The following is a 56,073-nucleotide window of genomic DNA, read 5'->3' on the forward strand; positions in this document are numbered from 1 at the left end:
CCTTTCCACTGTTACACCTTGCTTTTTTGGTGCGCTACAGACTTCCTGTGGAGGAGGAGCACGTCTACCGCTAAGGTATCGTGTAAAAAAACAAATCCCCTTTCCGATCAGAAAGGGGATCTTTCGCATTTACTTGAGGTTTTCCGGATTGAGGCACTCCAGCTCTGGTACGACAAAGCGGCCGTCTTTGCGGATCAAACGATCGTCAAACCAAATTTCGCCGCCTCCCCATTCTGGGCGCTGGATCATGACCATGTCCCAGTGGATGGAGGATTTATTGCCATTGTAGGCCTCATCATAGCATTGGCCCGGCGTAAAGTGGAAGCTGCCGTCGATTTTTTCGTCGAACAAAATGTCTTTCATCGGATTTTTGATGAACGGGTTGACCCCGATTGCGAATTCGCCGACATAGCGAGCTCCTTCATCCGTATCCAGCACCTTGTTCAAGCGGACGGTATCATTTGCGGTCGCTTCGATGATTTTGCCGTCCTTGAATGTCAGTTTGACGTTTTCGTACGTAAAGCCTTGGTATGGCGTAGGCGCGTTGAAGGAAATGACACCATTAACCGAATCTTTTACCGGCGCCGTATATACTTCCCCATCCGGAATGTTTGCATCGCCCGCGCATTTGACTGCAGGGATATCTTTGATGGAGAAAGACAGATCGGTACCTGGTCCCACGAGTCTCACTTTATCCGTCTTGTTCATCAGCTCGACCAACGAGTCCATCGCTGCGGACATTTTGCTGTAATCCATTGTGCACACATCGAAATAAAAATCTTCAAATGCCGCTGTGCTCATGCTCGCCAATTGCGCCATAGACGGATTCGGATAACGCAGTACGACCCATTTGGTTTCCGGTACGCGAATATCCATCACAGGGCGTTGCAGCAAACGGGAGTACATGGAAAGATTTTCATCGGACACATCGGAAAGCTCATTGATGTTGTCACCGCTGCGCACACCGATGAAGCAATCCATCTTTTTCATGAATGCGACTTCTGACTCACTCATCAAGCCAAGCTGTGTTTCGTTAATTCCCAGCAAAAGCTCGCGGTTGATTTGGGGATCGATCATTTGCACGAACGGATTGCCGCCTGCTTCGTACACTTTGCGGATCAAAGCCTTTACCAGTTCGGATACATTGCCGATTGCATTGATTAAAACGTTTTCACCCGGTTGCACTCTAGTGGAATAATTCACCAATACATCTGCCAATTTATCTAAACGCGCGTCTCTCATGCAACATCTTCCTCTCCGATTCTCTCTCTTTTATTTTCCTTTAAACAACGTAATTTTGTCAATAAAAATTATTTTAACATACTGACAACTTTTCCAATTGATTCCTTCAGGTAACTCCACGTGGAAAATTTTGCAGGCCCTCACTAGTATGCACGTCTTCACTCTTCCCGGCAAGTCATTGTATCCACCTTCAACGGTTTTTTCGTTCTTCTTGCGTCCCCAGTATATGAAATTTGGCGAGACCCCCGCTTTTCGTTGTCGCCTTCACTTTGATTTGTCCGAGCGTTTCTTTCGTGAGACGCATTCCTCCACTCTTGTCTACTTTCTTCCACATCGATGGCTCCGTTCTATACATCCAGCTCTCCAAATTATATACGTCTGCCTTCATTTTTACCCCTGCCGCGAACGTATCCTTGATCTGCCGCTCGATATTTTTTTCGGCGATCCGATTCATTTGGGCTGGTGCGACATTGTGTAGCAGCTCGGAAATGACCCCACTCACCTCGACTTCGATGGAAAATACAGGCTGTTCGCCTTGTAGACGAACTTTAATCTTCGGCTTGACGGTGTCCATCACCACAAGTCCATAATTTTTGTCATTCTCCCCGATGACGAGCGGCGTACGAACCGTATGTTTGTCCAGCCAGCGCAGACCAAGCACTTCTGTCCTCGTCAGGCAGCCTTTCAATTGTTCCTGATAAAGGAAACAGACGCCACCCTGAAAAAGCTTGGGCACCTGCTTTTCCCCCTCCCGCCATTGGGTTTCGTTGATCGACAGATACGGAACCAGTACCGTGCGAGCTGGTTCTGTCCAGTCCGCGATGAACGTGTAAAGAAACATCGGTTCAATAATCGAGCTTTGCGTGTAAATATCGTGCGGATCATTCAGCTGGGAGTAGAGGACAGAGGTTTGCAAAAGCGGATAGGTCGAAAAAACATCCTCGATCGGCCTGTCTGTCGCCTGCACCCAAACCGTGTAACGAAACTCATAGTAGCGGTTGATCTGCTCCAGCATATCCTTGACGATATTCGCGTCCAGCGCGCGTTTGTGAAACAATATCGTACGAATATGGCTGAATTCGAGACGCTGCTGCGAGGTCCGGTACAAATTGAATACCGCCTGATCAAGCGTGTTGCCTTCCCCCTTACCCACGACCGTCGGCTGTTTCGTATTGGAGCCGCCGCTCGCCTCGACTTTGGCAATGTTTTTGAAGCCGAGGATTTGAAAATACACGATATACTTGTTGTCTTTGTAATCGATCCCGATCGAGTTCACGTACAAAAGATGCTCCACCTCGCGCATGCCCCAGCAGCCACTGAGCAAGCTTGCAACAAGCACGATCGATGCCGCAGTTCTTACATATTTGCACAGCCTGCTCATTTGTTCTCTCCTCCCCGTCCGCGTGACATCATTTTCGGAGGTCTGTCCGATTTAAGCCATGGAATGCGGAACAGCACTTTGTACAAATCGCTAAGGATTGGCGGCGAAAGCGGTGACAAATAAGGCATGCCAAATGACCGCAAATTGGCCAAATACAGAGTGATGACAAGGATCGAGAACAAAAAGCCGAACATCCCGAGGATCGCGGACACCAGTAGTACGAACAGGCGTAGCAGGCTGACGACATTGAGCAAGTTTTGGTTGCCGAGCGTAAAGGTAGCCACGATTGAAATCGCCATGATCACTAAAATGCCAGGAGCTGTCATACCGGCGCTGATCGCCGCCTGCCCGATGATCAGCCCTCCTACAACTGATAGTGTCTGTCCAATCGCAGAAGGCAAACGCAACCCTGCTTCCTTGAGCAATTCGAATAAAAGAAGCATGATCACTCCTTCCAATGCGGAGGGAATCGGAACCCCTTGCCTGGAAATAACCAGCGTCGCGAGCAATGTCAGTGGAATCTGATCTTGGTGGTACGTAAGGAGAGCAATCCAAAAACCGGGCAAAAAGATCGCCAGATTCATCCCTATCAGTCGAAACAGTCGGGTGAACGCCACAAAAATCGTCGGCGTATTGGCATCTTCCGCTGAATTGAGCAAAAACGTCATGTTGACAGGGGCAATCATCACAGAAGGAACTCCGTCAACAATAATCAGGAACCGACCATGCTCCAGGCAGTTGGCAGCGAGGTCTGGACGTCCCGTATACTGGTAAAGCGGAAAAAAGTTAAACGGGGAATCAAGCAGCCTCTCCTCCAATTGCGAGGCGCTGAAAAGGCCTGTTGAACGAACCCGTTCAAGCCTCGTGCGGATTTCCGCCAATATGCTTGGCTCGATGATTCCGCGCATATAGAGCAAGGCGACCAATGTCTGGGTGTTTTCCCCCATGATGTACTGCTCCACCGCGAGCCTGTTCGTTTTCAACCGCTTACGCACCAGTGCGACATTCATCATCAGCTCTTCGGTGAATCCATCCTTTGGCCCGCGGATCGACACCTCTGTTGATGGCTCTTCAGGGGCACGATGAGGAGGTTCCGCAAGATCGACACAAAAAGTCCCGCGCGGCACTTCAAAATATAAAATCAGCTCACCGCTGAACAATCGCCTGGCGATACCGGTTTCGTCCTCCTCATTGAGACGGACCAACTGAAAAGGCACCTGTTCAACGACATTCGTCTCCTCTGTCACCACATGGTTTCGGTAAAAGTAGAACAGCTCGCGCATGATGGTCTCATTCACCAATTTAATGTTGCACATGCCTTCACAATAATAGAGGTAGACTCGCATTGGCGGCTCCTCCTGCAGCAAGAAGGAATCCGCTCGCACATCCTCGCAGTCTGCCACGATGTCTAGCAAAAATTGTGGTCCGACCAAGTTCATGCTGTGGCCCGCCTCCTTTCACGCGCTTTGGCGAGGATACCGGTGAATAACAAAATGACACTAGCTACCAAGGAGAAGATCAGAAATGCCGGCATGAGATAATTCGTGAGAACAAACAAAAACGTCTCATCGGTCATCGGGTATAAGCTTACTCCGACAATCAGCAAAAAAAGAAAGCTGAGCGGAATCCACCGCACAGGTCTGCGGAGAAGCCCCGTCAATTCCATAATCAGGTGAAAGAACAGCGAAACCCGAATAAATGCGCCGGTCAGCCATTGGTAAATGCTGAGAAAATCGACGTGCTCAATGTACAAACCGATATTGACCAGACGCCACTGCTCGTAAGCCGGATAACGCAAATTGGCAGCCAAATTGGGACCGAATTCGCTGATAGCCCCCATCGTCGGTCCAAGTGTCAAGCCGACCAAAATCACCGCGAGCACGACCGCAGGAAACACAGCGACTTTTTTCTTGAGATGGTGCTGAAGAAAGACCAGGATCAGCAGCTCGGAAAAACCGGCACCTGTGAAAATCATTCCGTGCCAGACTGGCTCCCACCCATGAAACAAAAACGGCTTCAGATACGTGTAGTCTTTATGGTGGAAATTGGCCGTCATGACAAAAAAACCGAGCAAGACAACAATCGGCAGTAGCATGCCCGCTGTTATTGCGATGGAACGGATCCCCTGATACGCATTCACAAAACAGATCGTTGTAAACAAAAGGACGTGCACGATCAGCGGCGTGCTCTGGGCAAATGACAGGTGTACCCAGTTCAAGGTGTCATGCTGCGTGACCATTGCGAGCACAAACAAATACAGCGAGACTACCCAACTGATAAAACGCGCGATGAAGCGCCCATAGATGTTTTCCAACCATAAGGTCAGCTGCTGCTGCTTGCTCAACCGAACAATCATGACCACGAGTATTGTATAGACAACAAAGACGGCGCCCGAACCTAGCACAGCAATCCACGCATCCCGCCCTGACGATGATAAAATCAGCGGAATCACGATGACATGGTTCATCAGCCCGATGCTCATCATCATGATCATGCACATTTGGAAAAAAGTAATCATGGTGCCCGGCATAGTGTCGTACCCTCCGTCCCTTTCAATCGCTCTTATTATTTCCTACCGTTGGCAAGTTATGTCTGTACAGGAAATTCGTTCAATCGGACAATTTCGTGACAAATACGTGGCTTTTTTGGGTAATATGAGGGAAGTCACGCTTACCCACTTACTTTTCTTTAGTGCTTGTGGTACAGTAATAATAAGTTCTTGTACGGGGGTGTCACAAATGGCTGAACAGAACCATCCCAAAACCGCGATGTGTCCCAAATTTGAAGAGGCCGTCAGTCTGTTGGGAAAAAAATGGACGGGATTGATTTTGCATGTGTTGTTGACCGGTTCGACCCGGTTCAAAGAGATAAAAGAAATGGTACCGCACATGAGCGACAAAATGCTCGCCGAGCGATTAAAGGAGCTAGAGGAGTGCGGTATTATCGAACGAAAGGTTTACCCTGAAATACCAGTCCGAATCGAATATCAGCTTACAGACAAAGGCAATGATCTCGAACAGGTCATGGCCTCCATTCGCCAATGGGGCGAACGCTGGATGTAAGGGAGAACACAAAAAAGGATGGCATGCGCGCCATCCTTTTTTGTTGCGTATAGGATTACATTGCGGCGGACGACTGGTCTTGCGTAGCCGGCACTGCCGCCAAAATTCGGTCGATTACAAAATGACGCTTTGCTTTTCGGGTAAAACAATACGCTTTGACCGTATCACCGGTTATGGCCAGCAGGCGAATCATCCGTTTGCTGATCTGGCCATTTTGGTCCATATAAATGATTTCAACCAATTGGTTTCGGACGAAAAATCGTTGTAAATCTCGCTGCATGTTCGACTCCTCCTCGAAAAAAGGAACGTTTGTTCTCTCATTATATGCGAACGATATACGAACATGCAAATCCACTTTATTTTTCCTGATCGTCTTCCTTCTCTTCGGATAATGCATCTGATTTGGTATCCGGATCAGGCACATAGATTTGGCCGGCGCGCTCACGCTTTGCGATGGTCACATTCAGCACTTCCGTCAACATTTTCGGATGGTATGGCTTGACTAGGTAGCCTTTTGCCCCCAGCTCCCAGGCCTTGTTCTTTTCTTCGAATGCGCTGGAAATCAGGATGGGAATGCGGCTTGCTTCCTGGTTCTCCTTCATTTCCGAGATGACCTGCCATCCGTCCATTCCAGCACCAAGCATCAGATCGAGCACCACTGCATCCGGTTGAAGCTTCGCAATTTGCTGAACGGCTTCGCGCCCGTTCGCAAAATGGAAGACCGTAAAATCACTGCTCTCCAGCTCTGTCCGCAACAGCTCCGCCAAATTGACATCGTCTTCCACCAATACAATCTGGCCACCTGTAGAAATTTTTTGCGGGTGTACAGCCACCGCCGCTTCCTCCTGTCCCAAACGTTGTTCATCTGGCGCAAGGGGCAGCTGGACGGTAAATGTGCTACCTCGACCGAACTCGGTGGAGACATCGATTGTCCCTTGATGGAAGCCAAGAATTTCTTTCACGATGGCCAGTCCCAAGCCGGTTCCGCCGATTTCCCGACGGTCCGAGTTATCGACCCGATAAAATTTGGTGAACAGATGTGGCAGCGATTCCTCCGGTATCCCCAATCCTTGGTCACTCACATCCAATTTGACGAATCCGTTTTCTTCCTCGCACGTGATTTCAACTGGTCCACCCGCTGGCGAATACTTGACAGCATTGCTAAGCAGGTTCGTAATGACTTGACGGATTTTGTCCGCATCACCTGTGATCGGTATGAGAGGCTGTTTCGGCTCGAACACGAACCGGTGCAGGCGCGTGTTCACTCGCTGTAGCTCAATCGCTTCTTTTACAATCTCGATCAGGTTTAGCGGTGTCATGTTGTAGTTTTGCTTACCAGATTCCATACGCTGCAAATCCAAGAAATCGTTGATCAAATTGGTCAGGCGGGTCGCTTCCTGATGGATGGTTTGCATATATTTCCGCTGCCGTTCAGGTGACAGCTGCTTATGCAGCAACAGCTCGGCAAAGCCCAGCACGCTCGCAAGCGGCGTCCGCAGTTCATGGCTGACCGTGCTCACGAACTCCGATTTCATCTGATCAATCTCATACTCTCTGGTAATATCGCGATGAACGAGCAGCGTTCCCAGTTTGTCCGTTCCACGGTAAAGCGGGACGTCGTACATCTGGATGTATCGTTTCTGCTCCAGGTTCACTTCATAAACAAACGTTTTGGCAGAACGAGCTTTCCCTATAACTGCATCGGTAATGAATGCGAGCATTTTTTCAGGCTCGCTTACGTATTTCTGTAGATAAGGGAACAGCAATTCATGCGGGGTATGTACCTGTCCGCCGGGTTGGGACTGCCCTAAAATTTCGAACATCTTTCGGTTGACTTGAATGGTGACGCCGGAAGGATTGAGCAGCTGGACACCTTCCTGGATTGTATCGAGTATGTCTTGCGTGAGCTGCCGCTGTTTTTCCGTTTCTTCATACATATCCAGCTTCTCAAGCGACAAAGAGATTTGTTTCGCTAAACCGGTGATTTCTTTCATTTCCGGTTCTGTAGCCGACTTACCCAGACGCGTGAGAACCATGCAGGCAATCAGCTCATTTTTGGCCGACAAAACAGGCAAGAACAGATCATGGCCGTATGCTTCCTCTACATGATAGCCCCGTTCTCCTGCGGTCTGCTTTCGCTTGAGTTGATACGGGAGAAGGGTTTCCCTGATCCGTATCAACATTCCGGACTCGAGCTGGTCGAGAAACTGCCTGATCCCTTCAGGCGCAATACCGAATCCGGCGTGATCACGCGATTGGTTCAAAAGCACGATGATTCCTTTGTCCGCAGCCGTCACTTCCACCATATTGTGGATGATGCTGGTCAAGAGCTCCTGCTTGTTCAACGTGTTGGCAAGCGACATGATCAGCCGATTCCGCTTTTCCAAATACCGCTCACTGGCTTCCGTTTTGGCGAGCGCCTCCTGCAATTCCTCCTGCTGCATTTGCAGTTCGTCCTGCTGTGCTTGCAGCTCCTCATTTTGCATCAGCAGCTCTTCTTCTTTCGTCTGGATTTGGACCATCATCGAATGGAACGAACGGGACAAATGGCCGATTTCGTCCGATCGATCCATTTCAGGCATCATCACATGTTCACCACGTGCAATTTTGTCAGTCGCACTTGAAAGTTGTGTAAGCGGTGTACCCACATCCCTCGCCACCCGGAACGTCACCCAAACGGCAGCCAAGAGGATGCCCAAAAAGTAGATCAAAAACAGGAATCCCTGCCCTGAAATCACGTTGGACAGCTCCTCGCTCTCTTTTTTCAGTTCGAGTTCGCTGTTTTTCTTGAATTCATTGGCATAGGCGACCAGTTCGTTCACCGTCTGATTGACCCCGGATGAGGACAGCTTTCGAAGCGAATCATAGTCATCCCGCTCCACCATTCCGACTGCCTTTGGCAACGTAACAGCAAAGTACTCATCAAAAAAGTGCCGAATCGACTTCGTGAGCTCTATTTCTTCAGGACTGAGCTTCAGCTTAGAAAATGCGGCAAGCGACTGTTCCAGCTCTTTTTTCTCTTGAAAAATTTCTGCATATTCCTGCTTGTTTTTAAACGAATAATAGCCACGCACGCGGAAAAACAATTGGTTGGTATGATATGAAATTTCCGAAACAAGCTCCTGCTTGCGCTTTAGCTCGTTTTCGATCTTCCGGTACTGTTCTAGCGTCGTGTAATTCAGCCAAAGGGCTGCCAGCGCACCGGCAATAATCAGCGTCAAGACCGACAGCATCAAAACAACGAAGCGGCGGCTAATGCTTTGCTTTACATAGTTTATCGCTTTTACCATCCATCATTCTCCCACTCTATCAGCACAAAATCTTGTCATTCTCATCCATTCTTTCCGACTCTGCACGATCTGTCAACGAATTTTGGGCAAGAAAAAAACCGACCACAAACATTGTGATCGGAAGAGTGTACGTGAATGTACTGATCTTAACAATAACGACTAATATATGCATTAGTAGATGATACCCATTATTGCCGAAAAAAACTTTTAACAGCGCGTCGCTATTTTTTGAATGGACAGCTCCAGACGGTCGCGTTGCAGCGGTTTTACTACGTAATCGATCGCGCCCACGGAAATGGCCCGGACGATCAAATCTTTTTGCCCTCTTGCAGTGCAAATGATCACCTTGGCCTGCTGATCGATCTCCATGATTTTTTCTAATGCCGCCAAACCATCCATGCCGGGCATCGAAATATCCATTGTGATGAGGTCCGGGCGGTACATGCGGTACAGCATGATGGCTTCCTCTCCGCTTTTGGCCTCCGTCACCACCGTGAAACCCAATGATTCGATGATGGTGCGTAGAATGGATCTTGTGAATCCGGCATCGTCCACGATCATAACCGTTTTCAAGACAATTCCTCGCTTCCCGCTTATCCGGGGTGGTCAGATGATCTTGTTGTCAGGATAAGCTATTGACTGTCGTTTCCCTTCTTTCCATCGTACAGGATGTGACTGAACATTTTCTGAACAACCGACAAAGCCGTTAGCATGGTCACATAGGAGAGCTGCCGTCTCTTCCGGATGAGCGAGCGGGAATTGGTGACCATGCGGAACCATGATAGTTGCAAGCTCGGCATATTCAGCCGGCAACGTGTAAGCTTTATCATGGATACCCCACACGATGGTCGCTCGGCTGCCAAGAAGATCGACCATCGCCAATGGGGATGCACGATGGAACAACAGCTGCATTGCGTGGGCATTGGCATAGGCGATGCGCTGGGAACGCAGACTGTCTGTAACTTGTTTCACATAGGTTGGCAAGTGCTCGCTGGTAGACGTGAATGCACCAGCGTCGATCATCCGCTTCGCCCATGCGTGTGGACGAAGACTGCGCAGCATCAATCGGAGCAGCTTCGGTGTGGCGCTCGCCCACCTCAGGAGTCTATCATGCGGCGCCTCAAAAGCTGGTTGGAGCAACATGAGCTGATCTAGTTTGTCGCCCAGCCGTGGCGCGACTTTTCCAGCAAGATACGCCCCCCACGAATGCCCGACCAAGCGGATAGGTCCCTCATCAGGCAAAGCAGCTAGCGACTCAGCGAGTGCGATTACGATCATTTCCACAGACTCGCTGCCGTTTTCAGTATCCAGCGATGGCGAGCGCCCGAATCCGGGCAAATCGATCAGCCAGACTGGATTACCCGTCTTTTCATGAAGCCGAATAGCCAGTGGCAGCAACGCTTCTGCATGGCTAAACAAGCCGTGCACCAAGACCCACGGTTGTCCGGTTCCTTTTTTATAGAAGGCAGACAGATTCGCCAGGCGCCGTCGCTCGAACTGCTCCAACCCTTCACCTGGTTGGCTTGTCAATCGGTAATCTAAATCTGCGATCACAAACGGAAGAACATCTTCAACAGATAACATTCGCTCATTTTCGCCACCGTTCAACGTGAGAAGCTGTTTCGCGCTTTCATTGGGAAATTCTCGCTCAGTGATGAAGGCCATCGATTCCGTCGGGATTCCGGTCATTCGCGCCAATCCCCAGCCCATTGCCTTTTGCATCCAATCGAGCGGAATAGCGAGCTTCGGCACTGGAATCCGCATTTGACGAGCCATGAAAGCGAGCAATTGCGTCATCGACATGCTCGTCGCTTTGTCGCCTAGCAAGGTGTACGTGCCGCTGATCGATTTCGCTTGGCGAACAACCGCCACGACGGCGTGCGCGACATCATCATTGGTGACAAGCGGCAGCCAATGATTAGCCCCTCCCGGGATAACCGGCATCAGCCCGCGGTTCATCGCATCCACCAAAATCCCCAGTCCACCTACCTGTTCCGTTTCGCCAGTCGGGCGGGCTCCAATGACGGTTGACGGATTCATCACGGCCAGCGGGTAGCCGTGTGTTTTTGCCTGTTGTCGAATATACAAGTCAGCCAAAAACTTCATCCGCTCATAGGCTCCTTCCCCTTGTAAAAACGAATCCATGGAAAACACGTCGGCTTCCATATCAACGTTCTCGTCCCCAAAAGGACTCATATACCCGACGACATGCACAAACTGCCGCAAGCCGCGCGTTTGGTGGATCGCACGAGCAAGGTCGGCCAAATGAACCGCCCCGTCGAGAAACGTTTTTCGTGCCAGCTCTGACCCTAGCGTAATGTCCATCGTCCCGCCGGCATGGATGATGACGTCAGCCGTCAGCGCCTTTTCATAGGCGGCGTCATCCAATCCCAGTCGCTCTTTTTGCAAATCGCCAACCAGAAAATCGATCCGCCCGCTTTTCTCCATCCCAAGCTGTTTGAACAATCGTTCTGCTTTTTCCCTCGAGCGGCATAATACGAAAATCTCTTCTTCACCATTCTGAAGTTGTTTGAGAATCTCCTTGCCAATCACACCCGTTCCACCTGTCACGAAAAGCTTCATCTTATTCCCTCCACGAAATAGTACTGAACAGTTCTAGTTTGTGCTGTAAAAAAACTGCTTCCTCAGCCCTGAAGCAGTTGATAAAAATGTGTTGCCGTCTCCTGAATCATTTCTGGATTCTGTGTTGTTTCCGCCAATACGAGTGCTCCCTCGAGCGCTGCTATGAACAGAGCAGCAGCAGAAGCGGCCGATACATCCGGGCGAAATTCTCCGCGGGCGACTCCTTGCTCGAACAAGCGCGTTAAGACAGGCGGTAGCTCTGCAAAAAAACGAGTGATTCGTTGTTTGACTTGACCGGCATCTCGTGGGCTTTGCACATACAGGGAGACAAATGGACATCCGCCCTGACAGTCACGCGCGTTTATCGCCGTGGTGAGCATGTCAATAAACGCCTTCATCCGCTCTTTCACGGTTTTTTCATGCTGGGCGACCAGCTCGGCAATGGCTGTCTCATACATGTCGACCCAATACTCGACAACTGCCAGCAGCAAATCCTCCTTTCCTTGAAAGTGGTAATAAATATTGGACTTGGATACGCGGCTGATCTGCATCACCTCGTCCATGCTGGTTTGCGCATAGCCTTCTCGCAAAAATAGATCGGCAGCTGTTTCAATCACCTTGGAACGATTGGACCTTCTGGAAGTTTTTGTTTTCACATTCACATTTAGAACTATACAGTACTACTTATTAACCGTCAAGATTTGTCTGGATTTATACGTATGGTTTGGGGCAAGCCAGGCGTACACTACGTGATGGAGGGTGATTGGCCATGCTGAATGATTATCGTTTTACCGCATCATGGAGAGAGGCTTCGGCCATGGTAAAAAAATTGAAGAAACGCAAAGTTCCCTATTCCTTGACTCAATCGGCGGGACAGCGAAGAGTGGAATTCGTCTTTTCCAATGTGAGCGAACCGCAGTATTTTTATTTGTTTCTGCTGTTTGAAGACAAGCTTAGTTAAAGCCGATACGCTCCTTACTCCCGTCTTGCTGACGTTAGATTCCCGTCCTCGCTGATGATAATGCTCTCAGCGCGGTTTTTTCCGTTGGAAACAAACTCCACTTCACTCGGATCCCAGCGAACGAAAAAGCGAGTGTCCGATAACGGATACAGTTCGACGCGTACTTTTCCTACGGCTTGCAAATAGAGACGCCCCTCCTCGGTCGTCACCGTCATCGTCGTTTGGTCCTCATTGTCCAACACATATTTACCCAAATAAGCAGAGTAAATGGAAGGGTCGATGTTGGCCGGTTTTTTTTTCGGTGGTGCAGTTGGGAGTTCGCTCGGCATATCGAACAAAATGTTTTCCGCTGCTAAATTGAAGGCCTGTTTAAATTCTGCATTTTGCTCGACGTTGCAGAGAATAATCAATGTCTTTTTCTGATCGTGATAATGATTCAAAAGGGTCGAGTACCCAGGCCAGCCTCCTGTATGGCTGATGATTCGGCCTTTTTCCTCGTTCTCTTCCAAAAGCCAGCCGAAGCCGTAATCAAACGTCTCACCGTTGTTCAAGCGGACGGGCGCAAACATTTCCTCCAACGTTTCACCGTTCACAAGCTGATCTGTGTACAGCGCCTGATCGAGTTTCAACAGGTCGGACAATGTGGAATTGACCGTACCGTCCCCTTGAATTCCGTCCAGGTAGACCACAAAATCCGTGTCGGCAACGAAATCGGGAAGCTCATAGCGATCGGAATAGAGGTCATAGACGTAGCCATATGCGTAATTTTCGATCTGTTCCTTCTCGTAACGGCGGTTATACACCTGTGTATGGTGCATGCCGAGCGGTTCGAATAGTTCTTCTTTTAGGTAGGACGCAAAGCTTTTGCCAGCTATTTTTTCGATGAGGATCGCGAGCAGCACGTAGCCTGTATTGCTGTAGAGCCATCTTTCATTGGGCTCAAAATCGACAGGGGGCTGATGCGCGAGCAGCATATCCAGCACATCTTGATTCGTCGCGATTTTGGCCCGATCCCAATGACTGGAAAACAGCTCCATATAATCAGGCAGACCTGATGTGTGGTTCAGCAAATTGCGGATCGTGATGCCTTTGTACGGGAAGTCTGGGAGCCATCTGCCAATTAGCTCATCGTAGCTGGCCTTGCCTTGCTCCACCAGTTTGACCATCCCAAGTGCGGTAATCGGTTTGGAAACGGAGGCCAGCTCGAACACGCTATCTAACGCAAGCTTGCGCCCAGTTGCGATATCCGCGTCGCCATACGCCGCTTGAAAGATGACATTTCCGTTTTCCGCCGCGAGGACAACGCCATTGAAAAGCTGCTTTTCTGCCAATGTACCGAATAAATGGGCAAACCGCTCTTGCTTCGTTTTCAAGCCAATCTCTCCCTTTTCGCTATGTTTTTATCGGAAACTAAATATTTTAGATAACTTAACAATTAGGCATGCGAGGGAAACTGTTTACCCCCCGTGGTGGAAATGCTTACTCGCCACCGGCTTCCTTATCGCGGCCCAACTCGCGCTCGACGATCCCTTTCAGCTTGAGGACAATGTTTTTCATCGTGACCACCTCTTCCACATCCAACTGCGAATAGAAGCGTTCGACAACGTTGCGGTCCACCATTTCTTCTTTAATGAAATATTGAATGCCCAACTCATCGAGCCTAACGAGGATTTCCCGGCGGTTTTGGAGATTGATCTCCCGCCGCACATACCCCGCTTTTTCCAGCTTGCTGATAATTTGACTGACTGCGCTTGCGGACACCTTCATTTTCTCGGCGATTTCGCTGACGGTCAGCTGCGTATGTTTGTGGACCAGTTCGAGCAGGATTGTCTGTTTTGCCGTAATTTCCGTGTCCAGGGCGTCTTGGTACTCCTGCAAAATCATCACATTCATCGCGTAATTCGCTTCATTCATCTCTTTGACGATCGCATGGAGGTCGATATGGTCTGCTTTCATGTAAATACGTTCGCACCCTTCATTGTTAAGCTATCTAATGCAATTATAGAATGTTTCTCTTCAAGAAAGCAAGCCGAAAACCAGCCGATAATCAGCTGGTTTTCGTAAGGCATAGCGTACCGTTTTTTTCGTAGCGTGGATCAATCCGCTCCCAAGCTGCTCTCCTTCAGCATGACATCGTGTGCCCCACCCTCAACCAGGCTTGTGGCAGAAACCAAGGAAATCCGCGCGGTGCGCTGCAGCTCCTCAATCGTTTTGGCGCCGCAGTTGCACATCGTCGATTTGATCTTGCTGATCGTCTTCTCGACGTTTTCCCGCAGGCTGCCTGCATACGGGACGTACGAATCGACACCTTCTTCAAAAACAAGCGATTGCTTGCCGCCTAAATCATAGCGCTGCCAGTTGCGCGCGCGGTTTGAGCCTTCCGCCCAATATTCTTTTACATAGCTGTTGCCGATCTTAAGTTTTTTCGTGGGGCTTTCGTCAAAACGGGCGAAATACCGGCCCATCATCACGAAATTGGCACCCATCGCGAGAGCCAGCGTGATGTGGTAGTCGTGGACAATCCCCCCATCCGAGCAGATCGGAATGTAGATGCCAGTCTTTTCATAATATTCGTCGCGCGCCTGCGCCACTTCGATCAAAGCGGTCGCTTGTCCACGTCCGATCCCTTTTTGCTCGCGCGTGATGCAGATAGAGCCGCCGCCGATACCTACCTTGACGAAATCGGCACCCGACTCGACGAGATACAGGAAACCTTCCCGATCGACCACATTGCCCGCCCCGATTTTTAGGTCGGTATGCTCCTTCACATACTGGATCGCCTCGCGCTGCCATTCGCTGTACCCGTCCGATGAGTCGAGAACGACGATATCAACGCCCGCTTCAGCCAAAGCAGGCACACGCTCCTTGTAATCTTTCGTATTGATACCGGCTCCGACAATATAGCTTTTTTTGTCATCCAAGAGCTCAAGCGGATTTTCCTTGTTGCGGTCATAGTCTTTGCGGAAAACGAGATAGACGAGATTTTGCTCGTCATCGATGATTGGCAGGCAATTGAGCTTGTGTTCCCAGATGAGGTCGTTTGCTTCCGGCAAGGTGATGCCGACTTTTCCATAAATTAGGGAGGAGAAAGGAGTCATGAACGAGTGAATTGGTTTGTCAGGTAGATCGCGGGAGATGCGGTAGTCTCGGCTCGTCACGATGCCGAGCAATTTTCCGGTTGGGGAGCCATCGTGCGTGATGGCGACTGTGGAGTGTCCATTCGCTTCTTTGCTGGCAAGAACGTCAGCAAGCGTATGATCGGGGGTAAGGTTGGAGCGGCTCGTGACAAAACCCGCTTTATAAGCCTTCACTTTGCGTACCATCGCCGCCTGATCTGCAACGGATTGCGAACCAAATAAAAACGATATACCGCCTGTTTGCGCGAGTGCGACCGCCAAATGATTGTCGGAAACCGCCTGCATGACAGCAGAGGCAAATGGAATGTTCAGCTCGATTGCCGAGCGTTCCCCTTTGGCGAACTTGACAATTGGCGTCCGCATATTCACGTTTGCGGGAATGCAGTCTTTCGTGGTCAAATTCGGCAGCAACAAATACTCGCTAAATGTACGTGAAGGTTCCTGATAATAGAATGCCACTCTCTTCCTACCCCTTTTCATGGAAATTTTTTTAAAGCCCATTCTATTCCATTTGGGTAAAGGAAGTCAATTCAAAATATTATTGCGGTTCATTTTGCTCGTTACTTTCTTCCACTCCTCCCAACTATTTTCCATTGCATCTTTTTTTTGACTCTCTACAATAGGGAAAGAAGAAGGAGGAGGTCAACCATGAAAAGATTCCACAAGTGGGCACTTTCCTTCCTGGTATTGTGCTCCACGACGCTTGCCGCACATTCACCCGTGGAAGCAGCAACCGTGCTGCAAGTGGGCAGCCAAACTGGGGATGTGTGGGATTTGCAATATCGCCTCCAGTCCATCGGTTATGACGTCGGCAAACTGGACGGCATTTACGGAAGCCAAACGAGACAAGCGGTCATCCGCTTTCAAGAAGATTATGGCCTGAACGTTGACGGAATTGCTGGCAGCACGACGATTGGGATTTTGAAAAAATACTCCGTCAATGCAACCGAAATGGATTTGCTTGCACGCCTCGTATACAGCGAAGCGCGCGGAGAATCGTATACCGGGCAAGTCGCAGTCGCAGCCGTCGTAATGAACCGTCTGCAGTCGTCCGAATTCCCGAAAACGATTCGAGATGTAATTTTCCAGGCTGGCGCATTTACTGCGACAGATGACGGACAATTTTGGCTGACGCCTGATTCTACCGCTTATCTGGCTGCACAAGACGCGGTCCGCGGTTGGGACCCATCTGGCAATGCGCTCTATTACTTTAACCCGATTACCGCCACATCCAAGTGGATTTGGACCCGCCCGCAAATCAAGCAGATCGGTCATCACATTTTTACAAAATAACCTAAGTATCTACGATCACAAACCAGCCCATTTGCAGGCTGGTTTGTTCGTTTTCACAGATCGTTGTGATCGCGTTCCATCTGATATCATTTAGTCTTACGCACACCCTTGTGTGGCATTTCCATGGGTTCGGGGTCCGCAAGTTCGGTGAATACAACCAGTCTTCTTGCATGTTCCTGCGTTTTTTTGTTGAAACGTCCTGAACATGTAATCAAGTTCAAATGCGGCTTGTTGGCCTGCCCAAAGATTTTTTCCAGAGGGGCATCCGCCGTATTGTACGAGACGACGTCTTTTACGACAAAATTGATTCGTTTCCCTTTTTCATTGGAGACGATCACTTTGGCGCCTGGCTTCAAATCGCGCAAACGATAAAAAATCGCAGGTCCGGTATAGTGGTCAAAATGACCGGCGATGACTGCATTTCCTCTTTCGCCTGGCTTTGTCCATGGCGATAAAATGCCCACCTTATCAAATTCCTTTGGTACTCCCATGTTTCCCTTCGGTGTGACGCCGACCGCCTCCACACGCGCCTTCAATTTGATGGACGGGATCTCAAGCAGGTCAGGCATGATCGGATACGGCGGAATAGCAGGTTTGGTATATAGTTTGATGTGCGGAACCGAATAGAGCCTTGGTTCGACATGCTGATTGAGCGATAATTGCTGCTCGCGGACTGGTGCGGGTTCCGGTTTGGTTGCTGCGCAGCCGCAGCAAATGAGAAGTATGAGTACGACATGAGCAAGCGGTCGATTGATCATTCGTTTATCCCCTTATTCTTACACGTTAGAAGCTTTTTGGCGGAGCCGCGGTAGGTATTAAAAAAAGAGAAGGATTTCTCCTTCTCTCCTCCACCTTAGTTGCTAGCGCCACCCATACCGGTTTTTGGCATGCCCGGAGTCGCTTTGGTATGGAATTTGTGACCTGCTTTTGTCGCTTTTGTATGCATTTTGCCATGGTGAGCTTTCGTGTGCATTTTGTGATGGGCTTTCGTATGAGTAGTGCCTTTCTTAGCTCCATCGTGCTCAGTCTTGGCAAAAGCAGAAGCGGAAGAGAACACCAAGCAAAGTGCAGTCGCGATTGCAAAAGCTTTCTTCATGTTGTTGTCCACCATTCTTTCGTAGAGGATTTGTCAGACATTACTATCGTGCACATGAATGCCGCTCGTTACTAAAGTAAAAGAGAGGGAAGAGCACTAACTTTCAGGGAGAGAAGGAAACTACTGTCATTTCACCTCCATGACCCGGCAATCATGTTTCTCCTGCCTTGTACATAACATAGGGACGAGGGAGGGAAAGAAATGAGAGGGACTTATGTGTGGGTACTGCTTGCCATATTGTTTCTGGCTTCTTTTGACATGCATGCGCAATTGCCGCTGTTGGCTCCTTATGCACGAACATTGGGAGCAACCACGCTGGTCATCGGAATTTTGCTGGGCGCTTATTCGATGAGCAACCTGCTCGGTCATCTGATCGCAGGACCGCTGCTCGACCGATACAGCAAAAAGCTGTTCATCTGCGCCGGCCTATTTTTGGCAGGCTGGCTTCTGGTCGGCCAAGGAATGGTGGACACCCCGGACACGCTCCTGTGGCTTCGTCTGATTTTTGGCTTCACAATGGCATTTGTCACCCCGACTTGCCTTGCACTTCTCGGTCAGTTGGCGAGGACACCGGAGGAGCAGGGCGTCTACATGGTCAAAAAAGGAATGGCACTTACAGCTGCCTCCATCGTCGCACCGGCCATCGGCGGCTTGCTTGCGGCGAAATTCGGCTACGGCGATACTTTTTTTATTTTTGGCGGCGTGATGATGCTGGCGTCAATGGTCGGGATCTGGAGCCTTCCTACAAAAAAAGCACTGAATTCCATGAGCAAACCGCAGCCGGATAAAAAGGTTTCGGCTTTTCGTGTCATGATGACCACCCATACAATGTACCCCGCCTATATATGTGGCTTCGCCACCACCTTTGCCAGCGGAACGCTCATGTATGAGATTCCGCTGTTGCTGCAGGAAAAACATCTGGACCCGACAGTATCCGGCATTATGTTCAGCGTAATGGGGGTAGGCTCGCTCCTGATGCTGAGCCAGTTTTGGTTAAACCGCCTCTCCCCTGTCGTTCGCTGCTCCGTGTCGATGTTGGTGCTCGGCTTGACCATGTATAGCTTGGCGCTTTTTGGACCATCTAATCTTTATGCGCCCGTTTTTATCCTTGGCGCCTGCTTTGGAGTGCTTTACCCAGCGATGACTACGATGCTTGCGCAAAGCGCCCCGCCCTCCATTTACGGGACGGCATTCAGCCTGTATGCCGCTGCCCTGTCCGTCGGTTCCATTGCCGGCCCGATCGTCGCTGGAGCGATATCACAAGGCCACGCCACTTTCTTCATCAGCTTTTTGGTGGCCATGGTCGCAAGCCTTATTACCGGCTGGTTGTACACGATTACCCACGCCAGTCCCCGTTCGGTCACGCGATAACCAATTGTAGATTCCAGTGGGATTGGTGGGAAACCTTTTTGCCGAGCGGAGCGTATTTTCATATCGCCTTTCGCACAAGTGATGTAGATGCAGCCGTTGCAGCAGCGGTCAAGGCTGGAGCAGTGCTCACCGACGGTCCGCGCGATGTTGTCCTCGGCAATCAGCCGTCAACACCGGCACGCATCGCTTTTGTCAAAGGATTAAATGGGAAGACCATCGAGTTTTTCCAAAGCACGGGCGACAATCAGCTGTAAGGCAGAACATAAAAACAGGAATAGACCGGCAGGCACGTATGCCCACCGGTCTTTAGTGTGTGTGGATTACTCAGCGTAAATTTCCTTTACCAATACATAACCATCCCAGTCGCGAGAAATTTTCCACCCCTCGCTTTCCTTGACGAAATCGATCTGTCCGTTCGCTTCTATCACCTTGCTCGGTCGACCATCCGGATAAGTCAATTCCAGCTTCATCGTATAATCATAGGAACGCGTGCTGTCTGCCTCCGATTTGGGCTGCAATGCCAGCTCTTTCACTGTGATATTAGCTTTTTGGTGAATGGCGACCAACGTGGCGATGCCCATAACGCGGTTGTTTGTAATAGACCGATATTCCTTTTCAGTAAAGTAAGGTTTGATTCTCTCTTGTCTTTCGAGGATGGTCTGGATATCGTCTTTCACTTTTGTGTAATCGGCAATTTCGTATTCGACCTTTTTGGCTTTTTCGGCTAATGCCCGTACTTGCTCATCTGGAGTTGGCTCTCCGCATGCGGCCAAAACGGCAGCTGCGATGCTTATGGCGATCCCAAGACGCTTCATGATTATCCCCCCTCCCTTGTAACCATAACAAACGATTCCAAAGTCTGGAAGATGGGGTTATCTTTTCATAATATTCAGTCTGTTATACAAGGAGGAGGGTCTTTATCTCTCCTTTTTCACGGGAATTTGGATTTCGGTAACATGCTGGCTCGTATCCGCTGTCGTCAAGTAGCCTTCATGGTGCACTTCGCGAACGGGTCCAGCCAGTGTGTAATCATTTTGTTCCATCCATAGCTGCAGGGCGGTGTAGGCATTGGTCAAGGTGTCCGTATCCCCTTTGTGGATGACGCAGGCTAGTTCATTTACAGATTCCAGCTCGCGGCACGCAATTCGGTTCGTTTCTGGTATCGTCTCATGAACCGGAACGGCAACCTCGATATTCGGACCACATTCCTCATTGCTTGCATCGTAATAAATGGCAATCGGCGAGCTGATTTTAGCGCGATGGCTGCTCAAGTGAGAAATCAGTTCATTCCAAAGCAAACCCTGATTTGTGTAATCAGCTACATGCTCCCGAATCGACATGACCATCTTGGCTTCTTCCTTTTTGATCACGACATCATACTGTAACATGTGTACATCCTCCTCTTTTTGCAAGTGATGGATCAGGTGTGTGAGGCGATTCAGCTTCTCCTGCCGGGATGCAAGCTCAGCTTGAAGCTCCGCTTTTTTTTGCTGTAAGATAGTTACCATTGCTACTGCTGACGTGTCCTCACCGCTGATTTGCGCAATTTCTTGCAAGGAAAAATCGAACGCCTTAAACGCCATAATGCGATGCAAGCGAGGAATTTGGCTCGCCGCATAATACCGATAACCCGTTTGCTCGTCAATTTTCATCGGCGGCAAAAGCCCCAGCTCGTCATAATGATGCAGCGCTTTGATAGACACCTTGTTCAGCTTTGCGAAATCACCGATTTTGAACATGTTCATCACCTCGTTTTGAATCATAATGTCTCCGGTTAGGGAAGAGTCAACACTTCCTTCCCATTTTCCTCAATGGTCGTGACATTTGCAAAAAACCGTTCGCCCATCCCTTCTTGTCGCAATCGTTTGTATGGCCGAAGTATACGGGAATACTTTGTATTGGTAAAATGAATATATAGAACGTTTTTCATGCCATTTATCTATAGAAGGAGGATCGTCTCGTGGACATCCGTGAATTGCAGTACGTGATGGAGCTGGCACGCCTGCGCAGCTTCACCAAGGCGGCGGAAGCGCTGCACATCACGCAGCCGACATTGAGCAAAATGATTCGCAATCTGGAAGCAGAGCTCGGGCTCGTCTTGTTTTCGCGCATCGGCAAAAAAATCGAGTGCACAGACGCTGGCCGGGTTGTCGTCGCCCATGCCCTAACTATTCTTGACTCGTTTCAAAGCTTGACCCGCGAGCTCGACGACTTGACCACGTTCACCAAAGGAACGATCCGCATCGGTCTGCCGCCCATGGTCGGCGCCAGCTTTTTCCCCACCGTAATGAGCCAATTCCGCGCCAAATACCCCGGCCTGGACATCCACATGGTCGAGGAAGGCTCGAAAAAGCTGGAGGCGGAGATCGAGAGTGGGGGGCTGGACATGGCCGTTGTGCAGATGCCGGTGAATGACGAGCTGTTTGATTCGCATGTGTTAGTCAAGGAAAACCTGCGGCTCATCGTCCATCCCACTCACCCGCTTGCCCAACGAGACGAAGTGACGCTTGCCGAGCTCGCGGATGAATCGTTTGTTTTTTTCAGCAAAAGCTTTACCCTGCATGATCGAATCATTGAGGAATGCAAACGGGTTGGCTTCACCCCGCATGTCCTTTACGAAAGCTCGCACTGGGATTTTATCCAGGAGATGGTCGCCGTCAATCTCGGCGTCGCGTTTTTGCCCGAGACCATCTGCCGTTCGCTGCAGCCGAATCGCGTTCAAAGCGTCACGCTGGTCAAACCCGCGATCCCGTGGCATTTGGCGATGATTTGGCGAAAGAATACGTATTTGTCGCTAGCGGCACGTGAATGGATTCGTTTTACGCAGTCGCTGTTTAACAATTTCGGCACAGGGACCAAATAAGTGTGTGGAACGCTGGTCGCAAGCGTTACCTTCCGCTTTTCATCACTCCGACATGTCGATTTTCTTGATTCCTCTCTTTCTAATCGCGTGTACGGCTAATAAAATCAAAGGGAACAGAATCATGAAATATCCACCGTATTGCGTCCAATCACGATAAATGGTTGTTTCCATTTTTCCTAAAGGGAGTACGAGGATGATCGAAAATGACACAACAGCACAGATGTAAAGATGTGCTCCTCTTTTCTTAGAGAAAACAAAATCAACTCCTAGTTTTGACATCCACAAATACCCTGCTGTCGTCGATAAAATCAAAAACACCCATAGTGCAACTCCCAAATTTTCAACCCGTTCAATAAATGAGAGTTTCACTGATTTAAACAAACTTAAAACAGGATAGATGACATTCGCCAATTGCCATTCTGAAAAATACATGATGCTGACAAAGGTTACGATTTCATAGGAGAGAATGACCATCCATATTCCGATTGAGGCATGTTTGAGTGCTTTTTTTTGATTGACGATATAAGGGAAATAGATCAGCAGCAATTCATAGCCGAACATACTAAAATAAGAATCATTTACTGCTTTTTGAATCTCGGCCGGCTTAGCTGTAAAGAGCGGGAACATATGTGAGGCTCCGCCTGCCGACATCGGCCATAGCAAAAAATAAAGCATCCAAAAGGTAAAGAAGAATGCCAAGATGCAAAAACGAGCGATTAACTTTATTCCGCCACCGGCAATATAGAGCATAACCCCATATAGACAGAAAAGCGGGAAAAACGGGGCGATATCTGGGAGCGTAATCGCTCCAACAAGCCTAAGATAACTTTGGGAAGTCGCGGAGACCGTGAGAATGCCGTAAAGAATAAAGATGATGGTGACGAATTTCCCCAGCCAACGACCCAATAATATTTCATTGATTTGGAACAGATTATGACGGGGATATTGCAGGCCAAGCCAGTACATCGGAAAAAGCGTAATCTGCGCCAAGATCCCGAGTATGAACAGTACCCACCATTCGTTGTACCCTGTTGGACTTAACGTATGTGGCAACCTGAGAAGCCCCTCGCCTGTAATGACATTCTGGACGAGAAAGATCACATGGTAGCTCTGTAGTTTTGGAAAATTCCCTTTGTCCATCGGATGTTCTCCTTATTAACCGGAGAGATAGTCGTATCTACTCACAAATCCTTATATAGTTGTCCCCATTCATTTCCAAGATTATGTCAAACGTAACGTTTTCACGGTTATTGGACATACAAAAACCCTCCCTGGATTTCATTTCTCCAGAGAGGGCATCGTCAAGGCTTATTTGCGAATTCCCACCGCATTGCGCAGCGCGTCTGCCGCATAGTGTGCGGCAGCCTGTACGGCTTTGTTTCCGACGGCGTCTGTCCAAATCTCGCCGAGGCGATCGATTACTGCTTCTGCTGCGGCCTTGTCCACTTTCTCCTCAGGCACAACCACATCAAATCTCGCCAAGTCATACTGCTCGATCAGGCTGATCAGCTTGCGCGGGTAGGCTGGATCGGTAGCATAGCCGCCTTTCCAGATCTCCTGGCAAGCAGTTTTGTAGTCCGCCCCCAACACCCCGTGGTATCGTGTCGGCTTGTCCTTTGTGCCGTTAAGAATCAACGCCGAATGGTCGGCAATGGATTCGTCCCAGCTACAATATGCGCGGAAGGTGGCTGTCGTAGCTACGGCCTGTTTGCCAAGGTATTCGGTCGTCGGCATTGAGACGCTGCCTGCCATCCCCGTTCCTTTAATGCCAAAAAGGTTGTTCGCTTTTTTGGTCAGCCCGCTTTCGCCCCAGGCGCTTTCCAGAATGGCTTGGGCGATGGTGAGTGAGGCCGGGATGCGGGTTTTGCGCATGTCTGAGATGGCTGTTGGGGCGATTTTGGTGATGAAGGATTGGGGGGTCATCGGGCGTCCTCCTTTCGTTTGTCGGTTGTTTGCTTCCACAGCTGGTGTGATAATGTCGCGATGCCCGCTGCGAGAATACCCTGTACAACGTTTCGTGCACTGACTGTGCCGAGCAACCAGCAGGCGAGTAAGGTCCCGATGATCATGAGAGTCCAGGGGATCATCCAGTCCGCTACTTTAGGCGTTTTCTTCATAACATAGCCGATTACTAGCAGCGCTACAACGATGATAATGGCTTTTTCCGCCATGTATTGCTTGGCTAAAACTAATAGGTCTGTTTCGTTCAATGTGTTCCTCCGCCTTTCACAAAGCTCCATACGATTGCAACAAGCGAAAGGGCAACGCCAACAAGCCATTTCTTGTCGTCTTTGCCCCTGTCTTTGTCTGTTTCGATGCGCTTTTCGATTTCTTTTTTGATGTCTTCTGCTTTTTTGGTCAGGTCAGTTAGTTCTTTTGTTAGCTCGTCGAGGCGTTTATGTGCAGCTTTGGTACTTTGCATAGCTTCGAATGCTATTTTTTCGGTGGCGTCCAGTTTGACGGCCATGTTGTTGAGTTGTTTGATTTCGGTTTCGATTTTGCCGATTGCGACGAGTATGGCAGTGATGCCTTTTTGTAGGTCTTTGATTTCGTCCAAGGGGGTTGCCTCCGATCACATCCTTATTTAGGGGATACGCACTGCTTGAAATTTTATCGCCTGTGGTCGCGGAGTAAAAAGAAAGAGGAGCCGTGTTTGAAGCTCCTCGATATTGTTCAATTATCTTTGTGGCACATTCGTTACAGAGAGCTTATACAGCAGCAGCTCCCTCCAAAATAAAAAAGGCTCACATGTGATTTTCTTAAGGAGCGTCACATAGAGCCTTACTTGGATGTTTTTTTATTTTTCGTGATGGCCTGATCTTTATTTTGATAATCCAAAGCAAACTCGATTTCCCCTGAATTTTTCGCGGACAAAGTACTCGCTTGATTTCGCCACCCCTGCTCCTCTTCCCCAGCAGGTGTGAGTACGAATTCACCCATTGATCCGTCCGCATTCCGCTTCCGATATTTCATTACTTAATCGCCCCCACTAAGTATACCGCACTTTGGCTAGATGTTGCCGTCGTACTCGTTAGTGTTAATCTCATTACAACATCATTTGCTGCAGTCACGGCGGTTCCAATAAACTGATCCTCATCAATTATGGCGGAAATTGCGGCGCTTGATTTTGACATTTGCAGGTAATTTTCTGGTTGACCACTACCAACGATCGATAGATCACCACTCACGACCAAGTCCCCCTTCTCCCGTTGGAGCCATGCAATTATCTCTCTTGTCGTTCCATTGGGTGGAGCAACCTTATAGCGAGCATGAGACACCCGTAAAGGGGTTTTCGTAGTGGTTCGATTTAAGGTTATTGTTTTGGTTGACTTTGCTCCATATTGATCTGTTGCAGTAACAAGTATTGTATTCGTACCTTCTTGCATACTTGTCACGCCTACAATAAACGACCATACCCCATTGGAAACGGGAAGATTCTGAGGAGTACCATTATTGAGCTTCCAAGTCATGCTGAATGAGTTGCCATCGGGGTCAGCAGCAGAACCTGAAAAAGTTAATGTCCCGGATTCAATCAATCCCGTTTGATTGGTGGTTTGATTAACATTTATGACTGGTGCTCGATTTAATGTAACAGTGAAAGTCCGGTTGAGAACCGGCGATACCCCTCCATTATTATCCTCTGACCAAACGTATAAGACATGTGTGGCGGTTTCCGACAATTGGCCCGAAACATCACTCGTGCCATCGTATAATCTTCCATTTTCAAAGGACAATTGCTTGCTAAACGTTATCGGTGTGGTACCGTCAGTCGTATCACTGGTAATCGCCTTTGAAGTTCCGTCATTTATTCGATACTTGATCGTGACTGTATCTCCACTATCAAGGTCTAACGTGTTTCCCGTAATCGAAAGTAGGCCGCCTTCGGCTAGGGTTGCTCCATTGACCGGAGTAGTTACCGTTACTGTTTGGCCCGAATTGTCCTCATACGTTATCGTTACATTATAGGAATAATAGTACGTCGTTGAGTAGGATGGAGTGGTACTGGATAACGTCCCAGAATACGATTTCTGCCATACCCTTGTATCAACTCCTGGGGTACCCGGTTTTGTTAACGTTCCTGTATACGTCTGCGAGTAAACCCGGGTGTCTGGCTTACTAACCGTTCCCGAGTAGGTGATCGATACGGTTGCGTATGCGTTCCATGCACCAACATCTTTGTCCCAGGAGTAGTTCGGATTACAACTGGTTTGCGTATAACCTCCCTTTGTTAAGGTACCAGAATAAGTCCCATCGTTATATGAGATGGTTTTTGGGACATTTGTTCCGTTATACGCCAAGCCTGCAGCATTTTGGCAACCTCCTCCGACGCTACTACTCGACATTGTTGTAGTCTTTGTTGTAGTCCCAGCCTCTGACCCTGATGCAACGACAATGCCATTTCCATAGAGCCAACCACTATATGCACCATCAACAACCCAAATTTTGTCGATCAAATCGTTTTTGTTTGCTGAGGTTTTGGTTTGGGGCGATCCAGGCTTTGTTTGTTCAGTGGTGCCAGGTGTATAAGAGCCGCTCACTACAGTTGCAGTTCCTCCCGTCAAGGTTCCTGTATATCCAGAGTAGCCCGCTTCTGCTGCAGTCAATGATGATTGTAACAACGATGGGTCCCCGCCAGCTGAGGTAGTTCGTGTCGCTGTGCCTATGATGGTCGGCGAATAGCTGCTGGTTTCGGTTCTGGTGGCTGTCCCGTTAGAGACATTGACTGTTACACTACTACCGCTAACGGTATGAGTAACAGTACCAGTATTAACAGTTACGGAACGAATCGTTTTGAGCTTATCAATTGAAATCGTTTTGCTTTGGCTACGTAACGTTGATTCTGTGAATACGACATTTGTTGTTTTACTTGCCATTAGCGTTCACCTCCTTAGGAAACAGAAATTGTAACATCATAGGTTTTATACGATCCGCGTTTCATTTTCTTGTTGGTGGTATCGATCTCAACGGTTGAACGAGCAACGATTGCGCCGGCTGGATACGTCCCAGTCAATCCACTAGTCAATGTAATGGTTTTCCCGTTAATCGCATTAATAACGCGGTTTTCATAGGCTGTCAAAGATGCGATTGTAATTTCCTGTCCAACGATAAATCCTACCGTGTTTTCAACAGTGAGAACGGTAGAGGTGTGGCTAACGAGAGTTGTCCTCGTCATATCAAGCTTAAGATTTACATCCTTCATGCCGTCAAAGGTATCGACGAAAGTACCGTTATTACCCACAACCCGGTTATTGGCGTCAGAGTATGCCTGCAGACGCAAGATTTGACGCTGTAACTGGTCAAATTGAGAATGCATGACGAAGATGCCTTCCTCAATATTGTTCATTCTTGCTGCTGTTACTTTCGTCCCTTCCTGTAGAACTTCGCCTGTATCTGGGATAAAAAGCCGATCCTGCCAGTTTGTTTTTGCGTATGTCATTTGCTCACCGCCTCTACCTTCAGTTTGATTTCAAACATGAGTACGATGCCATATCCTTGCAAAGAGATGTTGGTCGGAGTACCAATCAAGGTTTCACCGTATGTGTTTACCAGTTTTGCACTCGTCATCGTTCCTTGGTGGTCCTCATTCGGCACATAGGCAAACTTTTGAATTGTTAAAAGGTCCTCAAATTTTGTAGATTGGATCGGGTACACTTTCTCATTCCCATCAATGGTCACGACCGCGTTCGCAATCAACTCACTCGTTTTATCTCTGAGATGCTCGAGAAACCGTTGTTCAATCATCATCAAATTTCCCCTCCCTTATATCCCGCTTTTATCCAGCCATGCTGAAAGAGTGGTAAATTCGATGAGATCCCGTTTCGTATAGGCGTAATCAATAATTGATTGAAAATTTGCTAGAGAATATTCGGTGCTGCTGCTTGGTGTTTCAATCAATTTGTGGAAGAACAAAATCAATGATCCCCCTAAACTGATTGCCTCATCGATGCGACTTTTGATTTCGCTTGGTGACGTGTCCTTTTGCGCCTCCACAGTTTTCAAGTTATACCTATCAACAGGAGGACAAGCAACGATTCCATCGATGGTGGTTCGACCAGCACGATACTTTTGCATGGCTTGAATGACTTGACCGTTTACTGCACCATAAGGATACGCCACGATATTGCATCCACGGGTAAATCCATTGCTGGTTAACCATCCGGTACATAATGCCAGCTCACTTGCGATTGTCGCCGGAGCAAGCGTCGTGAGGTCTAGATGATTATGCGTATGATTCACCAGATCCCATCCGTATTTATACATGTCCTGAAGCTGATTCAGCGTAACGTGACCAGGGTTGCCTACGACATTGGAAATGACCGCAATCGAGCCCACCATGCCTTTTTGCTGCATCCGTCTGAAAGCTTCACTGTACTGAGAAGACAGTCCGTCATCAAACATGATGACGAGCTGCGGTTTTTCTCTCTCATCACTGATAAGTGAATCAAATGTCACCGTTACGCTTTTTCCGGTTAATGTTCTCACCCTCATCTGAATAGTTACAATCGGTTGGTTGAACGTTCCCGAACCCACGACCTCAATTTTGCTGGCATCAATTAAAAACTCATTCCACCCTTGTGTGAAATACCATCTTCCATAGATTCCTTCGAGCAAATAGTTGTTGAATGCCGTGTCATTTGCAAAATAAATTTGTAAGGCATCGATGTTTTCAGGTTGATCGATATGGAGTCGCAGCTTTAACGTTTTTACGCCTGAAAGATCGGCATTAATCAAATTATTTTTGGCAGCTGTTACATTACCCGTTGAGGTGATCTTCAACTTCCCTGTCACAGAATCAAAAGCTACCTGATCCCCATATGATTTAATCCATTTTGACTGGTCTTCGAAGAGATCGATCAGTCTCCCAGGCTTTCTACCACGGATAAGCCCTAACATGTCATTCCGCATTTTTTTGTAGGCTGACAAATTTGCTTGTATGGTCATCTCGCTTACCCTCTCGCATAGGCCCTGAATGGGCTTGTTGTTTTGACCGTTACTTCCGAAAACGGTTCAAATTGTTCATCAAACAATTCACCGGCCTTCACTGTGAACAAAAACCCGTTGAGTCCAACGGTTAATTCCGAATTGCCATCGTTGATGATGACAAATTCATGCATCGCAGTCGAAAACGTATAGGTCGTATCCGTGTTCCCACTAAACGGTTCTTTAGCAGCCTTTCCCTTGATTTGTACAAAAGTCGCGCCATTTTTCCCATTCACAGGTTCGTAGCTATCATTGCCGATATTAAAATACTGTGGAATCGGCAAAGAGGCGGAATCCCGGACCAGATTTTTTGTTTGAAAGGACACTTTTACTCCCCCTTTGATGTTACAAAAATGAGTTGGTACGGTTGAAGAAATACAAATTTAGTAGAGCCTTCTCCCTGCTCCGGATAATCGTTTCCGCAAAAAAACGTGCCACAAGACAAATAGTCGACTTGTGACGTGCGAAATGTTGTTTGGACCTGAATCGGTTCAACACTCGTTCCAGCTACGGTACCTGCTCTCTTAACGTGTACGGGTCGAATTTTTTCAAAGCTTTCAAGAAAACTTGAGAGTCGAATCGGTTCCGAAGTAGTGAATGTGAATAAAATCTCTTTATTTCGATAATCCTCTTCGATCCCAAGAAGTTTACCTGCTTCTTGTGCCATCATCATTAGTGTCGTTTTCGTAAACTGTGCTTTAGCGAGAAGCTTTTTTTTGATATTGAGACGCCGTTGCTCAATAGTCCCGACTTGATTGTCTCCGAAAAAGAGCCAATCCCATACCCCAAATGAATACGTTGCATAAGGAAGCAACCATTGCTTCCCTAATTCAAGGATTTTTTCTTTTTGTCCCTGTGATTCACCGCCTGCTGCCTCAAAAAAATAAGCAGCTACTCGATTTTCGTACCAATAGGGAGGCATTCGTTCGCGATATCGTAACGGAATCATGTGTGCACCACCAATTCAAGTGTTGCAACTGCATTCGCTGGTTTGGTCAGATTGCCAGTTGATCCATTCAAGGTATATCCAGAATAATCTGTCACCCCATCCACTAAAATCAGCGCCCCGATCTGTTGATACATGATCGATGTGCGACCTTTCAAATAGTCTTGTACCCTTGTGCGAATGAGTTGAATAATTGCAGCTTGGTCGGCCCCAGCTTGGACAGAAATTTTCACGACTACCTTCACCACAAAAGGAAGCGCCGGAAACACCTGCAAATCATGAAGTGCAACCCGTTTTCCCTCCAGCTTCTCCCGCACCTGCTGCGCAAACGCCTCTGTCACCGGCTCACCATCCTGCCCCGTAATATACACATCGACCGACAAATCATGCCGCTCCTTCTCAATCGCAACCGCCCCGCCAACCCCAGCAATTTGCCGTGCCCACTGCTCATAATCACTTCGCCGTCCATTGCCTTCCTCTGTCCTTGCCCGCTCAATCAACCGGTTACGATACGCCTCCTCATCCTCGCCTTCCTTCTGATCCAGCCCGAGTAAATACCCATGCGCTTGTAAAAACTCCCCGTCAGCCCAAGGGAGAAAGCCCTGCAAAAACGCGTATTCCAGCAGTTGCTGCTGCTCGCTGATCTCCTCCGCCAACGGATAGAGTAGATCGTAAAATATCTCCCCTTCCTCGGTAGCGGGCGGCGTCTCGCCGCGCTCCTCGGCATGGGCTTTCATCCGGTTGGCGATGCGCTGGTAAATCTGGTCCGGCATTTCGCGCAAGATCGGCATCTGCGGCTTTGCTAACGTTGCCATATGTCCACCTCCACTTTTGTTTTCCCGCGCGCCCCCTCGATTTGCACAGTAAACACGACTTTGTCTCCCACAAACGCAATGTCCACGACCTCTGACTGCTCAATCTCCACGTGCGCTTCCAGCGCTTCCTCCGCCTGCCGCTTGATGACGGGAAGAGAGATCTGAGAACGCATTTTCCCGATATCCGCCAAAAAATCCACCCCATAATTCGCCGAGTAGATGGCATATTGAAACCGTTTGGTCTGCAAGATTTTTTTCGCGACCTCTTCCACATATTCCGCATAGGTCGTCGTTTTTTGGTAGCGGCCGTCCGGTGTTTGCATGAGCTGTCGCGTCTTCCAGTCCATGCGGTACGTCCAGGGCATTGGCGTGATCTGGGAGGAAAGCAATTGGCGTTCATCTCCTGCTAGTTGCGGAAACATTTATCCTGTCACCTCCATCACGATGAGGTATTGGCCGTTGGTGCAACGCAGAAGAGCGAGGCAGGAACCGATGTCTTGCACGGTAAACATGCTGTTTTTGGCATAGACCAGCTCTTCCTCTTCCAACACCGCAGGGTCCTCATCCAGTTTGACACGCAAGGGCGCGACGGAGAGGAGGCGGCCGAACTCCACCTGGGTGTCGACCATTCCTTCCCGCGCGCCCTTGAAAATTTGCTGCAGCGCGTTGTACATCGCTATCCCCTCCATTCGAGCTGTACATTCATTGTGTACTGTCCACCTGTCCAGCTACTTTGACAGCTGGTCACGATCCAGTCGGTAATTTTTCCGTCCAGCTCTGCTATTTTGATGCGCCAGCCGGCACGCAGCTTCGCGGCGTTCGGGTCCTCATGGCGGACGGTAATGCTTCTGGTGCGCGGTACTTTCGCCAGCTCTGCTAGCTGTTTGGCTGCTAGCGACTCTACATTTTGCTCCTCGCCGGCATCCAGCACCTTTTGCATGCGTCCAAGCTTGGCCGTCATGGCGGTGTTTTCGCGCGTGACGATTTTCGTGACTTTTTCACCTTTGTACCGCTCCACCGTCACAACGGTATAAACCTCTTCCACGCTCTCACCCATACTGCTGGACTGCAACATGCTCGCCCGAAACAGCGGCACCAGAGAATTGCCGCCTTCCGGAAGAACTGCGAGCTTGTCACGCGCATGCTGGACGAAATAGCGGATGCCCGACTTGTCATACGCCTGCTCGGTAAGCGAGCTGTAGAGCGATGCGTACGATTGGGATGAAAGCCGATCCTTGCTGATAAACCCAAATGCCGGGCATGAAAACGGAATGCCGGTCTGCCGCACCAGACGTTCAAGCTCCTTGCCAGCATCTCCGTTCAGCTTCGGGCGAGAGAGGTCGTTCTTGCTTAAATACCAGCCGAGTTCATAGGCAGTCGCAGAAATGTCGCCAGTCTTGTCATCCCGTTCCCAACGAACGATGGGCCCGTGGAAAAATTGTTCGGCTTCCTTCGGCTCTGCTCCTGAAAAGAGCATGATAAACCCGGCGGCTTCAAGCGAAGGCGCATCCCGGACGCGCAACTCGCAGCTTTGTGCGAGTTGTCCACGGGAAGACGACCATGATGCTTCCACCACCTTGTTCGTGAGGTCGATACGGGTCGCGTCTTTGCCGTAAATGATTTTCATCTGAATCACTTCCGTATATCTGGTTTCTTATCGAAAATACGCTTCTTATTTAACTCTTGAATCGTTGGCTGAACAAAAGAAAATTCAACCTGTTCCGTTTTCTTAGCTACCTTACCCGTCGTATTCGGACGAGCCTTCCGTTGCTGTACGATGACGTTGCCTGGCACCAGCACCTGTGTAGAATTGGACCAGCTAACAAATTCATCCTTAATAAAAATGGGCAATTCAATCGAGCCGTAATAGTCCGCCTGTTTCCCTTTAAAGGAGCCGTCACAGGCGCCGATCAGGACGTTCCACGCCAGATCCAGCTCATCGATCGTCAGCAGCACTTCTGTACCCACAAGCCGATCCAAACCAGCCAGCCATTCGCGTGGACCTTGGTACCCTTTAACCTCGACCAACACGTGTTCCGGATCGCCAGGCAACCAAAAGTCAAAGGAAATCGATTTGGCCCGATGAGCCGACAGCCTATTTTTCGCATACAGCGAGATGGCAGTCGTCGTTTCTATGTCATTCCCGTATCCTTTGAAATGAACCTCGCCAGGCGTAACCGGAAACGTCAGACGATACTTGCCTTGCATTCGAATCATACCGGCATCCCTCCTACACGTCCGCCTGGCACGCCGCCGCGCGTTTCCAACGCATCCACCATGCCTTTTTCCACCAGCTTCACAATCTGATTGCTGATACTGCTCTTGCCAAACAATCGCAGCAACCCTGCCTCATCTTGCAAAATTCCTTCGGCATTGATCGTAATCGGCATCTGCGGGATGGAGAGGGAAACGGCAGTAGGCTTTGCCTCAGGCTTGGTCGCCGGAGATTGAGACGGTAACGGCACTGGATTTGGCATGACGCCGGTTTGCGGCATCGCTGCTGCTTGCTGCGGAACGCTAGCTGTTTCACTCAGGGCTTTCTTTTCCCTGATTGCGTTTTCTGCCGATTCACTCGGCTTGTCGTACCATCCCTTGAACATTTCGTATCCTTTGCCGCCGATCCAACTGCCGACGGCACCACCGACATAACCGCCGATGACCGTGCCGAAGCCCGGAACGACCGAACCGAGCGCTGCGCCAACCGCGGTTCCGATTCCGCCACCGATCGTTTCTCCGCCCAACCTCCCCAAGGCGTCCAGCTTGTTATTGGAAGTGAGCACGGTTGCGATTCCAATCGCAGAGCTAAGGGCTGCGGGCATCGCTCTTTTCATTAGTGGAGCAGTTTGTCTCACACCGTTTAGCATTCTCGACCCGAAGCCTTTCAGGGCCTCCCAACCTCCAGCCAACTTTTCTTTGCTGGGGACCAGCTTTGTGACCTGTCCTGCCAGCCTGCCGAATAACCCTTTTTTGACATTCGGTTCAACAGGTTCAGGTTTTGATTTGTTCCCGTTTGGCTTGGGTGCTCCTTTGCCTCCGGTGTTTTGCGCTTTTCCGCCTTTATCGCTTGCATTCCGTTTGCTTCGTTTCTTTTTCTTCTTGTCATTGCTCTGCGACTCACTGCCCGTATCGCAGCAACAGCTCCCTTTACCTGTCTGATCCTGCTTGTTTTGCCCATTTGGTTTGTCCATCTTAAAATATCGATAGATCATATACCCGGCCAGACCTCCGCCCATTGCTTGGCGAAGCGAATCGGGCATAGTTGACAGGGAGTCTGTTAATTTCTTCACGCCAGAAGAAAAAACTGTTAGCACATTATGAAAATCTTGAATCACCTTGGCACCGAATTGATCAGTCGACAACCTTGTCTCATTCTGCTGCATCCGATAGTCAAAAAACGAATCGTTCGCCTTAGCCTTTTCGTACGATTTCTCCATTTCGTTTCCGATTTTCGGATGCGTGTCGCCTGCTGCCAGACGTCCAGCTTCCGCCAAAAGTGGACCGAGCTTCTCTTGCATCTCTTTGCCACCACTGCGGCCAAGCGCATCTAACATTTTATCGCGCGCCTTTACATCTTTGACTGAGGCAAATGTTTGCAGCAGCTTACCGAACGCTTGCTGAATGTCAGCCTTGCTGCCGGATGTCAGCAGCTGCTCTACTTCTTTTGCTTCACGCTCGGCCTGGCTTTTCGCTTCTGCGGGCGTTTTTTTGCCACTCGCTTCATATCCGGTTTGCAGCACTTTGGCCAAATCGCCGCTGCTTGACAGCTGCGTGGCTGCATCCTTGATCGCCTCAAAACCTTTGTCCATCGACATTACGCCCAGCTTGTTCATCGATTCAACCATGGCAGCGATCTTTTCCGGCGTATCGAGCACTTGGTTCATCTCTTTGCTGCTTTTGATCAAGCTGATGAGGGCACCACTGTCCAAATTGCGGCTGTTGTTGATGATATGCTGGAGACTGTTGCCGATCCGTTCAGCGTCGTCAATTTTCGTAGCGTCGCGCATTGCGGACATGGCTTTAAGCAGGTCGTTGCTGTCCCGTCCGGTGGAATATTCCATGCGCGTAGCGTTCAACGCATACTTGCTGCCATATTTGCCATTCAGCTCTTCCCCTTTTGACACGAGAGACATCGCTTTTTGCAGGGTCATTTCGGGGTTTTTGTGCACAAGATCGGTAGCGTTCTTTTCAAAAGTTTTCATCTCATCAGGCGTTTTACCGGTAGCAGCATACAGCCTACGTTCTTTTGCCTGTGCCTCGACATCCGAGTTGACTCCTTTAAAGTCTGTACCGATCATCAAATCGAGGATAAAATCTTTTTGCGCCCACATTTTTGAGCTGAAATTTTCCCACTGAGCGCCCAGCTTTTCTAAAAACGAGACCGACGGCTGCACGTTCATATTCCCGACATCACTCATACTCTGCTGCAGCTTCTGCAGTTCCTGCTGCATCCGCTTTGTCTGCTGACTAAATCCGTGCAGCGCTGCGGTCGTATCTCGTCCGAAATTCTTCATCTGATTGCCTGCATCCCGCATCGTCGAACCCAACTGACTGATCACTTGCTTGGTTCGCTGGAATTCCCTCTGCATGTCTCGCTGCATATCGACCAGTTTCCGCGCTTGTCCTCCTAGTTCTGCTCCTTGATCCATCCCTTTTCACCCCCATTCCTCCATCTGACTGTCTTCGGCTTCAATCGTCTGGCACGCAAATATAAACAGCTTTTGCATGTACCGATCGACCTCATATTCCACCAAATCCGACGGACAGCCCCTACCGCGCAAAAAGGCGCGGCAAAGGTGCCATGCTTCTCCGTCGGTACGGATCAGTTTTTTAACTCATCCACCACTTCCGTTTCGCTTACGCCGGAGTTTACACGGCGGACCGCATCGAGCAGCTTGGCGTATGATTCCGGTTCAGCGTCAAACAGCTTGGCAGGCAACTCGAATTTGGTGCCGACCCCATACGCAGTAAGGAGAGCGGGATCGTTCCACGGAAAGTCATGCTCGGTTGCCTTGACGAGACGCGCATCATTATATCGGTACCAGTCCATCGTGTCGCCGACCTCCGCCAGCCTTTCGCACGAGCGGCTTTCTTGCAGCGTCAGCTGTCGCACCTTCCATTCATCACCCGCCACATTGACTATGAGTTCCTTGCGAGACGCTTGTTCGTTTGCTTTTGCCAAATATTTTTCCAGTTTACTCATCGTTTTTTCCCCTTCCGATGCCTATTCTGAGTATTCCGGCAGCTTATCCAGGAATACCGGCTTTTCGTTGCTGCGGCCTTTGATTTCATACGTAGCGTTGTCATTGCCTTCCGCTTTCGCTTCCCACAAAGTCAGCTCCTCAGGATTGAGGTAAATGTCCGTAATTTTCACGCGTTCTTTGTGATTCGCTTCCTTGTCGACAGTCTCGCCGATCAGCATCGGCAAAATCGGCGTTTTGCCTTGCGTCATCTTGTCCACGATTTCGTATTTCAGCGCGGCATTCGTGGAAGTCAGCTTGAGCGTGACCTCGACGTGCCAGTCATTTACGGTTTGCACCGCCCCTTTTTGCAACCGGTTTACTTCCCCATAGGTCGCTTTCAGGACGAACTTGCCTTCAAGCGTTCCTTCAATGATGTCACCGTTGTCATTATAAATTTGGCAGTTTTTCAGTTTGATATCGCGTTGCATAATTACTGCACCTCCCAGGAAAGGTCAAAATATTCGATTGCATCAAGCGGACGAGCGGCCAAACGGAAGCTGCGGCGGTCGCCTACGCCGTTTTTCGTGTCCTCGAACACCCAGCCAGCATCGATTGCGCCCTGTTCTTCGCGGATTTTCAAATAAGTGGTGTACGCGCCGACAAACACAGCTGCACCCAGATCGTTGTTCGGGAGCTTGCCCATATATTTTTTGCCGACGGTCAAAGCATCGTTTTGAATCTGGTCGATCGTCATGCTGACACGGATTTTGCCGAAATCTTCGCGCTCTCCTGTGCCGAGGACGGACAGCGTGTTGATCGCGCTTTCGATCAGGTAGCTGTCGCCGTCGCGCGTGGCGATCAGGGTGCCGGTGTAGAGCGCGCTCAAAATTTCCGTATGGCTCCAGTCTTTTCGCGCCTTTTTCAACGGTACAGGCTGGGCGGTCAACGAGACATGCGCCGGGGTTGCCGCAGCCATGCCCGCTACCCATGCGGCCCACTGCAGACTCGAATAGTCTTTGCCGCTGACATGCTCACCCGCGATGGCGCAGTTGATCACATAGCGCGCATTTTGTGCGACGGAACGCTCCGTGTGCTTTGCCATGTTGGCATCATCCTCGACTTTGCCTCCGATGACTAACGTGCTCATCTTTTTGTTCAACGTGCGTCGGTCAAGCATGAATTGCTTGGCTGCCGCCTGAATAGCCGGATCGGCGCTCGGTAGGTACAACGTATCGAAATCCGCACCGCCGATCGCGCTGAACAGCTTGGTGAAATCGGCTGCGGTCAAAGCAGCCGTGCCGGTTGTTCCACCGGAAAGCGACGTTTCGGCAACATCTGTTACGGACGTTGTTCCGAGCTTGGTCACGCGAATGTGCAGTGATTCTGCCGTTTTGCCGACCAGCTCTTCAGCGGTCGCGAACGAGTACTTTTCCGTCTTGATCCCGCCTGTGACTTGCAGCTCTTTTTTGCCCGGCTCTGCCGAGGACGCTGTGATGCTTATGCGCAGCTGGTTGCCGCGCGTGCCAGGATAACGGGCCTCGATTTTGATCGCATCGTTTTGGGAATACGACGCAGTTTTAGTGTTTGCATCGGTCATGCGGAAGCCGATGACGGTCGCGCCGCTCGCAGCCGCCAGCTCCAGCACATCGATTTCACCGAATGTTTCAGCCACACGTTCTTCAAAGCCGGCCATCCGGATCAATGTATCCGGTGCCCCCCACTCCGCCTGGTACGGTACCAGCACGACTCCGCTTTTCGGCAAAACGCGCTCCTGCGCTTTGGCAATCAGCTCTACGGTAACACCTGGTCTCTCACGTTGAATGGTCATTTATTTGCACCTTCCTTGTATATTTTCAATTTGTCCTTTACGGCTGTCTCGCTCAATTGGGCGGTTGCTGGCTCATGATATAGTGCACCCGCTACCTCGAAGCGTTCTGCTGCGAGAGCCGCGGCCCGCTCGATCCATTCCTGTTTCGTGGCGGTGAACGCCGCAGCTTGCAGATTTTCAGCATGTTTTACCGGTTTACGCATTTCTCATACCTCGCTTTCCAACTCAAAATCATTGATTTTTGGCGACTGCTCGCGCGGGATCGGAACCGTGTACTCGAACTCGAATGTGATATCCGTCCGATCCTTCTTTTCTTTCGTTACCTGAAACGTCGCTCCTTCGATATGGATGAACAGTCCGTCTGTCGGGCCCCGGTAACTGAAACGCTCGCTTACCAGAAGCTGGCGCAGCGGCTCCGGGGATAGCGGATCGCACCGTTCCGTCCCATTTTCGATTCGCTTCGGATGATGCAAGGCAATGCGCGCCTTAGCGATTACCCGATAGCTGGTCAAGGTGTTGCCTTTTTCCGCGACATTTTCGATCAGGACGAACGCGAGCGGCGGCTCAAATGCCCCCGCCATCCACAGATCGAGCTGATCGGATATCGGTAATCCGGGATAGGCTGCACGCACTAGGTCGATAATGCAGGACAGCTCCCGCTCTCGGCTTCCCAAAGATCATTCCCTCCTTTCCATTGCTCGACTTGAAAAGCCACCATCCGCTCAACATTGAAGGATTTCTCCAAAACAAAAAGCCAACGCATAACCGCGCTGGCTTTTCTTTCAGCTCCAAACGGATGAAAGCTGTTTCGCGAAATGACTCCTCTGCATTTCTTTCGGTGAGGAGTTGATCTTATCTTTCGCTTGGCTTCAGTATAAAACTTTTTGCCTTCGCGGACGAAATTTGCCAGATCCGTTCTTATGAAACAAACTGTCCGATTTGTCCAGTTTGCAAGGAGCAATCGCTTATGGTGTCGAATAAAAGCTTGAACATGGTAAGGCAATCGCTTGTAATGAGGAGGATTCTCATGTCCACGCATACATCCCGCATCACAATTCAGGCTCCGGCGGAAAACGTCTGGGAAGCTCTTACCAATCTTGAACTGGTCAAGAAGTGGCAGTATGGCAGCGAACTGATTACAGATTGGCAGGTCGGCAGCGAAATTCGTTTTCGCGTCGAATGGGAAGGCACTGTGTTTGAGCAATGGGGAACGGTTTTGGAAGTGGTGCCCCACCAATTGATCACGTACACGTTATTCGCTCCTCGCCCTGGATTGGAAGACAAGCCGGAGAATTACTTCATGATGAGCTATTCACTGACAGATAAAGACCAGTCCACCTTGCTATCGATCAAGCAGACCGATAACAGGCCAGGAGCTTCCGAACAGGATTCGGATGAAGACGGCGATAATGCCATTTTGAATGCACTCAAAGCAGTGGTAGAGGGGCAGTAGGCGACAAAAAAACGATCAGCCGGCTTGCAGCTGATCGTTTCCGTACATGGCGAGTGCCATTTTTTTGATTACATTGCGTTTCATTTCGTGGAAATGTGAGCGGGAGATGCCGAGATGCTTGGCGATGACGTTCATTCGCATACCCTCCATGATGCACTCTAGGACGATGCGTTCGCGCTCGCTGGCGATCCGCTCCATCGCTTGTTCCACCCGCAGAATGCTTTCCGTCAGCTTTTGTAGCCGCTTTTGGTTTCGCTCGCGACGCACGACCTCCCGCTGCGTTTTGTCACTGGTCGTCCCTTTTCCATTCGGCAGCGCGGCTTCGATGCCATACGCGCTGCCGAGCGATCCGCCCACTTCTTCCAGCGAGAGGCGAATTCGCTCGATTTCGCGTAAATTGAACGAATAGTCTTTAATCTCTTCTTCTGCCCGCATAACCATGTCGGTATAACTGTCAAAAGCCACTTTCGCTGCTTGTACGACACCATCGGTTCGGTCAATGGCTGACGTCGCATGCTCGGCAACAGCTTCGCCGAGTTTTTCCCATTCCGGGCAGCTCTCGATTTTGCCGACATGCAGATTGTGCACGTTGCACATGCTTTTCTGTCCCCAGCAGGTCGCCGGGCACTTCTCACACACTTCTTCGATCAATCGGCTTCTTTTTTCCATCGACATGCTATCCATTTCCTCATCCCCCTGTATTTTTTTCTTGTTTTCAACCTATCAATCGAAACTTATTTCCAAATACTCCGTATAACTGTAGTGACAGACAGATTGTAAAGGAGTGATTCTATGCTGAAGAAAATCTTGCATCACTTGCTGAGCTCCAAGTCGTCTTCCCACCGGCACCGTACGTACAGCAGCAGCGATACTTATCACCGGAAAAACACCCATTACCATTCGAGTCACGGCCACTCGCATTACGGTAGCACCCATTACAAAAAGAAGCATTCCAGCCACAGCTTTTTCAGTAGCTGACGCGCAGCGGCACGTTCGACGATCTCCCCTCCCCATCTGCATGGGGATTTTTTCGCGGTTGACCTTCATGATAGGAGGGATCCCTGATGTTCCTTTTCATTGATTTTTTGTTGACCTTGTTTTCTCCTTACAAAACCCTCGTCCATACGGTTTTTGGCAACGAAGCGTACTTTCACTTAACTGCCAAGCTTCAAGCACATGGCGTTTCCTATCGAACCAGAAGCCACCCCGATTTCCGCTCGGCAGGGAACCAGCTTGTACCGCGCAGCGATTTCGCCCAATACGATATTTATGTCAAACCGGAAGATGAGCATCGGGCTTTGGCAGCAATTCACGAAAGCTCTTGAGAAGCCTCATTTTCCACCCTCAGCTAAACGAATCGTTTACTTTATGACTAAATCTTAAACTAAACGTTTCGGTTAGTCAATAGTGTTTATAAACTTTTTGTTTAACTATTTAAACGTTACGTTTACACATGGTACAATACATATGGAGGTGATCCCATTGACTCTTGGCGAAAAAATTAAAAAGCTTCGTGAGCAGCGTGGCTGGACACAGGCTCAAGCTGCCGAGAAGCTGGGGGTATCCTCTCAAGTGGTCTCCAACTATGAGCGGGACTACCGCTCACCGGACAAAGAAACGCTCTCCAAAATAGCGAAAATGTATCATTGCTCCATCGACTGGCTTCTTGGGCTATCCGATTCACAGGGACAAGCGGACGAGGGTGGCTTACATGTTCAGGCTGAAAAAGTCAACAGGGCTTTTTTGGAATTTCCGGAAGGGATTAGTGAAGAGGAACGCGAATATTTAGAAAAGCAGATGAAACTCCAATTGGAGATTTTTCGCAGCCTAAAAGGTAAAGACGGCAAATGAATCCTCCATTGTAAACGAGGGCATGCTCGTCTTTTGTTCGATACAGCTCATCAACATGAGCTCTATTTTTTGGCTACAAAACAGAACGTACGTTCCGATTCAGGGAGGGGGATTACGATGCTTGCACACTACCAACCTACCGTGCTCGAAGATTGGGTCGAAGCAAAATATCAATCCGTTGGCATTTTAACCCCTGCTGATCTTACAATCGACAATATCGCCAACGCCTTCCATATCAAGGTGATCCTGCTGCCCGGAGCTAAGGAGGAAGCCCTTTGGGATGACTCGCTTGCGGCGATCTTTCTGAATGCAGACAAACCTGTGCTGGAGACACGCGAAATTTTTTTCCACGAGCTATGCCATCCGTTGTTGCATCATGGCGACCAGCTCGGGATGTCATCCCACCAGCGGTTGCATCAGGAAGAACAAGCAGGCCATTTCCAGCTATACGCAGCCCTTCCTTTTTTCATGATTCGTTCGCTCACTCTCCCACAGCTGGAACAAGACATCATCCACCTGCTAGCAACCGAATTCGCGGTGACACATGAATTGGCGCGGAAACGATGGGAGCAAATTCATCGCCGCAATTATTCCGGCGAGGCCCACTATCAGCTTGTCGCCGAAATGCGCAGCCGTTACAAAAAATCGTTGCCGCAAGATTGGTCGGATGAAACGAAAGCACTGTATGAACGGGCAATCCAGCGACAGCAGAAACATTACAGAGGGATGGTGATCCGATGAATGCATCAGTTTATTACGATTATTTCGACGGGCATCTCGCTCCGCTTTGGTACGTGCTGACTTTTCAAAAGGGCGAGCTGGATTGGCATACCCCAAGCTTGTTTGTGCCGATCAGCCTGCCCTTTTTACGGCAGGAGCTGGATGACTTCCATGCTCATGCTCTCGGTCTCACGGTTACGCTGGGAGAGCTGACACTTCATCCCCATAAACCCGGCCAATTCGGCATTTCATTGCCGAGATTAGGCAAAAGAGCTGCGGAAGCGGGGTATTCTTGTGAGGAAGTCGAGCTGTTCATTATGCAAGTCGCTGATCTGGAAGAATTGCTGCAGATGCGTCTTTTCGCCCGAAACGATGCCCGAGCTGGCAGCGTGCTGCCGCAAAGCGGGGAGACGGCGTCGTGAATAAAAAAGCCGCGCGGCACTTTGGGCGCTGCGCGGACGATCCTATCCAGTCACATCCGGCTGGACAAGCGTGATCTCGATACGTTCTTTTCCTTTTCCGATATTGTTTCGTTTCAAACGGAGCTGTCCCACCTCGCCTGTCCGCTTCAAATGCGTTCCTCCACAAGAAACACGGGCAAATCCGGAAATTTCCCAATACCGACGCTCCACCTCGGGATCGCTGAAAGCGCTTATGATGGGGTGATCTGCCCCAATCAGCGCATGCGCTTTTTCCGTCAAGAGCGTGAACGAATTCGCGATATTCTCTTCCCACTCAAAATCGATTCGCGCCTTTTCTTGTGCGATATGGGCCCCGATCTTGGTGATCGGCCCGAAATTCTGGTACACGAGCTCCAAAATGATTTCCGCAGCAAAATGCAGGCGCATCAGCTTGTATCGCCTGTCCCAATCAACCTCGGTGCTAACTGCCATGCCAGGAGTTAGCCTGTGCCCATCTTCCAGCGTATACACGATCTCCTGACCCGCTTTGCGAGCTTGCAGTACCGGATATCCGCCGATTGTGCCCGCATCGCTTTCCTGACCGCCTGCCAAAGCATATAAAATCGTCTCGGAAAGCGTAACCTCATTTCCTTCCACCGTTTTGACCGTGGTATCAAGCTTGGTTTGATAAGGATCTTCCCAAAAGATTTTTTTCACCATGAGCGCACTTCCCTTTCGCGTAGGTCTACTTGTCGATTTCGAATTGGAACCAGAATGAAACCGCCTCTTTTCCTGCTGTAGTTGACTGATTTTTCAGTTTTTAAGTAAGTGTGAATACCGCTCACAGTGAAGATTATCGCACGTATTTTTATACCAATATATGTAAATTAAACTTTCCAGAACCCATTCAAAATCATAACAAAATCTTCAATATAAGTCTATTTTCTCCTGATTTGCTGTGCCATAATTGGTCAAGTTCGCTACCTTTCCTATCGATTGGAGTTGTTACTATGTTTGCGCAAAATGGATTTGACTGCAAGGTGGAATGGGGCAAGCGCGGTGCGCGCGAGGCTGCCGAGCGGGGGGACATCACGATCATCGTGGATGTGCTGAGCTTTTCGTCAACGGTAGTGACGGCCGCGAGCATGGGGGCGATCCTCTATCCCTTTCCTCCGCCGATCAATGACGCGGCCCTCGCATATGCGGAGTCGATCGGTGCAGAGTTGATGCTCGGCAGAGCGGAGGCGGTTCGGACCGGCACCCCGTCGCTTTCTCCGCTTTCCTTCGGCCCGCAGCATCAAAGCAACCGATTTGTCCTCTGCTCATTGAACGGAGCGGCTTGCACGCGAATCGCCGCAGAGGTACCCGCGCTGCTCGTTGGCTGTTTGCTGAATGCCACAGCTGTCGCGAATCAGGCGAATCGATTGCAAAAGCTGACAGGCGCCGCAATCACCGTGGTTGCCTGCGGCGAGCATTGGCGGGACCCGCAAGCCAATGAAAATGAGCTGCGGCCGGCGATAGAAGACTACTTGGGAGCGGGTGCGATCCTGTCGAAGCTGACCGGCAGTAAATCACCGGAGGCGCTCGTCTGTCTCGGCGCTTTCCAGCAAGCCGCGCCAAGGCTTTCGGAGTTAATTTGGGATTGTGGCAGCGGACGGGAGCTGCGCGACAGTGGGTTCGCGGATGATGTCCGTCATTGCGCGCGTTTGGACGTGTTTGATGTCGTCCCGCTGCTCAACGTGGATCATTTCACCCTGATTACGCATTGACGGGAGCCAGTCATAACCACTGGCTACGCTGATGACTCCCGTTAGCCCTAAAAGGAATCCCGCTCTCACATTGCCTTTTACAGCATCTTGATTTCAGTGATTTTCGTGGCCTGTTGGTTTAAATATTGAGGAAGTAGATCCACTGGTATCGGCTTTGAAACCAGATAGCCTTGAAAATAATCGAAATGGAGGCGATTGAGTAACTCAAATTGATCGAACGTTTCTACTCCCTCTGCAACCACTTTCTTTTGTAATTGATGGGCGATCATGATGACTGCCTTCAGGATGGCTTCATCTTCCACCTTACCACTTTGAATAAATGATTTATCAATCTTTAGGTTATGGAATGGCAATCGTTTTAAATAACTAAGAGAAGAATATCCCGTCCCGAAATCGTCAATCGAAATTTGGACCCCCATCTTAACCAGTTCTTGTAGCGTTTCAATCGCTGTTTCTACGTTTTGAGCAATGGCACTTTCCGTTATCTCGAGTTCCAAGCGATTCGCTGCCAGCCCAGAAGCTCGGAGGATATCACGTATTTGTTTGGGTAGCTGCTTATTTTCCAATTGGAGTGGAGACAGGTTTACAGCAATCATTTTTGGGCTACCATGCAATCGTCGTAATCTCTTCATATCATGGCAAGCTTTCTGTATCACCCAAAGACCGATTTGGTTGATTAAACCGGTCTCTTCAGCGAGTGGGATAAACTCCGTAGGTGAAATCCACCCCATTCGATGGTGTTTCCATCTTATCAGTGCCTCAAACCCTCTAATGATGTTTCTCTCCACTTCTACGATTGGTTGATAATGCACCTCCAACTCTCCTCGGTGAACTGCCTTTTTTAAATCATTTGCAAGCTGATATCGATCCACTCGGGGGGGTTCATACTTTTTATCGTAGAAGCAATAGGTGTTTCCTCCTGCTCGTTTGGCCTGTAGTAATGCAGCCTTTGCATTTTTGAACAATGCATCAATCGTTTGACCGTCTTGAGGATAAACGCTTATCCCTATGCTGCCAGTGATATCCGCCTCATGATCGTCGACGTGGAAGCAGGTCTGAAATTGACGCAAGATGTTACGAACAATCTGGATGATATCGCGTTTTTGGCTGATATTTGAACACAATATGGCGAACTCATCAGCACCAAATCTGGCCAATAAATGATCTGCTCCGATCGAACTCATCAATCGATTCGCTACCTCCTGCAGCAAGAGATCTGCCGTAAGCTGACTAAAGGAATCATTGATCAAAGAGAATCTGTCAAGATTGACGAGGATGAGAGCCACTTTGTTTTTGCTACCTTGTATCTTGCTCAGCTCGGCTTGCGAACAGTCTCGAAAGTAGGAGAGATTCGGAAGTTTCGTAAGTTGATCAATGAACGTCAGCTCATTCACTGCCTTTTTTTGTTCCGTGATGTCTCGCGAGATACCGATATACCCACTGACGTTTCCCTTCGTGTCGATTAGAGGTGAGATTGTCAACAGCGTATGAATCTGGGTTCCATCTTTGTTCATGCGTATTGTTTCATACCCAGAAACCTTGCTGCCATTCTTAGCTCTGTCATGCAGGGACTCTGCTTCCCTCAAGTAATCGGGAGGAATAATCGGCAGTTTATGTCCAATGATCTCCGACTCCTTCCAACCATACATGTGCTCGAATGCACGATTTACTTTCATAAGATTTCCACTCAAATCCAAAACATCGACTGCATCCGTGATGTGGTCAATGAGCACATTGAATTGTTCACTAAATACTTGGAAGTGCGCTTCTGCGTAAAACCGCTCACCGTTTTCTACCTTATCCAATTCCATCTCACCCATTCGTTCAAAAATTGGAAATAACGCGTTATTTTTGAGCTTGGAGGCTTAAAATCGAATAGGCTATTTCGTAGAAATAGCCTAAAGTGAGATAACTGTTGTTTGTCCGGATCGGTAACGCTGTATGGTTCGTAGCACGTTAGTCATAAGTTGTTTCCGATTGTACATGGTGTCTTGCACCCCAAAGCATCCTTCAAGCCGTTTCAACCAGCATGTCATTAAATTCTAACGAGCCCTGTCCCCTTCAAGGCTTTTGAGCAAATAGATTAGCAAATTTTAAGAGCCCGGTTGACGAGTGACAATTCATATATTCAAAAATTACTTGATCTGACTTTAGAACAGACACCTCATGCCAAAGAGCAAGTTCAGTTGCATAATTATGCTTCTTCAACATTTCAAAAAAAGTCTTATAAATTTTCAAATGAGATGGGTGACTCTTAGCCCATTCTTCTAAATGAGCTAAAGATAAAAAGTACGCGATTGTGCACGACTTATCAAGAGAATCCCCGGTTAAAGCGATTTCGTATACAAATTTTGATGATAAACATCCTGTTTCCGAAGGGTTCTGCCTGATATACTCAGACCCTTCCTTCAGTGTAGGTTCCACTAAATCTACATACGTTTTTCTTTCTTCATCGCTACATTGAACCCAATTTTGCGCTGTTCGAATCAAACAGATATTATCAGGTGGATATACACGAATTCTTTTTCCTAACGACACACCAAACGCTTGTTCTAAGATTTTCTTATCATATGCAGTGTCGAAGCGATCATGTGTAGATGCTTGGATACGATCCCTCATTGAACCCCAATATTCATGAACCTTTGTATATTTTATCGGTAAGAAATTCGACACTCCATTATCATGATTCTCACCAGAATGGATCGTCTCAATATGGTCATTCGATATAACTACGATTTCTCTCCATAGCCCAACATCTTGTACAGGTTCTACACTTTCGCCCCAATATTTTTCAATAGATGAACTCGAATTCCATTCCTCGAACACTTCCATATTGTCCCAATAAACCAAAAAGATATGGTTTACGTATTCATCAATATCTTGGTGAACAGCTCGATCTACATGCGCTGGTCCATAGGGAGCTTGAAAAGCATTGAGGAATTGTTCTATATATCCCGTAGGATTCATCCCGTTCTTTGTTTGAATACCAAATTGTCCAAAAACAATACATTCTGTGTTAAACTCTGCTGTCCAAGCATTCGATTTTGGCTCATGGTTCAGCGGTAATGCGGCCATAATTTTTTCTCCCCCAGAAATGTTATCGCTTGAATCCGCGCTTTTTCATGCATTCATAGACAAATGCTTCTCAAGGGCGCGAAAACAATTTGGTTTGCTTGTTAGGATTTCTCTTTTAACAAATCCGTAATAAAACTATGTAAGGTTTCACACAACTGATTCAATTCGTCAGTCATTTTCGTAAATAACTCTGATTGAACAGCCAATTCACTAGAAGATTGACTAATATCATGTATGCTGTCTTTCATACCTATAATGGAACTTTTCATCTGATGTAAAAAAACACCGATTTTCTGCGAAGCTTCATCAGAATGTTTGGATAGTTTTCGTATTTCAGTTGCAACAACCGAAAAGGTTTTCCCATATTCGCCAGCTCTTGCAGCCTCAATAGCCGCATTCAGACCAAGCAGATTCGATTGTTGTGCAACGTTATGGATAAACGAAATAACGCTATCCATGTTTTCGGTATTCTGCAAATTCAAGCTAGAGGTAGCCGATATTTCGTGAATTGTAGCCGAAAGTTGTTCAGCATGCGCTGTGATCGAGTGTGTTTGGTCTACAATTGTATTGGCTATCTGATCCAATTTCCCAATAATGTCTTTCAGCAAATACTCCTTATATAAACTGATTCCAAATCCGAGACAGCCGATCCATTCACCATTTTCATCAAACAATGGATAGCCGATTGCTTTAAAAGGCGGCCCATATTCTGGTGGGGAAATCTGCTCCACTCGATCCCTTGTTTTTTTTATCGTTCCAAACAAGTCGTAATCCAGGAAAAGCTGCCCAATGGTAATTGGAGCATTCAGTGATTTTGATGGTGAATAGTAAACGTACTTTTCAGTGTCCGTAACCGCCACCATAAAGTCTTCATCACAAAAGATTTTTGTCAGTACAGGTCCTAGTGAGATTGCTTGTTCAAGACTATTCATGTAGGTAGTCATTCTCCTCGTAATTAACGTAACTCCCATTACACTCCGATTGCTGGATACCTATTGTTTTCTTGTGTTCCAGAATTGATTTAGTACCACGTCCAATTCCTGGCTGATTTTTACCACCTCTGTATCTGTAAAAGACTCTTTCAAATTCGCGATATCAATGAGATCCTTCTTCAAATTTGTTATTTTTAGCAAAAGTTCCTCGATCATCATTCATCCATCACCTTTATTACGGATTTTCCATTACAACCAGGATGTTTGACATGTTGTCGAGACGAATTAGGTCTGAGCCGATCTTGAAAACCTGAAAACATCAAGCTCTGATATGGTGTTATAATGTGGGAATGATCTATTACATAGGGGTGACAACATGAACTGCTTATTCGGTAAATTTCATTATTTTAAAGATGAAGAAAAGTTGTTGTTCACCTGGAAGGTAACCGGAAAAATTGAGTTATCAGAGATCTATCCTATAGTCGATACTATAAAATTAAATGTGATGTCCCTACCAAAAGGAAAAGTTAAGCTGTTGGTAGATAACCGGCACATGGTGGATAGTGATAACCATCCCATTCTTTTCAGCAACGCAATCAACATGGAATGGATTATGTTGCAACAATGGTTAATCGAATACTGTTCCCTTGTAGCTGTCCTCTGTGGTTCAAGATTAATGAAGGCGCAAATGGATAGGATTGCCGAAAGTAGTGGAATAAGTCAAATTTTAAAAGCTTTCTGGAGCAAAAATTATGACGAGTCTTTATTGGGGGCAGTGAGCTTTTTGGAAATTGAGGCATATAAAGCATCTCTTCTTTATTCCTTAGATCCTACTAACATCAATTTCGACTGAAAATAGATTAAAGAGCTAAAAATCAATTCCCTCCTTTCAGAGTTTATCTGGCCTCATTATAAAATAGGGTGGTTCTATATTTCAAAACAGTTGTTTTTATAAACGATATAAATCATATTTATGGGGATCTATCATGGAACTAACAGATATCCGAACATTCGTAGCTGTGGCACAGCTTGGAACGATGAGTGCCGCTTCAAAGCATTTATTCGTAACTCAACCGGCGGTCAGCGTAAGAATCCAACGCATAGAAAAAGAAATAGGGTGTCAAATATTTGAACGAGTAGGTCAAAAAGTTAAGCTGACTCCTTCTGGCCAAGTGTTTTACACAAGATGTTTGTTACTCTTATCCGACTTAAATGAGGCGATTCGTGAGGCAAAAGTGGCAAATAACCACCCCAGTTCTTTTACCATTGGGATGGCGGAGGCAATGTCCTCGAAATATTTTGCAAAAAGGATCCAGGAATTCACCGAATTAAATCCTAACATTGTACTCAATTTGCGAATTTCACAAAATGAACAAATAAGTAACCTGATCGAAAATGGACTCATTGATGTGGGTTTCAGATATTTCATGGATCATCATACCCATAACGTTGAACAAATTAAGGTTGCTACCGAACAATTTGTCGTTGTTTCCTCTTTTCATTCAAAGCTTGTACCAACTTCTTGTTCCATTCACGATATCTCAAGTAGTATGAACTGGGTGACCTTTCCGGCAGGCAGTCAGTCGGATGAAACAGTAAGTAAATTATTAGATTCTTTATTAATCATTCATAACATTAGCAAAGGGGCATTGATTGAAGCAGAAAGTCTTACGGCTCAAAAAAGATTAGTTGAATCGGATTTAGGTTTAGGGTTCTTGCCAAAGTCTTTTATTGAAGAGGAACTTGAGTTGCGCTCACTTCGAATAATCGATATTCCTGGATTAAGCGTGAAAGTGCCTATCTTCGCTATTTATCGTCTCTCCTCTTCTGTTATTGAGACAATTGAGAGATTCGTAGATTTGATTTCGGTATAATATGTTTTTTACTTTCTCAACGATCTTCTCGTTCCTACATAAAGAAGCTTCCCGACCTTGATCGGGAAGCTTCTCCTTTTGCATCACTTCGGTTGCTGATCCGCCGGTTTGTCGGTCGGTCCCAGTCCGATATACTTGTCGTAAATGTCAAAGATGCCACGTGCGATGTTGGCAGCAGAACGACCGCCGTATCCGCCTTCCGGCACGATAACGGCCACGGCCAGCTTCGGATTTTCCAGCGGAGCGAAGGAAACCAGCACCCCGTTGGTCACGCGCGCATAGCGTTGCCATTTTGTTTTCTTTTCACCTGTCTTGCTATCCACGTATTCAGTCGGTGTGTAGATGTCCTGCTCGGATGTACCGGTTTTCGCTGCAATCTTGTATTTCGAACCGGCGAACGCGCTGATCGCGGAACCGCCTGGCTGAGTAACCAAATACATCCCTTCGTGGACGATGTCCCAATACAGGTCCGGCATTTTCACGGTGTTCACCACTTTCGGCTGGAACGCTTGCACGACCTCACCCTTGTCATTCACGATATGGTCCACGATTTGCGGCTGCAAACGGACGCCTTTGTTGGCGAGCGTCGCCGCATATTGGGCAAGCTGCATGGCGGTTACACGAATTTGCTGGCCGAAAGAGGACTGCACCATCGATGCGAGCGGGCCATATTCTTTATCCATTTGCAGAAAGTCTTCTTTCCCGCTGCTCTCGCCAGGCAGATCGACACCGGTTTGTGTGCCGAGCCCGAATTCATGGTAATACTCCTGCAGTTTGCTTGCGGAATCTTTGCCAAATTTCTTGGAAATCCCGTCCCCGATCCGTGCCATATAGGTGTTGGAAGACTTCTGCAGCGCTTTTTGCGGTGTCAGAACGCCGTAATTGTGATGCTGGTCATTATGGATTTCGTCTGTTCCGCGTCCATATTTGTAGGCGCCTGGGTCAGTCCAAACGTCATGCGGGCCGATGATCCCCTCGGCGATCCCCATCAAAACCGTGATCGGCTTGACGACCGAACCTGCCGGCACGACGGATTGCGGATGCTTGTACCCTTCCGCTTCTGCCGCCGCACCTGTTTTCGGCCGAACGTCATACGGTGCGTCTTTGATCGTTCCGTTCGTCACGGCATACTTGATCTGGTTGTACGTGTCGCTGTCCAATCCTTTCAGCCATACGTTCGGATCATACTCGGGATAGCTGACGGCTGCGACGATTTTGCCCGTCTTCACTTCGATCGCCACCGCGTACGCCCCTTTGGCATAGGTTGCTTTATCCACACTCGAACGTAGCTTTGGCATGAAGTCTTTGATGAAATCGCGCACGCCCAGCTGAACGCGGTCATCGATGGTCAAATACAGGTCGTTTCCTTTGGTTGGCGGCTTCTCTTTCACCATGCGGATCACTTTCTGATCAGAGGTGACTTCATACTGGCGATAGCCGTTTTCGCCGCGCAGCTGCTCTTCATAGGAGCGCTCCACGCCGTCAAGCCCGACCATCTGATCCGGCAAATAGTGGTCCTTTTGGCTCACGTAAAAATCGGATGCCAAGTTTTCCGCTACATGGTAGGGCCGGACATAACCAATGGATTGCACGGCCACTTGATTCGGATCGTAGACGCGGATCGATTTCGTCACTACATCAATCCCCGGCAACTCACTGCGATGCTCGCCCAAATAGGCGATCTCAGTCTCCGACAAATCGTATTTCAAGTCTTTTTCCATGAATTTGGGGGACTGGCGCATCACGCGCTCCATTTTGCCGTCCTTTAGCTCATAGCCGACGTCCATTTTTTTCAGCAGCGTCGCTTTGTCCGTCCCCCCCAACACTTTCTCCAGCTTGGTGACCAACGCCAAATAATCATCGCTTTTCATATTGTCTTGCTCATTGTAAACGGCTGTAAACGAGGCGCGGTTGCTCACGATGGTGTGCCCAGCCCTGTCGTAGATGTTGCCGCGGATCGCCGATATCGGCGTCTGCTTGTAATGCTCAGTTTTCGCTTGTGCGGCATAGTTGGCGCCTTGCAAAATTTGCAGATCTGCCAACCGCAGGATGACCGCAGAAAACATGACGAACACAATGAGATACAATATATTTAAACGCTTCCCGATGTCGGAGCGCCGTTCTTTTTCCTGTTCTTCTAGCATCGCTTTCACCTACTTTTGTTGCTTTTGACTTCCTTCCATAAACGCATGAATGTTTATGATACCCCTCCTTTCTTTTCATTTTCTTTGAATGACCCTTTAGAAAACTTGGCTACGCCAATCTTTTGGCGGAGCCTTAGTTGCACTTATACTGGATAAGAATTGTTTTAAATTCTTATCTGTACGAAAACAAAACAACCTTTTCTACTATACCAGCATTGAATCGCCGAAAAAAATAAATCCTTGCTTATATTTGTCCATCTTTTTTCTCGGCAACCCCTATATTTTACACCAAAGCCAACTTACAAAACAGCGAAACGCAGGCGCTACCGGATCTGGCGGCATGCCTGCGCACATTGTATTCTACCCTTTTTCAGCATTCACGGCTAGCGTTCCTTGAACCACAGTGTCCGATAATCCGCCCATCCATATGAATTGATCGTTACACCAGACAGGAGATGGTGGTGGGATGAGCTTTGCCGCGTATGGTAGAGGTAGAGGATTGCCCGCTTTGCTTTTAGATACTGATCGATTTGCCGAAACAGCTGCATGCGTGTCGATGCCGCCGGATCCTGGATCAGCTGTTTGATCTTGTCATCGACGTAAGCGGCAGACGATTCGTCCAAATGGCCGCGCAAAAAACTGATTGTCCGCTGCAGCGTTTCAATTAACGAGATTTCGAGATTATCATCGTACACTTCGCCGGTCAGGATCATATCCGCTTCCTGAATCCGTTGTTTCGTTTGTAGCTCTTCAATCGCAAACACGCTAACTTCCAGTTGCACGCCGTATCTCTGGCATTCGGCTGCCACCCAGCGTACATCGATCTCGTTTTCCGATTCCGGCTGGTACGCATATATCCGCAGCGGCTCTCCCTTATATCCGCTTTGTAAAAGCAAGGTATGGATTTCTTTCGCCGTCGCTTGCGGGCGAATCGGCTCTCGCTCCACCTCTTCCGCGAATTGGGGAATCATCCCATAGGCGGGGCAAAGGCGCTTACCTTTTAACTCCTTGATCATTTTTCCACGATCGAGCATCAAGTCGATCGCCTGGCGAAAAGCAGGATGCTGGACTACGCTGTCCTTCTTTACGTTAAAAGTGATGAACAGCGAGCCGGTCTCGATTTGATCGTGGTCAAGCCATTCCGCTTCGCCCCACTCTTTTTCCGCCTGAAACGGAAAATAGCGGATCGGCAGGCCACCAAGCTCTGGCACCACCCGATCTTTCAGCTCCGGGATGATCCATAGGTCGACGCGGTCCAGATGCGGCCTTCCGCAAAAATAGGAGGGAAACGCCTCCAGGCGAAACAAAACGTCATCGTTGCGCGCCAGTGAAAAGGGCCCGCTTCCGATCGGCATACGGCTGAATGCCTCCTCCCCGTTTGTCAGCGCGTCTCGGGGAATGATAGAGGCGGCGGTCGAACTGAGGAAGTGCAGGAACAGAAAGCTCGGTGTCGCCAGTTCCACTTCAATCACCGTGTCTTTCTTCACCTCGATTCGCGTAAATGACGCGAACAGGCGAAAATACGGAATGTCGTCTGCCAGCTTCCGCACCCGTTCCAGCGTCGCTTTCACGTCATGCGCGGTCAAAGTCTGCTTGTTATGAAACAAGACGCCTTTTCGCAAATAAAAGGTCCAGACGGTTCCTTCCTCATTTCGTTCCCAATAATGGGCAAGATGCGGTTTGATCGTCTTCGTCTCCAGATCAAAAACGACCATGGTATCAAAAAGCTGCTTCACCATATGCGCTTCCGTTCGCCGCGTCACATACAGCGGATCAAGCCTCGGGATCGGCCGATAAAACGGGAAGCACAGCGTCTCCAGCTGCCTGCTGTCGCGCATCTCCACCTGATAGCCGAGGCGCTTGTAAACCCAGTCCAAAAATGACTCCATCGGCGGCCCTTCGATACCGTTTTCCTCCAAGAGTGCAAAGGCGGTTTGGAATTCTCCTTTTTCCCCAAGTTCCTTGGCAATCAGCAAAATGATGTCCTCTCGAACTATTTTGAATGCGATCGACGAACGATTACCGCGTCCCCGGCCTGGAATCCAGCTGATCCAGTCGAGTTCGCACATATGCTTGACTAAGAGCTTTGCGTTGCGGATGGTGCATGCGCAGACCGCTGCGATTTCCTCCAGCGTCACCTCATGCGGGGAGTGCCTGTCGTCATCGGTCAGATGCGTATGTAGATTCAAGTAATGTCGAGCGATTTGCATCGAATACCTCTCTTATTTAAAAGGGGAAATTATTTTATATCTATATTACACTTTTTCTTCCTCTTTAACTATTTATAATGATTCACAAGGGAGGGAAAATCATGTCTCAGCTACACATCACGACGCAAACGAATGCGGAAGTAGCCCCATCCATATGGCGAAACCGCAATTTTCTGATCTTGTTTGTCACGGGAATCATCATCGAATTCGGGAGCAAGGTCTATGAGCTAGCACTGCCGCTCATCCTGTTTGAAAAAACCCATTCCGCTGCGACGATGGGCACGATGCGCGCGATTGAATTTTTACCGAATCTGCTTTTCGCCATGTTTATCGGCGTTTTTGTGGACCGGGTGAACAAAAAGCGCTGGATCCAGCTCACTGTCACGATCCAGATGCTCGTTTTGATCGGCCTCTACGCCCTTGCTCGTTTCGGGCATGCCAGCATCTATCATTTTTATATAGCCGGTTTTGTCTTGATGACGCTTTACTATGCTTACGGCAATGCCAAAGTAAGCATCGTCAAGCAGGTACTGCCGACCCAACTGCTCATCTCCGCCAATGCGAAATTCTCCTTCACCACCACGCTGATTGGGATCATGGGGCCTGCCATCTCCGGCTTTATTTTGCTCTTGGCCAATTTGTATGACGGCCTGTTGCTCACAGCCTTGAGTTTTTTGCTGGCTATCGGGAGCACGTCTTTCCTGAAGGCGGAGGAGGAGCGGAAAACTGCTCGTGACAGCAGCTTTTGGCAGGACTTGCGCGACGGCTGGCGTGTGCTGCTGTCTAACCGCCCCTTGTGGCTGATCACGATTTTGGTCATTTTCCTCAATTCCACCTCCGGCATGTACGATGCGATGGTCATCTTTTTCGCCAAAGATACACTAAAGCTGGACAATTCCGTGCTTGGGCTTGCGTTGTCAGCAGCAGGACTTGGCGGCCTGCTCGGAAGCGTACTCGTTGGGCACGCGAGGCAACGCTTTCAGACCGGCAGGCTGCTAGGCTTGACAATATTGGGTGATGCGCTCGCTTATTTGGTGATGTTTTTTGCTCCAAACGTATGGGTCATGATGCTGTCACTGCTTTTGGAAGGATTGTTTGGCACGATGTCCAGCGTCTGCATTTGGACCTTCCGTCAGGAGAGCACGCCATCCGGCATGATCGGGCGGATCAGTGGCATCACGGGCAGCATTTTCAAGCTCGGGATGGTGTTCACGATTTTCGGCTCCGGCTGGGTCGCCGAGTTGTTCCACGCGTCCTATGTTTTTCTCGGCGCAGCGATTATGTCGATCGGCATTTTCATCGCCTACCGCAACCTGTCACTTTGGCACTTGCGCTGATGCGATTGCTCTCTTGTCCGTTTTCACACGACTGGAAAAGTGTATGCACGACACTTCGGCTTTGGAAGTTGCGCGAGGTTCTTTGCTATAATAATGGTGCATGACAATTTTCCTGATCGCATTTGGAACTGGAATGAAACTGGAGGGACATGATGAACACTTTTGCGTACCACAATCCAACCCGCCTCTTTTTTGGCAAAGGATCGCTTGAGAACTTGGCGACCCAGATTCCAAGCGGCAGCAAGGTTCTGCTCGTCTATGGCGGCGGCAGCATCAAG

At 48.8% G+C, this 56,073-nt stretch carries 63 protein-coding genes (2 of these 63 only partly in view); 17 read left to right on the top strand and 46 right to left on the bottom strand.

The window, feature by feature from the left end; translation table 11 throughout:
• A protein-coding gene (locus EDM56_RS04180) for an isoprenylcysteine carboxyl methyltransferase family protein (protein ID WP_122916621.1) crosses the window boundary here: on the top strand, positions 1-74 show its 3' portion. Its footprint begins 433 nt before the window's first position; 74 of the gene's 507 nt are visible here — the last part of the coding sequence; the start codon falls outside the window, past its left edge; the stop codon is at positions 72-74.
• Between the two features lie 55 nt (positions 75-129).
• Here EDM56_RS04180 and EDM56_RS04185 read toward each other — a convergent pair whose 3' ends face one another.
• The 4 genes from EDM56_RS04185 to EDM56_RS04200 all read right to left on the bottom strand — a co-directional run bounded on the left by EDM56_RS04185 (position 130) and on the right by EDM56_RS04200 (position 5,153).
• Positions 130-1,242, bottom strand: coding sequence for an aminopeptidase (locus tag EDM56_RS04185; RefSeq protein WP_122916622.1), 1,113 nt, complete (start codon positions 1,240-1,242; stop codon positions 130-132).
• A gap of 190 nt (positions 1,243-1,432) precedes the next feature.
• The gene (locus EDM56_RS04190) at positions 1,433-2,623 is read right to left on the bottom strand and encodes a Ger(x)C family spore germination protein (RefSeq protein WP_122916623.1); all 1,191 of its coding nucleotides are present in this window, start codon (positions 2,621-2,623) and stop codon (positions 1,433-1,435) included.
• Entirely contained in the window at positions 2,620-4,062 is a 1,443-nt protein-coding gene (locus tag EDM56_RS04195; RefSeq protein ID WP_122916624.1) for a spore germination protein, read from the bottom strand. Before EDM56_RS04195 ends, EDM56_RS04190 begins: the two co-directional genes overlap by 4 nt.
• Complete coding sequence (locus EDM56_RS04200) at positions 4,059-5,153, bottom strand: GerAB/ArcD/ProY family transporter (protein ID WP_122916625.1); 1,095 nt, start codon at positions 5,151-5,153, stop codon at positions 4,059-4,061. The genes EDM56_RS04195 and EDM56_RS04200 overlap by 4 nt, the downstream gene beginning before the upstream one ends.
• Positions 5,154-5,361: 208 nt before the next feature.
• Between EDM56_RS04200 and EDM56_RS04205 the strand changes: the two genes are divergently transcribed.
• Entirely contained in the window at positions 5,362-5,685 is a 324-nt protein-coding gene (locus tag EDM56_RS04205; protein WP_122916626.1) for a winged helix-turn-helix transcriptional regulator, read from the top strand.
• 55 nt (positions 5,686-5,740) lie between these two features.
• On the opposite strand, the gene EDM56_RS04210 is transcribed toward EDM56_RS04205, so the two are convergent.
• From EDM56_RS04210 to EDM56_RS04230, 5 genes are all read right to left on the bottom strand, one after another.
• On the bottom strand, positions 5,741-5,965 hold the full coding sequence (locus EDM56_RS04210; RefSeq protein ID WP_122916627.1) for a WYL domain-containing protein: 225 nt from the start codon (positions 5,963-5,965) through the stop codon (positions 5,741-5,743).
• Positions 5,966-6,041: 76 nt separating this feature from the next.
• A complete protein-coding gene (locus EDM56_RS04215) occupies positions 6,042-8,975 on the bottom strand; it encodes an ATP-binding protein (protein ID WP_122916628.1) in 2,934 nt (977 codons plus the stop codon).
• Positions 8,976-9,182: 207 nt separating this feature from the next.
• A complete protein-coding gene (locus tag EDM56_RS04220; protein WP_122916629.1) occupies positions 9,183-9,548 on the bottom strand; it encodes a response regulator in 366 nt (121 codons plus the stop codon).
• A gap of 33 nt (positions 9,549-9,581) precedes the next feature.
• Positions 9,582-11,558 carry an alpha/beta fold hydrolase gene (locus tag EDM56_RS04225; protein WP_122916630.1) on the bottom strand — a complete coding sequence of 659 codons (1,977 nt, stop codon included), beginning with the start codon at positions 11,556-11,558 and terminating at the stop codon, positions 9,582-9,584.
• Between the two features lie 62 nt (positions 11,559-11,620).
• Positions 11,621-12,175, bottom strand: coding sequence for a TetR/AcrR family transcriptional regulator (locus tag EDM56_RS04230; protein ID WP_246009252.1), 555 nt, complete (start codon positions 12,173-12,175; stop codon positions 11,621-11,623).
• A gap of 200 nt (positions 12,176-12,375) precedes the next feature.
• Here EDM56_RS04230 and EDM56_RS31365 point away from each other — a divergent pair, with 200 nt between their 5' ends.
• Positions 12,376-12,519 (top strand): hypothetical protein, encoded by a 144-nt coding sequence (locus EDM56_RS31365; protein ID WP_183192285.1) that lies wholly within the window; start codon positions 12,376-12,378, stop codon positions 12,517-12,519.
• Between the two features lie 14 nt (positions 12,520-12,533).
• Here EDM56_RS31365 and EDM56_RS04240 read toward each other — a convergent pair whose 3' ends face one another.
• The 3 genes from EDM56_RS04240 to EDM56_RS04250 form a co-directional block, all read right to left on the bottom strand.
• Positions 12,534-13,892, bottom strand: coding sequence for a serine hydrolase (locus EDM56_RS04240; protein ID WP_122916632.1), 1,359 nt, complete (start codon positions 13,890-13,892; stop codon positions 12,534-12,536).
• 106 nt (positions 13,893-13,998) lie between these two features.
• Positions 13,999-14,475 carry a MarR family winged helix-turn-helix transcriptional regulator gene (locus EDM56_RS04245; protein WP_183192286.1) on the bottom strand — a complete coding sequence of 159 codons (477 nt, stop codon included), beginning with the start codon at positions 14,473-14,475 and terminating at the stop codon, positions 13,999-14,001.
• A 140-nt stretch (positions 14,476-14,615) separates the two neighbouring features.
• Positions 14,616-16,115: an IMP dehydrogenase gene (locus tag EDM56_RS04250; RefSeq protein WP_122916633.1), complete on the bottom strand. Its 1,500-nt coding sequence runs from the start codon at positions 16,113-16,115 to the stop codon at positions 14,616-14,618.
• 189 nt (positions 16,116-16,304) lie between these two features.
• On the opposite strand from EDM56_RS04250, the gene sleB reads away from it, so the two are divergent.
• A complete protein-coding gene (gene sleB / locus EDM56_RS04255) occupies positions 16,305-16,949 on the top strand; it encodes a spore cortex-lytic enzyme (protein ID WP_122916634.1) in 645 nt (214 codons plus the stop codon).
• An 86-nt stretch (positions 16,950-17,035) separates the two neighbouring features.
• Here sleB and EDM56_RS04260 read toward each other — a convergent pair whose 3' ends face one another.
• Together EDM56_RS04260 and EDM56_RS04265 are read right to left on the bottom strand one after the other, a co-directional pair.
• Entirely contained in the window at positions 17,036-17,707 is a 672-nt protein-coding gene (locus EDM56_RS04260) for a class F sortase (protein ID WP_122916635.1), read from the bottom strand.
• Positions 17,708-17,802: 95 nt separating this feature from the next.
• Positions 17,803-18,045: a hypothetical protein gene (locus tag EDM56_RS04265; protein ID WP_122916636.1), complete on the bottom strand. Its 243-nt coding sequence runs from the start codon at positions 18,043-18,045 to the stop codon at positions 17,803-17,805.
• Between the two features lie 201 nt (positions 18,046-18,246).
• Between EDM56_RS04265 and EDM56_RS04270 the strand changes: the two genes are divergently transcribed.
• On the top strand, positions 18,247-19,416 hold the full coding sequence (locus EDM56_RS04270) for an MFS transporter (RefSeq protein WP_122916637.1): 1,170 nt from the start codon (positions 18,247-18,249) through the stop codon (positions 19,414-19,416).
• A gap of 38 nt (positions 19,417-19,454) precedes the next feature.
• Positions 19,455-19,670: a hypothetical protein gene (locus EDM56_RS04275; protein WP_122916638.1), complete on the top strand. Its 216-nt coding sequence runs from the start codon at positions 19,455-19,457 to the stop codon at positions 19,668-19,670.
• 66 nt (positions 19,671-19,736) lie between these two features.
• Here the strand turns inward: EDM56_RS04275 and EDM56_RS04280 are convergent, their stop codons facing one another.
• Positions 19,737-20,231, bottom strand: coding sequence for a hypothetical protein (locus EDM56_RS04280; protein WP_122916639.1), 495 nt, complete (start codon positions 20,229-20,231; stop codon positions 19,737-19,739).
• 102 nt (positions 20,232-20,333) lie between these two features.
• Positions 20,334-21,179 carry a MerR family transcriptional regulator gene (locus EDM56_RS04285; RefSeq protein ID WP_122916640.1) on the bottom strand — a complete coding sequence of 282 codons (846 nt, stop codon included), beginning with the start codon at positions 21,177-21,179 and terminating at the stop codon, positions 20,334-20,336.
• Positions 21,180-21,376: 197 nt separating this feature from the next.
• On the opposite strand from EDM56_RS04285, the gene EDM56_RS04290 reads away from it, so the two are divergent.
• Positions 21,377-22,279, top strand: a complete 903-nt coding sequence (locus EDM56_RS04290) for a LysR family transcriptional regulator (protein ID WP_122916641.1) — start codon at positions 21,377-21,379, stop codon at positions 22,277-22,279.
• Between the two features lie 42 nt (positions 22,280-22,321).
• On the opposite strand, the gene EDM56_RS04295 is transcribed toward EDM56_RS04290, so the two are convergent.
• The 22 genes from EDM56_RS04295 to EDM56_RS04400 form a co-directional block, all read right to left on the bottom strand.
• Entirely contained in the window at positions 22,322-23,419 is a 1,098-nt protein-coding gene (locus EDM56_RS04295) for a GerAB/ArcD/ProY family transporter (RefSeq protein WP_122916642.1), read from the bottom strand.
• Positions 23,420-23,587: 168 nt separating this feature from the next.
• On the bottom strand, positions 23,588-24,202 hold the full coding sequence (locus EDM56_RS04300) for a glycoside hydrolase family 73 protein (protein WP_122916643.1): 615 nt from the start codon (positions 24,200-24,202) through the stop codon (positions 23,588-23,590).
• Complete coding sequence (locus tag EDM56_RS04305; protein ID WP_122916644.1) at positions 24,199-24,489, bottom strand: phage holin family protein; 291 nt, start codon at positions 24,487-24,489, stop codon at positions 24,199-24,201. The genes EDM56_RS04300 and EDM56_RS04305 overlap by 4 nt, the downstream gene beginning before the upstream one ends.
• Entirely contained in the window at positions 24,486-24,836 is a 351-nt protein-coding gene (locus tag EDM56_RS04310; RefSeq protein ID WP_122916645.1) for a hypothetical protein, read from the bottom strand. Before EDM56_RS04310 ends, EDM56_RS04305 begins: the two co-directional genes overlap by 4 nt.
• Before the next feature lie 224 nt (positions 24,837-25,060).
• On the bottom strand, positions 25,061-25,252 hold the full coding sequence (locus tag EDM56_RS04315; RefSeq protein ID WP_122916646.1) for a hypothetical protein: 192 nt from the start codon (positions 25,250-25,252) through the stop codon (positions 25,061-25,063).
• Positions 25,252-27,153 carry an autotransporter outer membrane beta-barrel domain-containing protein gene (locus tag EDM56_RS04320; protein ID WP_122916647.1) on the bottom strand — a complete coding sequence of 634 codons (1,902 nt, stop codon included), beginning with the start codon at positions 27,151-27,153 and terminating at the stop codon, positions 25,252-25,254. The genes EDM56_RS04315 and EDM56_RS04320 overlap by 1 nt, the downstream gene beginning before the upstream one ends.
• A 14-nt stretch (positions 27,154-27,167) precedes the next feature.
• Positions 27,168-27,716, bottom strand: a complete 549-nt coding sequence (locus EDM56_RS04325; RefSeq protein WP_122916648.1) for a hypothetical protein — start codon at positions 27,714-27,716, stop codon at positions 27,168-27,170.
• Complete coding sequence (locus tag EDM56_RS04330) at positions 27,713-28,024, bottom strand: hypothetical protein (protein WP_122916649.1); 312 nt, start codon at positions 28,022-28,024, stop codon at positions 27,713-27,715. Before EDM56_RS04330 ends, EDM56_RS04325 begins: the two co-directional genes overlap by 4 nt.
• 15 nt (positions 28,025-28,039) lie before the next feature.
• Positions 28,040-29,221, bottom strand: coding sequence for a polysaccharide deacetylase family protein (locus tag EDM56_RS04335; protein WP_122916650.1), 1,182 nt, complete (start codon positions 29,219-29,221; stop codon positions 28,040-28,042).
• A 5-nt stretch (positions 29,222-29,226) separates the two neighbouring features.
• On the bottom strand, positions 29,227-29,586 hold the full coding sequence (locus EDM56_RS04340; RefSeq protein WP_122916651.1) for a hypothetical protein: 360 nt from the start codon (positions 29,584-29,586) through the stop codon (positions 29,227-29,229).
• A gap of 2 nt (positions 29,587-29,588) precedes the next feature.
• Positions 29,589-30,209, bottom strand: coding sequence for a hypothetical protein (locus EDM56_RS04345; RefSeq protein WP_122916652.1), 621 nt, complete (start codon positions 30,207-30,209; stop codon positions 29,589-29,591).
• Positions 30,206-31,021, bottom strand: a complete 816-nt coding sequence (locus tag EDM56_RS04350; protein WP_122916653.1) for a baseplate J/gp47 family protein — start codon at positions 31,019-31,021, stop codon at positions 30,206-30,208. The genes EDM56_RS04345 and EDM56_RS04350 overlap by 4 nt, the downstream gene beginning before the upstream one ends.
• Positions 31,009-31,443, bottom strand: a complete 435-nt coding sequence (locus EDM56_RS04355; RefSeq protein WP_122916654.1) for a DUF2634 domain-containing protein — start codon at positions 31,441-31,443, stop codon at positions 31,009-31,011. Before EDM56_RS04355 ends, EDM56_RS04350 begins: the two co-directional genes overlap by 13 nt.
• Positions 31,444-31,695 carry a DUF2577 family protein gene (locus EDM56_RS04360; protein ID WP_122916655.1) on the bottom strand — a complete coding sequence of 84 codons (252 nt, stop codon included), beginning with the start codon at positions 31,693-31,695 and terminating at the stop codon, positions 31,444-31,446. It lies immediately after the preceding gene.
• A gap of 2 nt (positions 31,696-31,697) precedes the next feature.
• A complete protein-coding gene (locus EDM56_RS04365) occupies positions 31,698-32,648 on the bottom strand; it encodes an XkdQ/YqbQ family protein (protein ID WP_122916656.1) in 951 nt (316 codons plus the stop codon).
• 5 nt (positions 32,649-32,653) lie between these two features.
• Positions 32,654-33,238, bottom strand: a complete 585-nt coding sequence (locus EDM56_RS04370) for a hypothetical protein (protein ID WP_122916657.1) — start codon at positions 33,236-33,238, stop codon at positions 32,654-32,656.
• Positions 33,235-35,667 carry a tape measure protein gene (locus EDM56_RS04375; RefSeq protein WP_122916658.1) on the bottom strand — a complete coding sequence of 811 codons (2,433 nt, stop codon included), beginning with the start codon at positions 35,665-35,667 and terminating at the stop codon, positions 33,235-33,237. The genes EDM56_RS04370 and EDM56_RS04375 overlap by 4 nt, the downstream gene beginning before the upstream one ends.
• Positions 35,668-35,840: 173 nt before the next feature.
• Entirely contained in the window at positions 35,841-36,221 is a 381-nt protein-coding gene (locus EDM56_RS04380; RefSeq protein WP_122916659.1) for a hypothetical protein, read from the bottom strand.
• A gap of 21 nt (positions 36,222-36,242) precedes the next feature.
• A complete protein-coding gene (locus EDM56_RS04385) occupies positions 36,243-36,689 on the bottom strand; it encodes a hypothetical protein (protein ID WP_183192287.1) in 447 nt (148 codons plus the stop codon).
• A 2-nt stretch (positions 36,690-36,691) separates the two neighbouring features.
• On the bottom strand, positions 36,692-38,029 hold the full coding sequence (locus EDM56_RS04390) for a phage tail sheath subtilisin-like domain-containing protein (protein ID WP_122916661.1): 1,338 nt from the start codon (positions 38,027-38,029) through the stop codon (positions 36,692-36,694).
• Positions 38,026-38,232, bottom strand: a complete 207-nt coding sequence (locus EDM56_RS04395) for a hypothetical protein (RefSeq protein ID WP_122916662.1) — start codon at positions 38,230-38,232, stop codon at positions 38,026-38,028. Before EDM56_RS04395 ends, EDM56_RS04390 begins: the two co-directional genes overlap by 4 nt.
• Before the next feature lie 3 nt (positions 38,233-38,235).
• On the bottom strand, positions 38,236-38,703 hold the full coding sequence (locus tag EDM56_RS04400; protein ID WP_122916663.1) for a hypothetical protein: 468 nt from the start codon (positions 38,701-38,703) through the stop codon (positions 38,236-38,238).
• A gap of 353 nt (positions 38,704-39,056) precedes the next feature.
• Between EDM56_RS04400 and EDM56_RS04405 the strand changes: the two genes are divergently transcribed.
• Positions 39,057-39,482, top strand: a complete 426-nt coding sequence (locus EDM56_RS04405) for an SRPBCC family protein (RefSeq protein WP_122916664.1) — start codon at positions 39,057-39,059, stop codon at positions 39,480-39,482.
• A gap of 15 nt (positions 39,483-39,497) precedes the next feature.
• Here the strand turns inward: EDM56_RS04405 and EDM56_RS04410 are convergent, their stop codons facing one another.
• Positions 39,498-40,166 carry a helix-turn-helix transcriptional regulator gene (locus EDM56_RS04410; RefSeq protein ID WP_246009253.1) on the bottom strand — a complete coding sequence of 223 codons (669 nt, stop codon included), beginning with the start codon at positions 40,164-40,166 and terminating at the stop codon, positions 39,498-39,500.
• Positions 40,167-40,546: 380 nt separating this feature from the next.
• On the opposite strand from EDM56_RS04410, the gene EDM56_RS04420 reads away from it, so the two are divergent.
• The 4 genes from EDM56_RS04420 to EDM56_RS04435 all read left to right on the top strand — a co-directional run bounded on the left by EDM56_RS04420 (position 40,547) and on the right by EDM56_RS04435 (position 42,475).
• Positions 40,547-40,807, top strand: coding sequence for a hypothetical protein (locus EDM56_RS04420; protein WP_183192288.1), 261 nt, complete (start codon positions 40,547-40,549; stop codon positions 40,805-40,807).
• Between the two features lie 157 nt (positions 40,808-40,964).
• Positions 40,965-41,333, top strand: a complete 369-nt coding sequence (locus EDM56_RS04425) for a helix-turn-helix domain-containing protein (protein WP_183192289.1) — start codon at positions 40,965-40,967, stop codon at positions 41,331-41,333.
• A 117-nt stretch (positions 41,334-41,450) separates the two neighbouring features.
• Positions 41,451-42,074 (top strand): ImmA/IrrE family metallo-endopeptidase, encoded by a 624-nt coding sequence (locus tag EDM56_RS04430; protein WP_122916667.1) that lies wholly within the window; start codon positions 41,451-41,453, stop codon positions 42,072-42,074.
• Positions 42,071-42,475: a hypothetical protein gene (locus EDM56_RS04435; protein ID WP_183192290.1), complete on the top strand. Its 405-nt coding sequence runs from the start codon at positions 42,071-42,073 to the stop codon at positions 42,473-42,475. Before EDM56_RS04430 ends, EDM56_RS04435 begins: the two co-directional genes overlap by 4 nt.
• A gap of 42 nt (positions 42,476-42,517) precedes the next feature.
• Here the strand turns inward: EDM56_RS04435 and EDM56_RS04440 are convergent, their stop codons facing one another.
• A complete protein-coding gene (locus EDM56_RS04440) occupies positions 42,518-43,174 on the bottom strand; it encodes an alanyl-tRNA editing protein (RefSeq protein ID WP_122916668.1) in 657 nt (218 codons plus the stop codon).
• Positions 43,175-43,464: 290 nt separating this feature from the next.
• Between EDM56_RS04440 and EDM56_RS04445 the strand changes: the two genes are divergently transcribed.
• Positions 43,465-44,223, top strand: a complete 759-nt coding sequence (locus tag EDM56_RS04445) for a 2-phosphosulfolactate phosphatase (RefSeq protein ID WP_122916669.1) — start codon at positions 43,465-43,467, stop codon at positions 44,221-44,223.
• A gap of 77 nt (positions 44,224-44,300) precedes the next feature.
• On the opposite strand, the gene EDM56_RS04450 is transcribed toward EDM56_RS04445, so the two are convergent.
• The 4 genes from EDM56_RS04450 to EDM56_RS04465 form a co-directional block, all read right to left on the bottom strand.
• Positions 44,301-46,028, bottom strand: coding sequence for a putative bifunctional diguanylate cyclase/phosphodiesterase (locus tag EDM56_RS04450; protein ID WP_183192291.1), 1,728 nt, complete (start codon positions 46,026-46,028; stop codon positions 44,301-44,303).
• A 256-nt stretch (positions 46,029-46,284) separates the two neighbouring features.
• Positions 46,285-47,298, bottom strand: coding sequence for a phenylacetaldoxime dehydratase family protein (locus EDM56_RS04455; RefSeq protein ID WP_122916671.1), 1,014 nt, complete (start codon positions 47,296-47,298; stop codon positions 46,285-46,287).
• 101 nt (positions 47,299-47,399) lie between these two features.
• On the bottom strand, positions 47,400-48,230 hold the full coding sequence (locus EDM56_RS04460) for a methyl-accepting chemotaxis protein (RefSeq protein WP_183192292.1): 831 nt from the start codon (positions 48,228-48,230) through the stop codon (positions 47,400-47,402).
• 60 nt (positions 48,231-48,290) lie between these two features.
• On the bottom strand, positions 48,291-48,449 hold the full coding sequence (locus EDM56_RS04465) for an aspartyl-phosphate phosphatase Spo0E family protein (protein WP_122916673.1): 159 nt from the start codon (positions 48,447-48,449) through the stop codon (positions 48,291-48,293).
• A gap of 157 nt (positions 48,450-48,606) precedes the next feature.
• On the opposite strand from EDM56_RS04465, the gene EDM56_RS04470 reads away from it, so the two are divergent.
• Complete coding sequence (locus tag EDM56_RS04470; protein ID WP_122916674.1) at positions 48,607-49,083, top strand: hypothetical protein; 477 nt, start codon at positions 48,607-48,609, stop codon at positions 49,081-49,083.
• A 133-nt stretch (positions 49,084-49,216) separates the two neighbouring features.
• A complete protein-coding gene (locus EDM56_RS04475; protein ID WP_122916675.1) occupies positions 49,217-50,104 on the top strand; it encodes a LysR family transcriptional regulator in 888 nt (295 codons plus the stop codon).
• Positions 50,105-50,187: 83 nt separating this feature from the next.
• On the opposite strand, the gene EDM56_RS04480 is transcribed toward EDM56_RS04475, so the two are convergent.
• Together EDM56_RS04480 and EDM56_RS04485 are read right to left on the bottom strand one after the other, a co-directional pair.
• Entirely contained in the window at positions 50,188-52,248 is a 2,061-nt protein-coding gene (locus EDM56_RS04480) for a peptidoglycan D,D-transpeptidase FtsI family protein (protein WP_122916676.1), read from the bottom strand.
• A 383-nt stretch (positions 52,249-52,631) separates the two neighbouring features.
• A complete protein-coding gene (locus tag EDM56_RS04485) occupies positions 52,632-54,458 on the bottom strand; it encodes an SgrR family transcriptional regulator (RefSeq protein WP_122916677.1) in 1,827 nt (608 codons plus the stop codon).
• Positions 54,459-54,559: 101 nt separating this feature from the next.
• Here EDM56_RS04485 and EDM56_RS04490 point away from each other — a divergent pair, with 101 nt between their 5' ends.
• Together EDM56_RS04490 and EDM56_RS04495 are read left to right on the top strand one after the other, a co-directional pair.
• Positions 54,560-55,795, top strand: a complete 1,236-nt coding sequence (locus EDM56_RS04490) for an MFS transporter (protein ID WP_122916678.1) — start codon at positions 54,560-54,562, stop codon at positions 55,793-55,795.
• 152 nt (positions 55,796-55,947) lie between these two features.
• Positions 55,948-56,073, top strand: the beginning of a protein-coding gene (locus tag EDM56_RS04495) for an iron-containing alcohol dehydrogenase (protein WP_122916679.1). The gene runs 1,035 nt beyond the window's last position; only the first 126 of its 1,161 coding nucleotides appear in the window; its start codon is at positions 55,948-55,950; the stop codon falls past the right edge of the window.

Origin of the sequence: Brevibacillus fluminis (genome assembly GCF_003710825.1) — a bacterium.
Taxonomy (GTDB): domain Bacteria; phylum Bacillota; class Bacilli; order Brevibacillales; family Brevibacillaceae; genus Brevibacillus_D; species Brevibacillus_D fluminis.

Excerpts from the sequence above, each read along its gene's own strand:
- EDM56_RS04200 (WP_122916625.1), bottom strand. The coding sequence starts at position 5,153 with ATGCCGGGCACCATGATTACTTTTTTCCAAATGTGCATGATCATGATG.
- EDM56_RS04475 (WP_122916675.1), top strand. The coding sequence starts at position 49,217 with ATGGAACTAACAGATATCCGAACATTCGTAGCTGTGGCACAGCTTGGA.
- EDM56_RS04350 (WP_122916653.1), bottom strand. The coding sequence starts at position 31,021 with ATGGCAACGTTAGCAAAGCCGCAGATGCCGATCTTGCGCGAAATGCCG.
- EDM56_RS04320 (WP_122916647.1), bottom strand. The coding sequence starts at position 27,153 with ATGGCAAGTAAAACAACAAATGTCGTATTCACAGAATCAACGTTACGT.
- EDM56_RS04420 (WP_183192288.1), top strand. The coding sequence starts at position 40,547 with ATGTTCCTTTTCATTGATTTTTTGTTGACCTTGTTTTCTCCTTACAAA.
- EDM56_RS04280 (WP_122916639.1), bottom strand. The coding sequence starts at position 20,231 with ATGAAGCGTCTTGGGATCGCCATAAGCATCGCAGCTGCCGTTTTGGCC.
- EDM56_RS04335 (WP_122916650.1), bottom strand. The coding sequence starts at position 29,221 with ATGACCATACAAGCAAATTTGTCAGCCTACAAAAAAATGCGGAATGAC.
- EDM56_RS04355 (WP_122916654.1), bottom strand. The coding sequence starts at position 31,443 with ATGTTTCCGCAACTAGCAGGAGATGAACGCCAATTGCTTTCCTCCCAG.
- EDM56_RS04445 (WP_122916669.1), top strand. The coding sequence starts at position 43,465 with ATGTTTGCGCAAAATGGATTTGACTGCAAGGTGGAATGGGGCAAGCGC.
- EDM56_RS04455 (WP_122916671.1), bottom strand. The coding sequence starts at position 47,298 with ATGGCCGCATTACCGCTGAACCATGAGCCAAAATCGAATGCTTGGACA.
- EDM56_RS04460 (WP_183192292.1), bottom strand. The coding sequence starts at position 48,230 with ATGAATAGTCTTGAACAAGCAATCTCACTAGGACCTGTACTGACAAAA.
- EDM56_RS04210 (WP_122916627.1), bottom strand. The coding sequence starts at position 5,965 with ATGCAGCGAGATTTACAACGATTTTTCGTCCGAAACCAATTGGTTGAA.
- EDM56_RS04370 (WP_122916657.1), bottom strand. The coding sequence starts at position 33,238 with ATGATTCGAATGCAAGGCAAGTATCGTCTGACGTTTCCGGTTACGCCT.
- EDM56_RS04485 (WP_122916677.1), bottom strand. The coding sequence starts at position 54,458 with ATGCAAATCGCTCGACATTACTTGAATCTACATACGCATCTGACCGAT.
- EDM56_RS04325 (WP_122916648.1), bottom strand. The coding sequence starts at position 27,716 with ATGACATACGCAAAAACAAACTGGCAGGATCGGCTTTTTATCCCAGAT.
- EDM56_RS04265 (WP_122916636.1), bottom strand. The coding sequence starts at position 18,045 with ATGAAGAAAGCTTTTGCAATCGCGACTGCACTTTGCTTGGTGTTCTCT.
- EDM56_RS04490 (WP_122916678.1), top strand. The coding sequence starts at position 54,560 with ATGTCTCAGCTACACATCACGACGCAAACGAATGCGGAAGTAGCCCCA.
- EDM56_RS04225 (WP_122916630.1), bottom strand. The coding sequence starts at position 11,558 with ATGAAGCTTTTCGTGACAGGTGGAACGGGTGTGATTGGCAAGGAGATT.
- EDM56_RS04315 (WP_122916646.1), bottom strand. The coding sequence starts at position 25,252 with ATGAAATATCGGAAGCGGAATGCGGACGGATCAATGGGTGAATTCGTA.
- EDM56_RS04390 (WP_122916661.1), bottom strand. The coding sequence starts at position 38,029 with ATGACCATTCAACGTGAGAGACCAGGTGTTACCGTAGAGCTGATTGCC.
- EDM56_RS04470 (WP_122916674.1), top strand. The coding sequence starts at position 48,607 with ATGAACTGCTTATTCGGTAAATTTCATTATTTTAAAGATGAAGAAAAG.
- EDM56_RS04185 (WP_122916622.1), bottom strand. The coding sequence starts at position 1,242 with ATGAGAGACGCGCGTTTAGATAAATTGGCAGATGTATTGGTGAATTAT.
- EDM56_RS04395 (WP_122916662.1), bottom strand. The coding sequence starts at position 38,232 with ATGCGTAAACCGGTAAAACATGCTGAAAATCTGCAAGCTGCGGCGTTC.
- EDM56_RS04375 (WP_122916658.1), bottom strand. The coding sequence starts at position 35,667 with ATGGATCAAGGAGCAGAACTAGGAGGACAAGCGCGGAAACTGGTCGAT.
- sleB (WP_122916634.1), top strand. The coding sequence starts at position 16,305 with ATGAAAAGATTCCACAAGTGGGCACTTTCCTTCCTGGTATTGTGCTCC.
- EDM56_RS04245 (WP_183192286.1), bottom strand. The coding sequence starts at position 14,475 with ATGAAAGCAGACCATATCGACCTCCATGCGATCGTCAAAGAGATGAAT.
- EDM56_RS04270 (WP_122916637.1), top strand. The coding sequence starts at position 18,247 with ATGAGAGGGACTTATGTGTGGGTACTGCTTGCCATATTGTTTCTGGCT.
- EDM56_RS04435 (WP_183192290.1), top strand. The coding sequence starts at position 42,071 with ATGAATGCATCAGTTTATTACGATTATTTCGACGGGCATCTCGCTCCG.
- EDM56_RS04440 (WP_122916668.1), bottom strand. The coding sequence starts at position 43,174 with ATGGTGAAAAAAATCTTTTGGGAAGATCCTTATCAAACCAAGCTTGAT.
- EDM56_RS04430 (WP_122916667.1), top strand. The coding sequence starts at position 41,451 with ATGCTTGCACACTACCAACCTACCGTGCTCGAAGATTGGGTCGAAGCA.
- EDM56_RS04285 (WP_122916640.1), bottom strand. The coding sequence starts at position 21,179 with ATGATTCAAAACGAGGTGATGAACATGTTCAAAATCGGTGATTTCGCA.
- EDM56_RS04345 (WP_122916652.1), bottom strand. The coding sequence starts at position 30,209 with ATGATTCCGTTACGATATCGCGAACGAATGCCTCCCTATTGGTACGAA.
- EDM56_RS04330 (WP_122916649.1), bottom strand. The coding sequence starts at position 28,024 with ATGATGATTGAACAACGGTTTCTCGAGCATCTCAGAGATAAAACGAGT.
- EDM56_RS04195 (WP_122916624.1), bottom strand. The coding sequence starts at position 4,062 with ATGAACTTGGTCGGACCACAATTTTTGCTAGACATCGTGGCAGACTGC.
- EDM56_RS04380 (WP_122916659.1), bottom strand. The coding sequence starts at position 36,221 with ATGAGTAAACTGGAAAAATATTTGGCAAAAGCAAACGAACAAGCGTCT.
- EDM56_RS04405 (WP_122916664.1), top strand. The coding sequence starts at position 39,057 with ATGTCCACGCATACATCCCGCATCACAATTCAGGCTCCGGCGGAAAAC.
- EDM56_RS04260 (WP_122916635.1), bottom strand. The coding sequence starts at position 17,707 with ATGATCAATCGACCGCTTGCTCATGTCGTACTCATACTTCTCATTTGC.
- EDM56_RS04205 (WP_122916626.1), top strand. The coding sequence starts at position 5,362 with ATGGCTGAACAGAACCATCCCAAAACCGCGATGTGTCCCAAATTTGAA.
- EDM56_RS04300 (WP_122916643.1), bottom strand. The coding sequence starts at position 24,202 with ATGACCCCCCAATCCTTCATCACCAAAATCGCCCCAACAGCCATCTCA.
- EDM56_RS04360 (WP_122916655.1), bottom strand. The coding sequence starts at position 31,695 with ATGTACAACGCGCTGCAGCAAATTTTCAAGGGCGCGCGGGAAGGAATG.
- EDM56_RS04190 (WP_122916623.1), bottom strand. The coding sequence starts at position 2,623 with ATGAGCAGGCTGTGCAAATATGTAAGAACTGCGGCATCGATCGTGCTT.
- EDM56_RS04365 (WP_122916656.1), bottom strand. The coding sequence starts at position 32,648 with ATGAAAATCATTTACGGCAAAGACGCGACCCGTATCGACCTCACGAAC.
- EDM56_RS04385 (WP_183192287.1), bottom strand. The coding sequence starts at position 36,689 with ATGCAACGCGATATCAAACTGAAAAACTGCCAAATTTATAATGACAAC.
- EDM56_RS31365 (WP_183192285.1), top strand. The coding sequence starts at position 12,376 with ATGGTAAAAAAATTGAAGAAACGCAAAGTTCCCTATTCCTTGACTCAA.
- EDM56_RS04465 (WP_122916673.1), bottom strand. The coding sequence starts at position 48,449 with ATGATGATCGAGGAACTTTTGCTAAAAATAACAAATTTGAAGAAGGAT.
- EDM56_RS04480 (WP_122916676.1), bottom strand. The coding sequence starts at position 52,248 with ATGCTAGAAGAACAGGAAAAAGAACGGCGCTCCGACATCGGGAAGCGT.
- EDM56_RS04215 (WP_122916628.1), bottom strand. The coding sequence starts at position 8,975 with ATGGTAAAAGCGATAAACTATGTAAAGCAAAGCATTAGCCGCCGCTTC.
- EDM56_RS04410 (WP_246009253.1), bottom strand. The coding sequence starts at position 40,166 with ATGGATAGCATGTCGATGGAAAAAAGAAGCCGATTGATCGAAGAAGTG.
- EDM56_RS04295 (WP_122916642.1), bottom strand. The coding sequence starts at position 23,419 with ATGGACAAAGGGAATTTTCCAAAACTACAGAGCTACCATGTGATCTTT.